This is a genomic window from Nocardia vulneris (assembly GCF_001613425.1).
Taxonomy (GTDB): Bacteria; Actinomycetota; Actinomycetes; order Mycobacteriales; family Mycobacteriaceae; genus Nocardia; species Nocardia vulneris.
Genome location: NZ_BDCI01000002.1, coordinates 55,985 through 113,655 on the forward strand (window position 1 = coordinate 55,985; position 57,671 = coordinate 113,655).

The window sequence follows — 57,671 nt, forward strand, 5'->3', positions numbered from 1 at the left end:
CGAACCCGCGCACGATTTCGCTGCCCGCCCGGGGCGCCGCGCTCGTGCCGGGCAAGCCGGGTGAAGTCCTGGTCCCCGCACCCGAGCGCATCCTGCGCGTCGACGTCACGAGCGGCGCGCTGACCGAGGTCGCGGTCGACGGCGACGCCCGCTCGGTGCAGCGTCGCGCGGACGACACGCTGATCGTCGGCACCGCCGACGGCAAGGTGCGCACGCTCTCCCCGGAGGGCAAGACCACCCGTACCGTCTCGGGACTCGCCTCGGCCGACGCGCTGGCGCTGACCGACGATCACGTCACAGTTCTGGACCGCGAGCAGACCTCGGTGACCGAGATCGAACTCGGCAAAAAGTCCCTCGGCCTGGCCCTTCGCGCCGGTGACGGGGCCACCAACATGATCTCCGATCGGTTCGGCCGGGTCCTGGTCACCGACACCGACGGGGGCGAACTGCTGGTCTTCAGCGCCGGACCTCTCGTCCTGCACCAGCGATTCCCGGTAAACTCTTCGCCTTACGCGATTGCCTACGACCAGCGGTCCGACACCGTGTGGGTGACGTGCACACAGACCAACGAAGTCGTCGGCTTCGATCTGTCGACGGGTATACCGAAAGAGGTGGGGCGGTACGCCACCGTCCGGCAGCCGAACTCGGTGACCATCGAGCAGCGCACCGGTGACATGTTCGTGGGCTCCGCGACCGGCGACGGTCTGCAGCGGATCCGCGCGGACGATCGGAAGAGAGGGCACTGATGACTCGGGCAGCGGACGAACCAGCCTCAGCACATCATTCCGGCAGGCGGACGGTGCGCCCGCGCGCCCTGCCTGCCGGGTGGGAGACCACCAGTGACGATTACGAATACGTGCCGCTGCGGCTGCCACCCGAGGTGACCCGGGTGACGGCCTCGATGCGGCTGGCCATCCAGGCCGAATTCGGGGGCTGGGAGTTGTCCCGCGTGCGGGCTTACACCGACGGCAGCCGCCGGGTGCTGCTGCGCCGCCGAAAAACCGCACTACCCCAGCCCGAACCGGGAATGTGAGCCGATGTACGCCCTGTTATTACGCCTGATGTTCCTGGTCCCGCCGGAGCGGATCCACCACCTGGTCTTCGCCACGATGCGGGTGTGCGGCCGGCTCGCGCCGACCCGCTGGCTGATGACCAAGCTCTTCGTCACCGACGATCCGATCCTGCGCAATACCGTGTTCGGCGTCGAATTCCCCGCGCCGCTGGGCTTGGCCGCCGGCTTCGACAAGAACGCCGACGGCGTCGACGCCTGGGCGCCACTGGGTTTCGGCTTCGCCGAGATCGGCACCGTCACCGCCCAGGCCCAGCCGGGTAACCCCGCGCCGCGCCTGTTCCGGCTGCCCGCCGATCGCGCCCTCATCAATCGTATGGGGTTCAACAACTTCGGTGCCGCGGCGGCCGCCGGGCAGCTGCGCGACCGGCGCGGCGGGGTGCCGATCGGCGCGAACATCGGCAAGACCAAAATCGTCGAAGCGGCCGACGCCGCAGGCGATTACGCGATCAGCGCGGCGCTGCTCGGCCCGCTCGCCGACTTCGTCGTCGTCAACGTCAGCTCCCCCAACACCCCGGGCCTGCGCGACCTGCAGGCCGTCGAATCGCTGCGCCCGCTGTTGCAGGCGGTGCTGGACAGCGTGCGGGTACCGGTGCTGGTGAAGATCGCCCCCGACCTGTCCGACGAGGACATCGACGCCGTCGCCGATCTCGCCGTCGAACTCGGCCTGGCGGGCATCGTCGCCACCAACACCACCATCCGCCGCGACGGCCTGGCCACCGCCGCCGCCGAGGTCACCGCCATGGGCGCGGGCGGCCTGTCCGGCGCGCCCGTCGCCGACCGCTCGCTCGACGTGCTGCGCCGCCTGTACCGCCGCGTCGGCGACCGCCTCGTGCTCATCTCGGTCGGCGGCATCGAAACCGCCGACCAGGCCTGGGAACGTATCCTGGCCGGCGCCACCCTGCTGCAGGGCTACACCGGCTTCATCTACGGCGGCCCGTTCTGGACCCGCAAGATCCATCGCGGTCTCGCCGAACGCCTGCGCGCCAACGGATATCGGAGCCTGGCCGACGCGGTCGGCGCCGAGCACACCGCCAACGCCTGAGCCGGTTCGCGCGACTCAGCCGAGGACGTACGGCGGTTCGACGAGGTGCCCGCGCAGCGGGTGCGACCGCGGGTTGCGTCCCGGCCGGGCGGCCGCACCCGCCCGTTCCTGATGCAGCCGCACCGCCATCCGGCGGGCCAGCAGCAACAACGCGCCGTCGCGCGGTATCCCGATCTGCTCGGCGCAGACATCGATCCGATCCTGCACCGCGCGGTCGTGCACCGCGCTCAGGTCGCTCAGCAGTTCGTCGAGTTCCATGCCGAGCTGCGCCTGCTCGGCGGTGAGCAGGCGATCGGGCAGCCAGCTCAACCGCCACCGGTCTGTGCCGTCCGCTTCGCGGTACGCCCATTCGGGGGTGATATCGCTGGTCATAGTCCAGAAGGTGATGTGCACAGTCATGACTGCCTCCGGTCCAACAAATCGAACGTGTTCACGAATGTCTGTCCCGCATCCGCCGGTGCAGCAGTTCCAGGGCCTGCCGCACGGTGATGCCGAGGACACCGGCCGAGGCCTCGGCCCGTGTCTGCGCCGGACCGTCCGACGCGAAGTCCGGGCGGCTCAGCAGCTCGCCCAATTCCATTGCGGCTCTGGCCTGCTCGTGGTTCAGCCGGTGCGGTAGCCAGCTCACGAGCCAGGCCGGTTCGGCGCGTCCGGCTACCCGTTCCGCCCATTCGCCGCAGACACTGCTCGTCATCGATCGGCTGTTCTCGAAAATCGTCACGGCGGCCTCCTCCAGGTGGGTCGTCGCACGGGCGCGTGCTGCTGCACTCGGGGTCGGTGAGCCCGGTCGGCACAGCGCGCGAACCGGTGCGGCTTCCTCGCGGAAGCGATGCGAATGCCGGTCGTGGCCGGCGTGTGCAGGGTCTGCGAGAACCGTGTCGCGCCCCCGCCTAGGCTCCGACCATGATCGGCTCGAGCTCGGTGTCGGTACCGAGGTGCCGGTGCGGCCTGCGCCGCCGGTTGTGCCGAATCAGGAGAACTGTTTTCATCTCCGGGTCCCCTCCCGAGGTGGCTGGGAGGCGATGCCTCGCCGAACCCAGTGTGGCATTTGCCGTATCGGACCGTCAATTGCCGTTGTAGGTTGGTAATTGACAGTTCGCCCGCGCGCTAAACGCCGATTTTCGGCGGACGCGGGTATACCCCTCAGCAACGACGACGAGAGAGGTCGAGCCCGCCATGGTCCCGCAGGACTCGGGAGTGGTTGCCGTGCGCAACATCCTCACGCGACTGTGCAAGCGGTCCGGACTCAGCCTGGACCGCCTGCGCACCACCGAGATAGATGTCGCGCCGCTACTGGATCTGCTCGCGGTGCGCCAGCACGCGCACCGCAACGGGATCTCCGCCGAAGAGGCGGTACTACCCGTCGTCCGCGATCTGGCCGCGCAATTGCCGCCGACGAACCGGCTCATCGCCGACGCCGAACTGGTCCTCGGCCTGCTCCGCGACGACAACGCCGCCGCCGCAGTGGATCTCGATCGGCTCTACGCCGCCGATCTCGGCGAGCGCCGGGAGTACCTGACCGAGCACTGGCGCCTGCTGCACGAAACCCTTGCCGCCGAAGACATCCCGCCGGCGCCCACCGTGCGCTCGCTGCGCGCCACCCCCGAACGCCGCGCGTTCACCGCGCTGGCGAACCTGCTCGTCAACGAATCGGTCTACGACGCCGCCTCGGCCGCGGCGCACACCACGCCGATCTTCCGCGCCCCGCCGACCACGAAAACCCCTGCCACACCGACAGTTCCAGGGGTGGTCACGGTGATCGGCGACGCCGTGATCGACCATCTGTACTTCGTCGACCACATCCCGGTGGCGGGTGCCTCGACGCAGGGCAGCAGTTTCGAGGAACATCCCGGCGGCAAGGGGCTCAGTCGCGCGGTGGCCGCCGCCCGGCTCGGCCTGCAGGTCCGGCTGATCTCCGCGGTCGGCGACGACGCCGCGGGCCGCCGCGTCCTGCAATATCTGCGCGACGAGGGCGTGGACACCGATCTGGTGAAGGTGGTGCCCGACGCACCGACGCCGGTGACCGCCGTGCTGATCACCAGCACCGGCGCCGCGGGCTTCATCGGCTGTCGCGACGATCGGATCCGGTTGAGCGCCCAGGACTTACGCAGCCCGATGATCAACGCCGCGCTCGCGTCCTCGGACGCGGTGCTGCTCACCTTCGAACAACCGAGCCCGGTGCTCGAGCGCGTGCTGTCGTTGGTGCAGCGGCTGTCTCCGCGTCCGCTGCTCGTCGTGCATCCGGCACCGTCGATCGGCGTGCCGCAGTATCTCTACCAATACCTCGGCGCCGTCGACTATCTCGCGGGCACCAGCAAGGACTTGGCCGCGATGGTGCCCGACGGCGCCGGCGCCTCCCCCGCCGCGACCGCACAGCGCCTGCGCGCGCTCGGGGTCCGCTCGGTCTGCGCGATCGAGGACTTCCACTGCACCGTCTGGTCCGACCGCGTGAGCACCCGGATTCCGCCGTTTCCCGCCGCGATGGCGGATTCACCGGGAGCTCAGGCAGCCTTCGCGGCGGCGCTGGTATACCGTCTCGTCTCGACCCGCCGACCGGCCGAGAAGAACGACTACATCTGGGCGACCGCGGCGATGGTGGCAACGCAGTCGTTCGGGGATGTCCCCGGGTCGATGCCACCGGTCAGCGATATCGACCGCATCGTCAGACTTGCTTCGGAGGAGCATTGACCACGTCGCTGTCCGGCCTTGCCGAGACCGAGCACCGGTTCACGCGCAAGGAGAGCACCCTGCCGGTCAGGGTGCTCGAACTCGACGACGCGACCGAACGAGGACATCTGCTGATCTTCGGTGAGCTCACCGACGGATGCCTGGTCCGGATCCACTCGCGCTGCCTGTACGGCGAGACCCTGCGCTCCGACGACTGCGACTGCGGTCCGGAGCTGGACGCCGCGCTCGATCTCATCCAGGCGGCCGGCTGCGGCATCCTGGTCTATCTGGAGCAGGAGGGCCGCGGGCTCGGTCTGGTCGCGAAGGCCCGCGGCTACCGGCACAGCGAGCAGCACTGCACCGACAGCTTCACCAGCTACGCACAGCTGGGCTACCCCGTCGACGCGCGCACCTTCGAGGCGACGGCCCGGGGGCTGGCCGGGCTCGGTCTGCGTTCCGTCACGCTGCTCACCAACAACCCCATCAAGATCGAGACGGTGCGCGCCGCCGGTGTGCAGGTCATCGCCGCGCCGCTGATCACGCCGGTACGCAGCGATCGAGCCCGGGCCTACCTCGAGGCCAAACGGCTGCACCGCGGGCACACCCTGCCGGTCGACCTGGCCCCGTTCCACGCGCCCGCACCCCCGCTGCCCGCCCCTCGGCTGCGCTCGCTGCTACCGAGCCGCGAGGTCGTGCTGATGGCGCCGATCGCGGTGCTGGCCGTGCTGCTCGTGTCGTTCGGTCATATCAGTGTGGCGGTGACCGCGGCGCTGCTCGGCGTGCTCCTGCTCGGCGGCTACGCGCTGCGCTCCAGCGATCTCATCGCCGAGTTGCGCACCCGGCACGATCGGCACGCCGAGACCGGCCGGCTCGAGCTGACGCCGCTGCCCGCCCCGCCGCTGCCCCTCGCCGACGATCCGGCAGGCGTGGACACCGTGATCGTCGCCCCGCAGCCGGAGTGCTGCTCATGACGCGTACCGGAGGTCGTCGTTGACCATCATCGACTCGGCACCCGCCGACACCGGACATCGGTTGCTGCGCAAGGGCCGCGACCTCCAGGTCCGGGTGCACGAACTGCCCGGTGACCGCGACGGCGGACACGTCCTGGTGTTCGGCGAGATCGCCGACGGCTGCCTGGTCCGGATCCACTCGCGCTGCCTCTACGGTGACGCATTGCGTGCCGACCACTGCCGCTGCGGTAGCGCACTCGACGACGCGATGGACCGGATCCAGGCGGCGGGCGCCGGCGTGCTGATCTATCTGGAGCAGGAGGGCCGCGGCGCCGGACTGGTCGGCAAGGCCCGCGGACTGCGGGCCCTGCAACGCCACGATATCGGCACGCCCTGCAATCCTGCCGCGGATGCCCGGTCCTATCGGCACGCGGTGGCCGCGCTGCAACGGCTGGGACTGCGGTCGGTGCGGCTGCTGACCGACAACCCCGACAAGGTCCGTGCCGTGCGCGCGGGCGGGCTCGAGGTCATCGTGCGCAGCCCCGCGGCAACCACCCGCGGCGGCCGGATCGCGGCGCTGCGCGCCCGCTGGGTGCACGTCATCCGACGATTCGAGGCACGGTAGGTCGCGCGTCCATAACTTCCCGAGTAAGCCGTACCACTACCTGCGGATCTGGCTACCATGAGTGAGCCGCGCCACTCCTGGCGCATCGACTCGTGAGAAACTGACAGTAGAGCTGCCGCATTCTGTCAGGATCGGGTCTCGAACCGCCCGCGTGCGGACGCCGTGAGGCGCGGTTCATGGCACAGCTATCGGGAACAGGGTTATGACGACTACAGACATCGGCTATTCGCACAAAACGGGCAAAACGGTCTACACCATCCCGGAAGCGTTTCAGGAGACCATGAGCGTGCGGCCCGAGCAGGTCGCGTTGCGGACCGTCGGCGGGACGCAGGAGATCACGTGGCGCGAGTACGGCCAGCGCGTGCGGACGATCGCGGCGGGCCTGGCCCGGCTCGGCGTCACCCGCGGCGACACCGTCGGCATCATGCTCACCAACCGGCCCGAGTTCAATCTGGTCGACACGGCCGCCCTGCATCTGGGCGCCACCCCGTTCTCGATCTACAACACCAGCTCACCCGAGCAGATCACCCACCTGTTCACCAACGCCGCGAACAAAGTCGTGGTGACAGAACAGGTTTTCCTCGACAAGGTGACCGCGGCCGGGGTCGAGCTCGCCCACATCATCCTGGTCGACGGACCCGCGACCGGCACGATCACCCTGGACGAGGTGGAGGCGGACCCGGCCGCCGACTTCGATTTCGAGGCCACCTGGCGGGCCGTGCAACCGGACGATCTCGCGACCCTGATCTACACCTCCGGCACCACCGGTCCGTCCAAGGGTGTCGAGGTCACCCACCGCAACGTGCTCGCCCAGGTGGTCGGGCTGGTGGCCGGACCGCTGCCGGTCGGACTCGACGATCGCGCCGTGTCCTATCTGCCCGCCGCACATGTCGCCGACCGCATCTCCGCGCACGCCATGAACCTGCTCACCGGCATCCAGCTGACCACCGTCACCGACCCGCGCGAGGTCGCCGCCGCGCTGCCCGATGCCCGCCCGACGAGCTTCTTCGGCGTGCCGAGGGTGTGGCAGAAGATCAAGGCCGGCATCGAGACCAAGCTCGCGGCCGAGACCAGCCAGGTGAAGAAGACCCTCGCGCTGTGGGCCATCGACACCGGAATCGCCGCGGCCCGAGCCGATCTCGCGGGCAAGAGCCGCGGCCCGGTGCTGGCGGTGCAGCACCGGCTGGCCGAAACGCTCGTGCTGGCGAAGCTGCGGCACGCGATGGGCCTCGACGCGCTGAACATCGCCGCCTCCGGCGCCGCCCCGATCCCGCCGGAGACCCTCGAATACTTCCTCGGCCTCGGCTTCACCGTGAGCGAGGTGTGGGGCATGTCGGAGACCACCGGCGTCGGCACCTTCACCGAACTCGACAAACCGCGACCCGGCTCGGTCGGTCGTCCGCTCGACGGCATCGAACTGCGGCTCGACACCGACGGCGAGATCCTGGTGCGCGGACCCATGGTCACCAGCGGCTACCGCAACATGCCCGAGCAGACCGCCGACACCATCGACGCGGACGGCTGGCTGCACACCGGCGACGTCGGCACCCTCGACCCCGACGGGTACGTGCGGGTCATCGATCGCAAGAAGGAACTGATCATCAACGAGGCGGGCAAGAACATCGCGCCCAGCAACGTCGAGAACGCCGTCAAGGCCGCCTCTTCGCTCGTCGGTCAGGTCGTCGCGATCGGTGACGCGCGGGCCTATATCGGCGCGTTGATCGTGCTCGACCCCGATGTGGCCGCGTTGCGCGCCAAGGATCTCGGCGCGACCGACGCCGACCTGCCGACCCTGGCGCGCCGCCAGGAGATCGTCGACGAGGTGCGCGCGGCGGTCCTGCACGGCAACGTCAAGCTCTCCCGGGTCGAGCAGATCAAACGCTTCACCGTTCTCGGCACGGTGTGGGAGCCCGGCGGCGACGAGCTGACCCCGAAGATGTCGCTCAAGCGCAACCCGATCGCGGCCAAGTACGCCGCCGAGATCGCCGCGCTCTACGCCGAGCAGCCGCCCGAGCACGTCATCTCCGTCAAGTAGAAACGCGGAAACGACTGTGGCCCTGGGGTTTCAGCCCAGGGCCACAGTTGTGCACCGGCCTACTTCTGCTCGTAGGTCGCCACGATCACCGCACGCGCGATGGCATGCGAGAACAGGTTGAAGCCGAGGTAGGCCGGGCTGGCGCTCGCGTCGATGCCCAGGCTTTCCACATCCACCGCGTGCACCGCGATGAAGTACCGGTGGTAGCCGTGCCCGGGCGGCGGCCCGGCGCCGACGAAGCCGGCGAACCCGCCGTCGTTACGCAGCGAGATCGCGCCGGTGGGCAGCGCGCCGCCCTCCTCACCGCTGCCCGCGCCGCTGGGCAGCGAGGTCGCGCTCACCGGGATGTCGGCCACCGCCCAGTGCCAGAACCCGGACGCGGTCGGCGCGTCCGGATCGAACACGGTGACCGCGAAACTCTTTGTCTCGGCGGGGAATCCGGACCAGGACAGCTGCGGCGAGATATCCTTGCCGCCCGCGCCGAACACGCCGCTGACCTGATCGTTGCCGAACGGCGCACCGTCGCTGACGTCCTCGGAGGTCAGCGTGAACGACGGCAGCTGCGGCAGCGCGTCGTAGGGGTTGTAGGAGTAATCGGGCACGTGGTGTCCTTTCGTCGATCGTCAGCTGTTCAGGAGGAAATGCTCCAGCACACGGGTGCCGAATTCGAGCGCTTGCACCGGAACCCGCTCGTCCACACCGTGGAACAGCGCGGTGAAGTCGAGTTCCGGCGGCAGCTGCAACGGCGCGAACCCGAAGCAACGAATACCCAAGCGGGCGAAGGCCTTCGCGTCGGTGCCGCCGGAGAGCATGTAGGGCACGGTACGGCCCTGCGGATCGTGCGCGAGGATCGCGTCGTTCATCGCGTCCACCAGGTGGCCGTCGAAAGTCGTTTCGTACGAGTCGAGTTTGGTGATCCACTCCCGCTCGACGTCCGGGCCGATCAGCTCGTCGACCTCGCGCTCGAACGCCGCCTGCCGTCCCGGCACCACCCGGCAGTCGACCACGGCCTCGGCGGTCTGCGGGATGACATTGGCCTTGTACCCGGCTTGCAGCATGGTCGGATTCGCCGTATCCCGCAGTGTCGCACCGATGATCCGCGAGATGGTGCCCAGCTTGGCCAGCTGACCTTCGATATCGGGACTGTCCGGGTCGAAGTCGAGCCCGGTCTCCTCGGCGACGGCGGCCAGGAACTCCGCCACCGAATCCGACATCACCAGGGGGAAGGTGTGTTTGCCGAGCCGGGCCACCGCGTCGGCGAGGATGGTCACCGCGTTGTCGTCGTGCAGGAACGAGCCGTGGCCCGCACGGGCCTTGGCGCGCAACCGCATCCAGCCCAGACCCTTCTCGGCGGTCTCCACCAGATACAGCCTGCGCTCGGTGCCGTCCGGACGCGGCACGGTCAGCGAGAACCCGCCGACCTCACCGACCGCCTCGGTGACCCCTTCGAACAGGTCCGGCCGATTGTCCACCAGCCATTGCGATCCCCATTTGCCGCCGTTCTCCTCGTCGGCGAGGAAGGCGAAGACGATATCGCGCGGCGGCACCGTGCCCTCGATCTTGAACTGGCGCGCGATGGCCAGCATCATGCCGACCATGTCCTTCATGTCGATGGCGCCGCGGCCCCACACGTAGCCGTCGCGCACCGCACCCGAGAACGGGTGCACGCTCCAGTCCGCGGCCTGCGCAGGCACCACGTCCAGATGCCCGTGCATCATCAGCGCGCCCCGGCTCGGGTCGGCGCCGGCCAGCCGCGCGAAGACGTTCCCGCGGCCGGGCGCGCCGGACTCCACGTACTCGGTCGTATACCCCGCCTCGTGCAGTTGCGCGGCCACCCATTCGGCGCACTCGCGCTCGCCCTTGGTGGTGGCCAGCTCGCCGGTGTTGGAGGTGTCGAACCGGATCAGCGCGCTGACCAGGTCCACCACCTCGTCTACCGCACGAGAGCCGCTGTTGGGAACCGATCCTTCGACAGATGTGGACACGTACCCTTTCCTACCACCTGCCCGTCCCGGCACCGTCGGCGTCCCTGCGCCCGCGTCCTCCGGCGCCACCGGACGGCACAGCGTACGGTGCCGATCCCGGTGCCCGCGGGGGTCCGCATCACGCTGATCGCAATCGGCGCACGGTGGCCTCGCGCATCCGGTCCAGCATCTCGGTCAGCACCGAGGGGTACGTCGCGAAATTCAGACGTGCGAAACCCGTTCCGCCGGGGCCGAAATCGGGGCCGGACAGCAGCATGACCCGGGCCTGATCGAGGAAGAACGCGGCCGGGTCCTGGTCGAGTTCCAGTGCGCGACAGTCGATCCAGGCCAGATAGCCGGCCCGGGGCGGACGAAAACGCAGCTGCGGGGGTAGCGCGGCGGCGACCAGGTCGCGGTTGGCGGTCAAGACCGTGCGGGTACGCGCCAGCCACTCCTCGCCCTGCTGCCAGGCCGCCTGGGTCGCCAGCACGCTCGGCGCGCTGACCTGGCCGTACAGCTTGGGCGGTTGCGCGGCCAACGCCTCGCGCACGCGGCGATCGCCGACGTGCGCGACACAGCAGCGCAATCCGGCCAGGTTGAACGCCTTGCTCGCCGAGTTCAGGGTGACTGTGCGAGCGGCGATTTCGGGTCCGAGCGAGCCGATCGGCAGATGCCGGTGCGGGTCGTGGGTGAGTTCGGCATGGATCTCGTCGGCGATCACCACCAGATCGTGGCGACCGGCGATCTCCGCGATCGCGGTCAGTTCGGCCCGGTCGAAGACGTGACCCGTCGGATTGTTCGGGTTCACCATGATCAGGGCGCGGCAACCGGATTCGCGGATATCCGCGGCCATCCGCTCGGCGTCGAAACCCCACCCGTCGGCCGTTTCGATCATCGGGATCGGTACCAGCCGCCGGCCCATGACGCGCAGTGTCTCCAGGAACGGCGGATAGGTCGGCGTGTGCACCGCCACCGCGTCACCCGGGCGGGTCGTGAGCTGCAGCACGATCTGCACCACCTGGATCAGCTCGGTGAACACGTGCACCTGCGCCGGATCGATCGCGAAATCGTAGCGGTCCCGCATGCGGGCGGCGAAGGCGTGCGGCAGCGGATTCAGTTCAGGGTGTTCATCCCAGGCCGGATAGCCGAGATCGCCCGCGGCGGCCCGCTGCAGCGCCTCGCGCACCGCATCGGGCACCGGGAAATCCATATCCGCGATCCAGCCCGGCAGCACCTCGCCCCCGACCCGTGCCCACTTCACACCGGCACGTCGCCGCAGGTCACCGATATCGACAAGCTCCATGTCGAGAACCCTAGAAGTAATGGCACGGGACGCGATTGACAATTTTCGCGGCCCGGCGCAAATTTCTTGCGTGACGGTTCTACCCCTGGACGACATCGACCACCAGCTGCTCGACCTGGTGCAGGCCGACGCCACCCGCTCCCTGCACGAACTCGGCGAGCGGGTTGCCTTGTCCCCCAGCGCCGTTCAGCGCAGGCTCGGCAGGCTCCGGGCCGGCGGGGTGATCACCGCGCAGGTCGCCGTGGTCGATCCGAAAGCGGTCGGCATGACACTCACCGCCGTGGTGCTCGTCGAACTGACCGAGGACGACGCCGGACAGTACGCCGCGTTCTGTGCCCGCATGCTCGCCGAACCCGCTGTGCAGCAGTGCTATTCGGTGGTCGGGCAGTGGGATTACGTGGTGGTCATGGTCACCGCGGATCTGGCCGAATACCGCAGGATCTCCAACGAACTGTTCGTCGGCGACAAATCGGTCCAGCGCTACGAGACCCTGCCCACCTATGAGCGCGTGAAAGCGCAACTGGCCGTGCCATTGTCGGCATCGACGAGTACGGAGATCAAACCGTAACCGACTTCACAGGATCAGCACGGAAAACGTTAGCTCCGTTCACGGCCTGAGGTGGTCAACTGGAAGGGTGCCGATCGGCACGAGCAGGTCTGCACGAGGAGGTCCGGCCCATGTGCTCGGCACCTGTCAGCGATGACACCGATCCCGAGGAGGTCCGCCTCACGGGCGCCACCTGGGAATCCGTGAGCAGGCGCGGCGCGCGCTCGCTCAACGCCGACGCGGCCGCCACCCACACCGACCCTCGCACCGGCCGCACCGCGTTCGTCGTGGCCGACGGGATCGGCAACCATCTGCTCGCGGTCCGTGCCGCGCGCATGGTCGCCGTCGTCGCCGCCCGGGTCGCCACCGCCGACGGCGCCCGCGCGGGAATTCTTGCCGCGCAAGCGGAATTGCTCCGCGAGTTCCCGCAGTCCGAGGCGGACAGCGTGCTCGTCGTCGCGGTAGTGCCCGCCGGGGACGGTCCCGCCGATATCGCCTGGGTCGGCGACTGCCGGGCCTACCGCTGGAACGGCCGGGTGCTGCATCAGATCACCGTCGACCACACCGTCGCCGAATTCTGGCGGATCCGCGGTCAGCAACCGCCACCGCGCCTGAATCACCTGGTGACCACCTCCGCCCGCACCGTCCGTCCCGCCGATATCGGCCGAGCCGGCACCGGTGCCAGCAGTGGGCGGCTACTGCTCAGCACCGACGGCGTGCACAAACGGCTCGATATCGCCACCATCAAGGCCGTCCTCGCGCACTCCGCCTCCGCCACCCTCGCCGCCGACACCCTGGTCCAGTCCGCACTGCACGCGGGCGGCACCGACAACACCACCGCGCTCGTCGCCGACCGCGGGCCCCGCTGAACCCCGGTGCGATGTGGACCCCCACGAGAATGGCGATGGCCCCCGAACAAGGATCTGTTCGGGGGCCTCGGTAGCGAGGCTACACCGGACGGCGGGGTCTCGGGGGCGGTTTCTTGCTTACTTTTTGGCCACAGAAGACGGCCCGCTGGTCCGCGCCGATACTTCCTCCCACAGGGGACCGAACACCAGCCACAGGCCGACGATCGCCCAGGCGCGACCGATCCACCACCAGAGTGCGTCGGCCTGATCGCCGCGCGCGATGGTGAGGATGATCAGCCCCAGCGTCAGCGAGGCGATCGCGGCCGCCAGCACCACCCGATTCCATTCCCGCCACAGTGCCGCGGCCTTCTCCGGTGAACCCTTCGCCGGTTTCACCGGGGCCGGGCCGCCCGCGAAGCGGTGCGCGAACCGGACATCGGCCCAGCGCACGATGGTCGGGCCGAACGCGACGCTCACGCCCAGGTAGAGCGCGGCGATGCCGTGGATCGTCCCGGGCTTCGCACCCTGATGCAGGTCGATGGCCGCCGCCACGATCAGCGCGACGTCGAGCAGCGGAATCCCCCACAGCAGCGCCGCACCCAACCCCCGCAACCGCAGCAGATACCGGGCCACCAGCCCCGCGGCCAGCAGCACCCACAGCCCGACCTCCGACACCACGATCATCGTCGCGACCGGGTTGTCGCGAACAAGATCAAACATTTCCGTCTCCCGCCGATTCGTCGAACAGAACGAGCAGGTAAGCGCCCCTTTTCCCGACGCCGACCCGCCCTGCCTGATCAACGTAGGTCGCGCTCCGGCGTCGACGCGTCCTCCGATGGAACGACCTGCCTGCCGACATCCGGAGGACCCTGCGGGGTGATCGCTGCCGCACGAGACCGATCCCGTCGAAGCCGAGCAGTGGTATCACCGAGCAGTGGTATCGCCGACCCGCCGTCGAAGGCGACGCCGACTCCCGACCGAACTCTCCTGACCCTCGGGCTGGGCAGCACCGGCACCTGGGAACGGGAGCGCCACAATTGAATTCGCAGCGACGTCGGCCCGCCTGGCGTTGTCGGGCATTTCAGAGCTGTTTGACGATGTTCCCGTTCTCGTCGAGCACCGCGATCGAAGGGGTGCCGTCGGCGGCGACGTGCAACAGAATTCGCGGACGCCCCTGCGCGTCGTGCAGCGTGAGCCCGGCCCCTTCCTCGGTGTCCGCGAAAAGCTTTACTCCGACCGGATGTTCGGCTTCCTCGATCGGCTTCTGCGGATCACCCATCCGATTCAGCGAGAACGAAGCTCGCCCCCGGTCACCCTCGGTCCGGGTCTGCAGATGGATGGCGTCACCGTTGGGATAGTCCAGCGCGATCAAGGTGCCCCCACTGTGCGCGACGATGCCGCCTTTCTCGTCACCGTTCTCGTCGTTGAAGACCAGATACGACCCTTCGTCGGGACCGCCCCGCCCGCTCGCCGGGTACGTTCTGCCGCCCATGACGACCGGCGCTTTGCTCGTGTCGAACCGGAAACGCTGCTGACCGCGCCGGTCCACGATCGTGAACGGACCTTCCGTCGAATCCTCCTTCGAATCAACGATTTTCGTAGCACCGACACCGATACCTATCCCGGTCACCGCGGCCGCGGCTCCGGCGATGAGTGCTCGCCGATTCGATGCCCCACCGTTCATATCGTCAACTCCCACGCCGAGATCATATTGGGTCACTGCCGATTCCGTCGCCGGTTCGGACCCCCGCCCGGCCCGCCAGGAAATCGCGACAGAAACGGGTGTCGGTCGCCGCCAACGGATTCCGGCGAATCGGGCGTTTAACGAATCGAAAAGAGAACGTTTCCCAGGGATCAGTTCGTTAAACCTCGGGGTAATTCTGTTCACAAAGCCGCACTGTTGATTTGCGCGTCGCCGACGAACACTATCAACTGGAAGGATGCCGACCGAGAATTCGACGATGAGCAGGCGCCGGCCGTTTCTGCCGCGGCTGCGCCGCCGCAATCTCGACGGCTACGAAATGGTTGTTTCCGCGCCGGAAAGGCCGACACAGGACGAAAGGCACATTGCGGACCGCAATGTCGTGGTCGTCGCATTGTTCGCCGCACTGGGCGGCATGCTCTACGGCTACGACACCGGCATCATCTCCGGGGCGCTGCCCAAGATGTCCGCCGAATGGGGTATCGACCACACCCGGCAGGAGATCGTGACCGCCGCGATCCTGGCCGGCGCGGTGATCGGCGCTCTGATCGGCGGATCGCTGTCGAAGACGCTGGGCCGGCGCAAGGTCATCTTCCTCATCGCCTGCGTCTTCGCTGTCGGGGTCATCGCGTGTTCGCTCGCGGTGGACGAGTGGATGATGACCGCCGCCCGGCTGTTCCTCGGCCTCGCGGTGGGCGGCTGTTCGCAGATCGTCCCGACCTACATCGCCGAGTTGGCACCGCCGCACCGCCGCGGCGCCATGGTGACCTTCTTCAACATCGCGATCGGCGTCGGAATCTTCTTGGCGAACCTGGTCAGCCTGCTCGCGGCCGCGGGCGACACCGCCGAACCCACCGGCGATTGGCGCTGGATGATCGGCATCGCGGTGATCCCCGCCCTGGTGCTCGCCGCGGCGATGCTGCGACTGCCGGAGACCCCGCGCTGGCTGATCGAGAACGGGACGATCGGCAAAGCCCGCGTCGTGCTGCGCTGGCTGCGGCCCAATCGGTCCGCCGCGGTCGACGAGACCTTGCAGATCTGGGCGATCTCCCAGCAGGAGCAGCGGGAAGCGCGAGGCGGCTGGTCCAATTTGTCCCAGCGCTGGGTGCGGCCCGCACTCGTCGCGGGCCTCGGCATCGCCGCCTTCACCCAGCTGTCCGGGCTGGAGATGATGATCTACTACTCGCACACCATCCTCGGCAGCGCCGCGGGTTTCGGCACCGGGATGGTGGTGTGGTCCGGTTTGGGCATCGCGACCGTCTATCTGATCTTCACCGCCGTCGGCGAACGGCTTGTCGATGTGGTGGGCCGCCGCCGGCTGATGCTCACGCTGATCCCCGGCTCAACCGTGTTCCTGCTCTGCTTCGGGCTGATGTTCGTCCTCACCGACCACCCGAACCGCTATCTCACGGTCGGGTTGATGCTCGCCTACATGGCGTGCAACGCCGCCGGGCTGCAGGCGGTCGGCTGGCTGCTCGGCTCCGAGCTCTACCCGCTCAGCATCCGCGATCGCGCGACCAGCCTGCACGCCGTGGCGCTCTGGGGTTCGAACCTGGTGCTCACGCTCACCGCGCTGAGCACCATCGACACCCTCGGCCTCGGCCCCGCGTTCGTCATGTACGCCGGATTCAACCTGCTCTCACTGGTTTTCGTGTTCTTCTTCGTCCCGGAAACGAAGGGACATTCGCTCGAGGACATCGAACAGTCCTTGCGCGAAGGAACTTTCATGCCATTGCGCGGCAACATCGGCAGCCGAGTCCAGGTCCCCGGCAACGGCCCACTGCCCGTCACCCAATCCCCCTGACCCCGAAGCACTTTCACCGCCCCGGCGGCTCCCCTTCGTCGCGGGCCGAGCCGGGCGGTTCACCCTCATCCCGGACCGTGTCGGGCGGCTCACCCTCATCCCGCACCGAACCCGGGGGCTCGCCTTCATCGCGAGCCGAACCCGGCGGCTCCCCTTCGTCCCGGACCGTTCCAGGCGCACCGCCCGCGTCCTGGACCTGCCGAGGCCGAACACCCTCGTCGCGGGCCGTGTCAGGTGGGCTGCCCGCAGCCCGGACCGTGTCGGGCGGCTCACCCTCATCCCGCACCGAACCCGGCGGGTCGCCCTCGTCGCGGAACGGTCCAGGCGGGTCGCCCTCGTCGCGCACCGTCCCAAGCGGCGCACCGTCGGCGCGGACCGTGTCAGCCAGCTGACGCTCGTCGCGCACAAGTTCGAGCGGGTCGCCCTCGTCGCGAGCAGATCCAGGCGGGTCGCCCTCGTTGCGGGCTGGTCCAGGCGGGTCGCCCTCGTTGCGGACCGAGCCAGGCGCGTCAGCCTCGTTGCGGAGCCAGCCGAGCGCGTCACCCTCGTTGCGGAGCCAGCCGAGCGCGTCACCCTCGTTGCGGAGCCAGCCGAGCGCGTCACCCTCGTTGCGGAGCCAGCCGAGCGCGTCACCCTCGTTGCGGAGCCAGCCGAGCGCGTCACCCTCGTTGCGGAGCCAGCCGAGCGCGTCACCCTCGTTGCGGAGCCAGCCGAGCGCGTCACCCTCGTTGCGGAGCGTGCCGGGCGGGTCGCCCTCGTTGCGCCGCGTGCCGTGTGGATCACCTTCTGCGCGAGCGGGTTTCGTGTGTGAGGACGGCAGGATCACGGGGCTGATGCCGGATCGGAGTCCGGGGGCGTGTTCGATCTGTGTGTGGACGGCGGGTGGCGGCGGGGGCATATCCATGAGCGGCATCGGGTCACTGTCGCCGAGACCTGTGCGGAGGTCGAGGGCTCGGTTTGCTCAGTGAACCGTTCGACGGCTCAGGGCCGGGCCTGGCCGGGGTCGGGGGCCGGTTTGGTGTGTTCGGTCCACGCCTGCCCGTCCCACCAGTACAGCAGGCGACCACCTGACGGCGGGTGGTACCAGCCCGGCGGCACATTCCACACCGGGGCGGGCGATGTCTGCTCAGCGGTGTGCTGGTCCCCGGCGATGCGCGCACAGAAGATGAAGAACGCGGCGGTGACGACGAGCGCGAGCGCGCCGGCGATCAACCCTTGCACCAGCAGCAGGAGTGCGACGACACCGCAGATCCCGGCAAGCACCTGCAAAAGGACGCGCCCGTCGGTGAGACGAGGTGAGGACCCACCCGCGAGTGCGGCACGAGGCGACGTATTCCGGGCACGGATGCGCCGCGCCCCGACCACTTTGGTGTCCGAGATCCCCGTTCCAGGTATTCGTACCGTTCGGGTCACCCGTCCGTCGGCGCGTTTGGTCACCCGTAACGGTCCCCCACCCGCGCTGTACCCGAACCCGGTCTTCGACACGGTCACCCGCATCGGACCATATTTTCTGTGTACCCGGACCACGCACTGCTCCTTCGAGCATCCAACTCGACCAGCCTGCGAACGACTCCGATGGTACTGCGCCACCCCCCGCCCGATCGAGGAGTTCGCCGGCCCGGTTCCCGCCCCGCGCCATAGGCTCGCGCGTCCGATCGGCCACGACCGCCACCCGGGCACCGCCCGGCCGACAACGAGCCCTTTCCGGGCCCGCCACGGCCTTGACCCGAACCGAAAAGCGCGAGCAGGCGAGGTCGCCGCCGGTGCCGAATCCCGCGCCCACCGCGACGACGAGCCCTTTCCGGACCTGGCGCGGCCTTGACCCGAAAGCGCAAGCAGGTGAACTCGCCGCCGGTGCCGAATCCCGCGCCCACGGCAGCGAAGCCCATCCCATCGGCGACGAGCCGCAGCCCGATGGCGAAACCCCGCGCCCACCGCGACGACGCCACCCGCCGCGGCAACGACAAGCCACTGACCGTACCGATCCCGCGCCCGCAGCGGCGAAAACCTCCTGCGACGACCCGCTGCCCGTGCCGAACCTCCTCGCGCGGAGGCAGGGACGCGCAACGCGGCGGCGGTGCCGACGGAATCGAGCGGCCGCCTGCTACCTGCGTGCGCGGCGGCGGAAGCGGAAGGAGCGGGTGCCGGTGCCGACGCCCGCCAGGTGCAGGGCGATCAAGAGGAAGCCGAGGGTCACCAGGGTGCCCGCGGTGATCGTGTCGCCGAGGGTGGCATCGGTCAGGTCGAGCAGCAGCGCGAGTCCGAACGCGACTGCGGCGGCTATGGCCATCATGGTGAACCTCCTTGTGCTGCCCCGGAAGTACCCAGCGGCGCGCGGCGCAACCACACCGTTTTCGGTCAGCCACCGTTCATGCGTCCGGCCAGGTTGCGAATCGTCCGCTCGGTGAACACATCCCGGAGTTCTACGGTGACACCGATCTGTTCGGCGATCCGCCCGGCCAGGCGTACCACGAGCAGCGAATGCCCGCCGAGTTCGAAGAACGAGTCGTCGATCCCGACCTGTGCCACGCCGAGCACCTCGGCGAACACCGCGCACAGCTGTTCCTCCAGTGGACTGCGCGGCGCGTGGTACCGCTCGTTGGTGAACACGGGCTCCGGCAAGGCTTTTCGATCCACCTTGCCGGTGGGGCCGACAGGCAACGCGTCGAGTACCACGAACGCCGCGGGCACCATGTACTCCGGCAACCGGCCCGAGACGAACTCGCGCACCGCCGACTCCACCACTCCCGCAAGCGGATCGGCGGGCACCAGATACCCGACGAGCTGCCTCCCCGCGTGGCCTTCGCGCGCGACGACCACGGCGCGCGCCACCGACGGGTGATCGGACAACGCCGTCTCGACCTCGCCGGGCTCGATCCGGAACCCGCGAATCTTCACCTGGTCGTCGGCCCGCCCGGCGAGCAGCAGCTGCCCGTCGTGGTCCCGGCGCGCCAGATCGCCGGTCCGATACAGCCGTCCACCGGGTCGAACCGCATACGGATCGGCCACGAACCGTCCGGCGGTCAGTCCGGCGCGCCGCAGGTACCCGCGCGCCAATCCGGCTCCGGCAACATACAATTCGCCCACCACGCCGGGCGGCACCACTTGCATCGCGTGGTCCAGTACATACACTCTCGTGTTGTCCACCGGTCCGCCGATCGGCACCGCGACCGTGTCGCGCGGCGCCCCGGCCACCGCCCAGGTACTGTCCGCGCTGGTTTCGGTCGACCCGTAGAAGTTCAGCAGCACGCTGGCCGGCAACAGCGCGCCGAACGAGTCCGCGACCGACACCGGCAACGGTTCGCCACTGCTGACCCACACCGCGCAGCCCGCACCACGGTGCACCCGTGGGTCGGACAGCATGGCCGCGAGCAAGCTGGGCACCACCACGATTCGGCGCACCGCGTAGCGTTCGATCAGCGTGAGCAACGCGTCCACATCGCGCATCTGGTCGGCGTCGGCGACCACCACGGTGCCGCCGTAACTCAGCGGCCCCAAGATCTCGGCCAGCGAATCACCGAAACTCAACGCGGTTTTCGCGCACACGACCTCGCCTGCCCGCCACGGCAGCACCTTCTGATACCAGGTCAATCGGTTCACCAGACCGCCGTGCGTACCGAGCACGCCCTTCGGCGCGCCGGTCGAGCCCGACGTATAGATGACATAGGCCGCGTTGTCCGGCGCGAGGAACGGCCGGCGGGCCGGGCCCGCGCGATGTTGCTGTGCCGCGGCCATCGACGCGCCGTCCAACCGCAGCACGGGCCGCGCGTCCGTCGTCATGTACCGCAGCCGTGCTGCCGGATAGTCCTGGTCCAGTGGCAGATACGCGGCACCGGCCTGCAGGACACCGAGCATGGCGACGACGCTGTCGGCCGAGCGCGGCAAGCTCACCGCCACCACGTCTTCGGTGCGCACGCCCTGTGCGATCAGCCAATTCGCCACTCGTTCGGCGCGAGCGTCCAGCTGGGCGTAGGTGAGCACGGTCGGGCCGCAGATCACCGCGGGCCGCGCCGGCGTCGCGACGACCTGCCGGGCGATCAAGTCCGGGACCGTCGCCGTGGGCAGCGCCGCCGCGGTGTCGTTCCACGTCGCCAGCAGGTTCTGTCGTTCCTCCGGCAGCACGATATCCAGTGCCGCGACCGGGGCTGCCGGTTCGGCGACCACGGTTTCGAGCAGCTGTACGAAACGGCGCGCGAGCGCCACGACGGTGGGGCGATCGAACAGATCGGTCGCGTACTCGACGCTGCCGAGGTAACCCGCCGACGACTCTTCCAGGGCGAAGAACAAGTCCAGTTTGGCGGTGCCGGTGTGCACCGGCACCGCGGTGACCTCCAGCCCGGGCAGGTCGAATTCGTGCGCCGTATTGTTCTGCAACGCGAACATCACCTGGCACAGCGGAGCAAACGCCGTCGACCGCACCGGATTCAGCAGTTCGATCAGTCGCTCGAACGGCAGATCCTGATTCGCGTAGGCCCCCAATGCCTTTGCGCGTACTTGGTCGAGCACCGCCGAGAACGCGGCGTTCCCGGATACCGCGACCCGCAGCACCCAGGTGTTGACGAACAGCCCCACCAGCTCCGCGGTCGCCGCATCGGTGCGGCCGGCGATCGGCGTCCCGATCGGAATATCGGCTCCCGCACCGAGTTTGTGCAGCAGGACCGCGAACACCGCCTGCAACACCATCGATGCGGTCGCGCCGCGCTCGCGCCCGGCCTGTTCCACCGCGGCACGCAGCCGCGGCCCCACCGTGAATTCGACGATATCGCCGCGTGCGCTCGCGATCTTCGGGCGCGGCCGATCCCAGGGCAGCAGCAACTGTGCGGGCAGCTCGGCTAGTTCCCGGCGCCAGTACGCGAACTGTTGCGCCGCCGGGCTTTTCGGGTCATCCGGATCGCCGAGCAGGTCCCGCTGCCAGATCGCGTAGTCGGTGTATCGGACCGGCGGATCCGGCCGATCCGGTTCCCGGCCCGCGCGGCAGGCCGAGTACGACTCGGACAGATCGCGCGCCAGCACCGGCAGCGATCCGCCGTCGCAGGCGATGTGGTGTAGCACCAGCAGCAGCACATGCTCGTCGGCCGCACAGCGGAACAAGCTCGCCCGCACCGGAATATCTCGCGTCAGATCGAACTCGTACCGCCCAACGGCGTCGAGCGCGCCACGCACGTCCGCGACGTCGACCACGGGGACGTCGACCACCGTCGCCGCCCGCACCCGCTGCACCGGCACGCCCGCGACCTCGGTGTACACGGTGCGCAGACTCTCGTGCCGACGCACCAGACCGGTCACCGCCGACCGCAGTGCGGCGAGATCGACCGGCCCGGTCAGCCGGACCGCCAGCGGAATGTTGTACGTCGCGGACGCCCCTTCCAGCCGGGCGAGAAACCACAGTCGTTGCTGCGCAAAGGACAACGGCACCGACGTCGGACGAGCCCGCCGCACCAATGCCGGACGCACCGGCATGTTCTCGTCCAGCCGGGTCGCCAGCAGCGCCGGGGTCGGCGCCTCGAACACCGTCAGGATCGGCACTTCGATGCCGGAGACCAGCCTGATCCGGCCGACCAATCCGGTGACGGCCAGCGAATGCCCGCCGAGCTCGAAGAAGTCGTCGTCCGCGCCGACCCGTGCCGCACCGAGCACCTCGGCGAACAACCCGGCGAGCATCCGCTCCCGCGACGTCACCGGCGCGCGATAGGCAACCCGTTGTCGCGCAAGCGTCTTCGGTTCGGCAGCGCTCGGCGCGCCACTGCCGACGGTCAGCGCTGGATCGACCACCACCCTCGCCAGCAAACGCACGAACGCCACGCCGAAGCCCTCGACGGTGTCCCGGTCGAACAGGTCGGTGGCGTATTCCACGCTGCCGCTGTACCCGCCGGACACCGCTTCCTCGAGCACGAAGAGCAGGTCGAATCTCGCCGTTCCGGTATGGACCGCGAGCGGTTCGGCCGCGACACCGGGTAGGTCGAATTCGGGAACCGCAGTGTTCTGCACGGCGAACATCACCTGGCACAGCGGATGGAACGCCGTCGACCGCACCGGATTCAACAGTTCGACCAGCCGCTCGAACGGCAGGTCCTGATTGGCGTAGGCGCCTAATGCTTTGGCGCGTACCTGGTCGAGCACCTCGTCGAACCGCGTTTGCGCGCCGATGCGCACCCGCAGGACCCAGGTGTTCACGAACAACCCCACCAGTTCGCTCAACGCGTCGTCGGTGCGACCCGCGATCGGGCTGCCGATCGCGATATCCGATCCGGCGCCGCACTGCTGCAACAACACCGCGAAAACCGACTGCAACAGCATCGAGGCGGTCGCGCCCCGGCTGCGCGCCGAATCCTCGACTGCCGCCCGCATTCCGGCGTCGATCACGAACTCCACGACCGCACCGCGCATGCTCATCGTCGCCGGGCGTGGCCGGTCGGTCGGCAGCGACACCAAGTGCGGCAGTCCCGCGAGTTCGGCCCGCCAGTATTCGAACTGCCGCGAGAGCAGGCTCGCGGGATCGTCGATGTCCCCCAGCAGGTCTCGCTGCCACGCCGCGTAGTCGGTGTACCGCACCGGCAACTCCGCCGGCTCCGGCGTTCGCCCGGCGCACCTGGCCGCGTACGCCGCCGACAGGTCGCGTGCCAGCGGTCCCAGCGACCCGCCGTCCGCCGCGCAGTGATGCACCACCAGCAGGAACACCAGCTCGTCGGCCACGCACTGGAACACGGTGGCCCGCAACGGAATCTCGGTGGCGAGATCGAAAGGCCGCCGGGCCGCGTCGCACATCGCCTCGGGCAGTTCCGCCGCGGTCAGTGCACGCACCTCGAACGGCACCGTGAGCCGCTGCGGATCACGCACGACTTGTACGGGCGCACCGTCGATCTCGGGAAACACCGTCCGCAGGCTCTCGTGTCTGCGCACGACGTCGCCGACCGCGCCCGCGAGCGCGCCGAGATCGACCGGTCCGGTCAGCCGCACCGCCACCGGAATGTGGTACGTCGCCGACGGTCCCCGCAGCCGGTCCAGAAACCACATCCGCTGCTGCGCGGACGACAGCGCACTCCGCTCCGTACGGTCGCGTCTGGTCAGCGGCGGGCGCGGCGGCAGGCTCGGGTCTAGGCGCGTCGCGAGCAAGGCGGGGGTCGGCGCCTCGAACACCGTCAGGACCGGCACCTCGACTCCGAGCACGACGCGGATGCGGTTGACCAGGCGCGTGGTCGCCAGCGAGTGTCCGCCCCGGTCGAAGAAATCGTCGTCGGCGCCGACCTGCTCGACGCCGAGGATTTCGGCGAACAGCTCGGTGAGCACCAACTCCGGCAATGATTCCGGCGCCCGGTACGTCGAGCGCGCCCGGAACTCCGGCGCGGGTAGCGCTCGGGTGTCCAGCTTGCCGTTGGCGGTCAACGGCAGTTCGTCGAGCACCACCAGCGCCGCGGGCACCAGGTTCGGCGGCAGGACACCGACGAGGTGAGCACGCACGGCCTCCGGGTCGAGGACACCACCGGCTGCCGCGACCAGGTAGGCGACGAGCTGAGTGCCGAGGCGCTCGTCGGTGTGCGCGACCACGACGGCTTGCGCGACCGGCGCCAGGGTCGTCAGCACCGCCGCGATCTCCCCGGGTTCGACTCGGACGCCACGGAGCTTCACCTGGAAGTCCGTGCGCCCCAGGTACTCCAGTTCGTGGCGGGCGGTCCGCCTGCCGCGGTCACCGGTGCGATACATCCGCGCGCCCGGGACGAACGGATCGGCCACGAACCGCTCTGCGGTCAGGTCCGCCCGCCCTACGTACCCGTGCGCCAGCTGGGCACCCGCCACATACAGCTCACCGGCTACCCCGTCCGGGACCAGTCCCAGCCCGCTGTCCAGCACGTAGATCCGGGTGTTGTGCACGGGCGCGCCGATCGGCACCGAGGCCGTGTCCGCCGCGCTCACCTCGTGGAAGGTGACGTCCACGGCCGCCTCGGTCGGTCCGTACAGATTGTGCAACCGCGCGCCGGTCAGTGCGCGCAGGCGCTGCGCCGTCGCGGCAGGCAACGCCTCGCCGGACGCGAAAACCTGCCGCAGGCTGTGGCATTCGGCAGCTTTCGGCTCCGCGACGAACACCGCGAGCAGCGCGGGCACGAAATGCACGGTGCTGATCTGCTGTTCGGTGATGATCCGCGCCAGGTAGGCCGGATCCCGATGCCCGTGCGGTTCGGCGACCACCAGCCGGGCACCGATCTGCAAGGGCCAGAACAGCTCCCACACCGATACGTCGAACGTCGCGGGGGTCTTCTGCAACACCGCGTCGTCCGCGCGCAGGCCGTACTCCGCCTGCATCCAGACCAGCCGGTTGACGATCGCCACGTGCGGCACCGCAACGCCTTTGGGCGCGCCGGTCGAACCGGACGTGAACAGGACATACGCGATCGCCTCGGCGCGCGGCCTGGCGTCCGGCAGGGGCGCGGCGTCGAACTCGGAGAGGTCGAGCCGATCGACCCGTACCTGCCGTACTCGCCGGGTCACCAGGTCGGTACCCGCGGTGAGCAGCAGCGCCGGCTCCGCCGCCGCCAACATCTGGTCGACGCGTCCCAGCGGGTGGTCGGGGTCGACCGGCAGATACCCGCCGCCCGCCGCCAGCACCGCGTATATCGAGATCACGAGATCGTCGCAGCGCCGCATACCGATCGCCACCAACGCACCCGGCCGCACGCCTACCGACCCCAGGTAGCGGGCCAGCCGGTGTACCCGTGCCGCGAACTCGCGGTAGGTCAGCGTCGTTCCCTCGTAGGTCAGCGCCGGCGCGCACGGCGTCCGCCGCACCTGCGCCTCGAACATCGAGACCAGCGTTGCCGTCCGGTCGAGGGCCCGGACGGCGCCACGGCAGGATTCGAGCAGCTGAGCGCGCTCGGCGGGCTCGAGTAGGTCGATGTCGCCGACCGTGGCCGAGGGCGTCCGCACGACCAGCGCGAGTATCCGCACGAATCGCGCGGCGAGGCGTTCGACGGTCTCCCGGTCGAAGAGGTCGGTCGCGTATTCGACGCTGCCCGCGTAACCCCCGCCTGGCACCTCCGTCAGCGCGAAGAACAGATCGAACCGCGATGTCCCCGTGCCGGTCGGCACGGGTTCGACTTGCACTCCCGGAAAAGCGAATTCGTGGAACATGTTGTTCTGCAACGCGAACATCACCTGGAACAGCGGGTGCACCGCCGTCGAACGCGCCGGGTTCAGTTGTGCCGTCAGATGTTCGAACGGCAGGTCCTGGTTCGCGTAGGCGTGCAACGCCTTGCTCCGGACCTGGGCGAGCACGTCCGCGAACGTCGACCGGTGGGTGACCGCGACGCGCAACACCCACGTGTTCACGAAGAAGCCCACCAGCTCGGCCGCCGCGTCGTCGGTCCGGCCCGCGATCGGGCTGCCGATCGCGAGATCGGCACCCGCGCCGAGCTTGTGCAGCACCACGGCGAACACCGATTTCAGGACCATCGACGCGGTCGCCGTCCGGTCGAGCGCCAGACTTTCCACCGCCGAACGCATGTCGGGCCCGATCGCGAAGGCGACCGTATCGCCGCGGTGACTCGCGACCTTCGGCCGGGGCCGGTCGAGCGGTAGCGTCGACTGCTCCGGCAGGCCCGCCAATTCCGCTCGCCAATACTCGAGCTGAACCGCCGCGACACTCACCGGGTCCGCGGGATCGCCGAGAATTTCCCGCTGCCACAGCGTGTAGTCGGCGTACTGCACCGTGTGCCGGGCCGGTTCCGGAGGCCGGCCGGCGCGCCGAGCCGCGTACGCCAGCGACAGATCGCGCGCCAGCACCGGCAGCGAACCGCCGTCGCAGGCACTGTGATGCAGCACCAGGACCAGCACATGCTCGTCGGCGGCGACCCGAAACAGTCTGGCCCGCAGCGGTATATCCGCCGAAAGATCGAACCGGTGCCGGGCTTCGTCCCGCACCGCCGCCGCGACGTCGGCGACCTCGGTCACCGGCACCTCGACCGTGGCGCTCGCGCAGATTCGCTGTACCGCCTCGCCCGCCACCTCGGCGAGCACGGTGCGCAGACTCTCGTGCCTGCGCACCACGTCCCCGACCGCCGCGCCCAGCGCGGACACGTCCAGCGGCCCGGTCAATCGCACCGCCGATGCCACGTTGTACGTGGCCGAAGGCCCGTGCAGCCGATGCAGGAACCACAACCGCTGCTGGGCGAAGGAAGCCGGAATCCGTGCGGGCCGCGCGCGGGCGACCAGCGCCGGTCGGGCGGCGGCACCGTGGTCGAGGCGGGCCGCCAGCAAGGCCGGGGTCGGCGCGTCGAACACCGTCAGGATCGGCACTTCGACGCCCAGGACCGCCCTGATGCGACCGACGAGCCGCGTCGCCGAGAGCGAATGCCCGCCCAGCGCGAAGAAATCGTCGTCGGCGCCGACCGCACCGACCGCCAAGGTCTCGGCGAACAGCTCCGCCACCGCACGCTCGCGCGCGGACGCGGGTGCCCGATAACGGTTGTGCGCGAAGACCTCCGGTACCGGCAGCGCGCTCCGGTCCACCTTGCCGTGCACGGTCAGCGGGAACTCGTCGAGCACCACGACCGTCGGCATCATGGCGTCCGGCAACAACTCTCGCAGGTGCGCGCGCAGATCCGCGACCACCGATGCGGTGTGCGGATTGTTCGCGTAGTGGGCCGGGGCTTGCGGCGGACCGTCGGGCAGGTACACATCGGTGAGCGGGCAGTCGGGCGCTTCCACGAGAAATATCGCGTCCATATGGCCTTTCCGGGCCGACCACGTCACCGCGGCGGTCCGGCCGTTCGCCGCGGCGAGCAGGTGCAGATCCTCGGGCAGCAGCCCCTCGCGGGAGGATCGCGGCGCGCCGACCGCCTGCGCTGTCGCGTCGAGATCGCGGTGCACGCCCGCGTGCGGGATCTCGGTGACCCGCAATGTCGCGGTGTGCACGTCGCGCAAGGCAGCACACAGTGCATCGCGACCGGTGAACGGCCGTTGCGGCCCGGTCGCCAGAGACCTTGCGTCCGTGGGGTGTTTACGCAAGACGACGTCGTACCGGTAGGACGTCAGCTCGTTGCTCGACGCTCCTCGCCGCAATGCGATGTCGACCGCGCCGATCTCGTCCGTCTCACGAGCCAGTGCCGTGAAATAGTCGGGGGCCAGCAACAGTTCCGGTTCGGCGCGCAGCGCCGCATCGACCCGGGTACGCAGCACGGCCGCATCGGCCATACCGTGCCGCGCGAGTTGCACCGCCGCGGTGTGTGTTTCGTGTAAGGCCAGGTTGCGGATGTCGCCGAGAAACAGCGCACCGCCCGGCCGGAGCACGCGCAGTGCCGAATCCAGCACGCGTCGCAGGTAACGCTCGCTCGGGAAGTACTGCACAACGGAGTTCAGGATGATCGTGTCGAACCACTCGCTCGGCAGTCCGGCGAGATCGTGCGCCGCCCGCCGCTCCAGCACTACCCGTCCGGCCCAGTCGGCGTCGAGCCGCCCCGCCAGGTTCCGGATCGCCGTCGCGGACACGTCGGTGGCGCGGTACTCCACGCACTGCGCGGCAAGTTCGGACAGCAGCAGACCGGTGCCGACGCCGAGTTCGAGCACCCGGCTCGGCCGCAGCGTGCGGATCCGGGCGACGGTCGCGTCCCGCCACTGCCGCATCTGCTCGACCGGAATCGGTGCGCCCGTATAACTGTCGTGCCAGCCCGCGAAGTCGGCGCCGAACTCGGCCGTGGCGCCGTCGGCATAGACCTCGTCGTAGAGCCGATGCCAGTGCTCGATCCGCGCACCCTCGTCGCCGGTATCCGACACCGCACGGGCGGCGTCGACTGTGACGTACCCGAACAATCGGGCCGCACCCGCCGCCGTGCGCACGGCGACCACCGCCCGCGTCACGACCGGGTGCGCGGCGAGCGCCACCTCGATTTCCCCGGGCTCGATCCGCACCCCGTGCACCTTGACCTGAAAGTCGGTACGCCCCAGATACTCCAGATCGCCCTCGGCATTCCAGCGCACCCGGTCCCCGGTGCGGTACATCCGCTGCCCGGCCGCGAACGGGTCGGCCACGAACCGATCCGCCGTCGCGCCGACGCGTCCGAGGTAGCCGCGCGCCAACTGCACCCCCGCCAGGTACAGTTCCCCGACCGCCCCGGCCGAGACGGGTGCCAAACGCGTGTCCAGCACGTACACCCGGGTATTGGGCACGGGACGTCCGATCGGGACCGATTCGGTATCGGTACCGCGCACCTCGTGCCGCGTGACGTCGATGGCCGCCTCCGTCGGCCCGTACAGGTTGTGCAGCCGTGCACCGGTGACCGCGACCGCCGCCTGCGCCAGTGGGCCGGGCAAGGCCTCGCCGGAGGCGAAAATCGCACGCAACCCGTGACATTCGGCCGCACCGGGTGCGGTGCGGAACAACTCCAGCAGGGATGGCACGAAATGCACGACCGTCACCGCTTCGCGCGCGATCAGTGCGGTCAGATAGCCCGGGTCGCGGTGCCCACCCGGCGCCGCGAGCACCAATCGCGCGCCGGCCTGCAACGGCCACAACAGTTCCCACATCGCCACGTCGAACGAAACGGGCGTTTTGTGCAGTACCGCGTCCCGGTCGTCCAATCCGTACTCCGCCTGCATCCAGGCCAGCCGGTTCACCAGCGCCGCATGCGATACCGCCACCCCTTTCGGCTGACCGGTCGAGCCGGACGTGAACATCACGTAGGCCACATTCGCGCAACGCAATACGCCCAACCGTTCCGCGTCGGTGATCGGCTCCGGCGAAAAGCCGGACACATCAATACGATCCATCGGGATCGCACCGGGCCCGACACCGAATCCCGCATCCGTGAGCGTCACTATCCGCGCTACCCGGGCCGTGTCCAGGACGAAACGATTACGCGCGACGGGATGCTCCGGGTCGACGGGCACACATCCGCCGCCGGCGAGTTGGATCGCGTACACGGCGACGACGAGTTCGACCGAGCGCGGAATCGCGATACCCACCAGCGAATCCGGACCGATGCCTTGCGCGATCAAATACCGGGCCCAGCGCCGCGCCAGTCCCGCGAACTCACCGTAGGTCAGTGATATTCCGTCGAATGTCACCGCGACGGTGTCGGCCCGGCGCGCCACTTGCTCCTCGAACGACGACAACCAGGTCGCCGCGTGCACGACGACGACCGGTCCGGCGGGATCCACCATGCCGATTCCCTTCCTCCGCTGCCCGCCCCGAGCATCAACGCAGGCCGAGACGCACGATCGAGCCAGCTATCATTCACTCCCATGGCAGTTGGTGGATGAAAGCCCCGATTTCCTTGCCTCATCGCGCAACACGAACGCGGTTTCCCCGGCACCCCGCTCAGCACGCTGACCGGTCGGCTACCACTGCCCGCCACCACGGTCAAGCGTTCGCACCCGATTAGCCCCGGCTTCAACCATCGCCTGTCAGCAGATCGACGACAGACCATGCGTATCACCGATGGTCAGTGAAAACACCGACGAGGACAGCGATTCGGACCCGATTCGCCGGAGAGTTGTCACGCTTCAAACAGCCACCGAATGTGACAACGGTCACAACACGGCAAGCAAACAACGTCCCGCCAGTGAGCTGCACAGCGCAACCGACGAGTTAAATTGCGGCAACTGAAACTTGTTTGCACCACTTCGGGCACATTGATACGATAATTTCATTCGCAAAAGGATTATAGCTTGGATGCGGACGCTTGATTTCGTCGACGCTATGACCTGTCGATGAAGTAGCTTCATCAATAACGTCAGCGAGCCCGGCGGAAATCAGTGGCAGTTCGCCGGAAGGATCGCAGTGCCGAGGCTTACCCAGGAAGACATCAGGCGCACGTTCGACGAAGGCCTCCCGCGCCACGAGCACACCGGCTCCGTCATCATCGTCGGCGCCGGTTTGTCCGGCCTTGCCGCAGCGAATGAATTGGTGCGCAACGGAACTCACGTCACCGTGCTCGAGGCGAGCGATCGGCCCGGCGGGCGCACCCGCACCCTGCGCGATCCCTTCGACGACGGTTTGCGCACCGAAGCGGGCGCGATGACGGTGACCGAGCACTGCCATTACACCATGCACTATCTGCGGGCACTGGGCCTGAAAACGGAGCCGAGTGATCTCGTCGACACCGATTTCAGTTATTACCGCCATGGCACCAGAATACGCCCCGACAATCTGGACGACCACGCCGAAGTATTGGGCCTGCATCCGCACGAAAGAAATCGAACGGTCGCCGATCTGATCGCCGAATATGTCACGAAACCCAATGCGGACATCTGCCCCGAGATAGCGGAACTCGGCTGGACGCCGGCCCCGCAACTACAAGAACTCGACCGCATTTCCGTGCGGCGGGTACTCGAGGATCGCGGGGCGTCGGCCGCCGCCATCGATCTGATGGAACCGATGTTTCTGGAAATGCGCGGCGGCGAACTGGAATCCGCCTCGGCCATGGCATGGGCCCGCTATGAATCCGGTCCCCGCTCGTTCACCACCGCGGACGCCCGCTGGTACAAGGTCGCGGGCGGCACCGACCGGCTCGCACACGCTCTCGCCGATCGGATCAAAGATCGCATCCACTACCGCAAACCGGTCGTCCGGATCAGCCAGACCGACCACGAGGCACAGGTGAGCTTCGTCGATCACAACCGGCTGCAGACGCTCTGCGCCGACCGGGTGATCGTTACTGTTCCCTTCACCAGCCTGCGCCGGATCAATCTATCTATGGCGCGACTCTCCGCGGCGAAACATTCGGCCATGCGCCGGCTGCGCTACTCGTCGGTGCTGCGCATCTTCTTGCAGATGCGCGCCCAATTCTGGCCGGAGAAACGGCTGATGCTGTCCACGGACACCCCGCTCGGCACCGTGCGCGACGGCACACCCGGACTACCGGGCCCGCGCAAGATCCTCGAATGCTGGCTCACCGGCTGGCCCGCGCAGGCCGCGGCGAACATGAGCGCGGGCGAGCGGGTGAATTTCGCGCTGCACGAACTGGAGTCGATCCTGCCGGGGGCGCGGGACCACTTCGAACTGGGCACCTCCGTGGCCTGGGACAACGAGCCCTATATCGGGGGCGCCTATGTACTGCCCGAACTGGCACACGGCGAGCTGATGGCACACATACGGACACCGGAAGGACGAATACATTTCGCAGGCGAGCACACGGCATTCGAACCCAACGGCGGCTCGATGAACTACGCGCTGGAGTCGTCCATCCGAGTTCTGCTCGAACTCACGTCTTTCACTTGATGGCAACACCTGGAAGGAGTAGCGCGTTGCTTCATCCGCGCTTGTTGATCGTGTCGGATTGCGCGGGGGTCGACGACACCGTCAAAGACCTCGAACGGCACGGGTTCGTGCCCGAGCCGATCTCGACCGGAGCCGCCACGCTCGCCACCTACGCCGATTTCGATGTGGTGCTCATCGATCTCGACTTCACCGATTTCGACGGACTCACGCTGTGCCGGGAGATCCGTGCCGCCAGCGATATTCCGATCATCGCCTTCGCCTCCTCGCTCGACGAACTCGATCACGTCCTCGCCCTCGAAGCCGGGTGCGACGACTGCATCGTAAAGCCCTACCACAGCCGCGAACTCATGGCGCGGCTGCGCGGTCTGCTCCGCCGGGTCCACATGATGTCGCAGCCCGCACTGATCGTCGGCCAGCTGGAGATCGACTCGGCCCTGCGGGAGGTCCGCATCGACAATCGGCTCATCGAGCTGACCCGCAAGGAATTCGAACTGCTCCGCCTGCTCGCCACCGAACCGCAGAAGGTCTTCGCCAGAGCCGAACTGCTGCAACGGGTCTGGGGATACGACGAGGTGGACGCCGAGGTGACCTCGCTGGCCAGCCGCACCATCGACACCCACTTGAGCAGCATCCGTAAGAAACTCGGCTCCGCGGACTGGATCGTCACGGTGCACGGCATCGGCTTCCGATTCAACGACGAAGCGACCCGCGGCAGGCCCGCACCGGCCGTCGAGGCGGCCAATGCGGGCGGCACCGCGGGCTGACGCGCGCGGGCCGGCTCAGCCGGTACGCCGCTCGTGCGCACCGAACGTGCCGCGGACCGAGCCGAGGAATTCGGCGATGATCGCGTCCTGCTCGGTGCGCGGATCACGGCCGTCGCACAGCGCGTCCAGTACCTCGCTCGCTTCTCGGTGCGCGCGTTGCGCCGCGTCGTAGGGCATGTGCGTGAACGCCACCAACTGATACAGCGGAGTGAACAGGTCGGGGCGCAGTTCGTGGAGCCGTCGTTCCAATGCGCGCCGTGCCAGGAACGCCGGGTTGTTCACGTGGTCGGACAACTCTTCGAGGTTCCGCAGCGAGAGTTCCGCGAGCGCATGGCCCGCCTTCACCCGTACGTCGCTGTATTCGTCGGCGACCACCTCGGCGACGGTCGCCAGGGTGCCGCCCTCATAGCGGACGGCCGCCTGGAACTTCTCCACCAGGTTCGCCAGCGTGGCCGCGTCCTCGAAGCTGCAGTTGATGCCCTGCCCGAAGAACGGGACCACGGCGTGCGCGGCATCGCCGACCAGCACCGTGCGGCGGTGGTGATAGGGCGCGCAGCTGATGATCCGGAGCCGGCCCGGGCTGCGGCTCGCCAGCTCCGAACCCACCTCGGCCATCCGGCCGAACACGTCCGGGAACTGCGTCGCGCAGTAGTCGCTGATCGCAGCGGCCGAGGACAGCTCCGAAAAGTGCCTGCGCCCTTCGCTTTCGGTCATCGGCTTGAACAGGCTGGTGGTGCAGGTCTGGTCGCGGTTGGGCTGGGCCTGCAGGAAGTGGTCGCCGCGCGGCCACAGGTGCATGCCCGTGGGATCGGCGTCGCCGTAGTCCATGGTGATCTCGGCGTAGCCGTGCGCGATGGTATCGCCGGTCACCCACATCTCCGCGGGATGCGCCGCGACGATCGCCTCGCGCACCGCGCTGTGCGCACCGTCGCAGCCCACCAGCAGATCGCCCTCGACCCACGCCGCACTGCCGTCCCGGTCGCGCAGCAGTGCCGCGGCCCGGCCGGTGTCCACCCCGACGCACTCCAGGCCGTAGTGGATCCGCGCGCCTGCCCGCAGCGCCTGGTCGCGTAGCAGATCCTGCAACACCCCGCGTGGAATGGACAACAGGTGATGGTTGTAGAGCGTCCCGTACGGCTGAGTGGAGATCGCGCCGTCGCGATGATGGATGATCCGCTTGGCCAGCACCGTGCCCTGCAGGTAGAGCCGGCGTTTGACCGGGCGCGGCAGGCAGTCGAGCCCGCGCGAGGTGAGCGTCAGATTGAACGAGTGCCCCGACCCGGTGCCCGTGGACTCGGTGCCCCGCTCGAAAACGTCCACCTGCAAGCCTTGTCGGCGCAGCAGGGTGGCCAGCGCGCACCCGACCGGGCCCGCGCCGATGATCACCACCGAGCGCATTTCCAGTTCAGTCATTGTGGTCTCCTCCCGTATCCGGCCCGTCGGGCGGCGCCACGGCCCCGACCGCGCGGAAGTACTCGAACATCCGATGGATCCAGCCGGTATCCGCCTGCGGATACGGGCAACCGACGTCGGCCAGTGCGCGCCTGGACTTTTCGTTGTCGAAGGTGTGCGTGCCGAGCCGCATCACGCCCTCGCGCATGAGCGGCACCAGCGGGCCCAGGCCCTGCCGTTGGTCGTCGCTGTCGCCCACCTCGTGTTCCAGCGCGCCCATCCACTCGGCGCCGCTGGTCGGCGCTATCGAATACCCTTCCGCGCGCACGGTTTCCAGGATGGTCGGCCAGTCCAGCCCGTCGGGGTGGTACAGATGCCAGGTCTCGTTGTCCGGCTTGCCCTCCGACAGTTGGATGATCGCGCGCGCCACATAGTCCACCGGCAACAGGTCCACCGCGGGGGCGTCGACGATATCGTCCGGGTAGCGGCCGAGTAGCGCGAATCCCTTCATCTGCAACCAGAAGAAGTCGTCGTGCCGGCACGCACCGGTCCGGCGGTGCCCGGCGATGCGGCCGACCCGGTGCACGGTGACCGGCAGTCCGGCCGCGCGCGCCCGCAGCGCCAATTGCTCACCGACCCACTTGCTCTGGGAGTACCCGATGCCCAGCGAGGCCGGGTCGCCCGGCACCGTTTCCTCGCCGATCAGGCCGGTGCCGGAATCGGGCGGGAACACACCCATCGTCGAGATCAGGCGCAGCGGCGTGGCATTGACCGCGCAGAAGTCCAGCAGGTGGCGCAGTCCGTCCACGTTCGTGCGCTTGACCGTGTGGTACGGCACGACGAAATTGATATGCGCCGCCGCGTGATAGACCTGCGCGATATCGCGCGCCTGCCATTCGTAGCCGCTGCCCAGGCCGAACCGCGGCTGGTCGAGATCGCCGAGGCAGAGGTCGACCTCGTCGAGCCCGGACGGATCGAGCGCGAATTTCCGGAAGGCGCGCCGCAGCCGTTCCCGCCCCTCCTCGACGCTGTCCGCGCGGACCAGGCACCGCACGTGGTGCCCGGTGCGCTGCAACTCGTCCAGCAGATGACTGCCGAGGAATCCGGTTGCGCCGGTGAGGAATACCGTGCCATCGACCGGTTCCTGCCGGGTACCGATCACGAAGTCGCGCAGTTCGGCTTCCGCGCGCAGATCCGGGCCGGCCGCCGCCGTGCGGTCGGCGAGGATGTGCGCCATCCCGCGCGGTGTCGGCGTGCTCAGCAGCGCCGCGAGCCCGACGTCGGTGTCGAAGCGCCGCTTGACCATTCGATGCAGGCGCGCGGCGAGCAACGAATGACCGCCGAGCACGAAGAAGTCGGCGTCCGGGTGCGCGGGCCGCTCGCCGAGCACCTCGGTCCACAGCTCCGCGAGCACCTGTTCGGTACCGGTCCACTCGGCCCCGGCCGATCCGGACCCTGCCGAGTGCGGCCCGTTCGCATCGACAGGACCGCGCTCGTCGGAACCGCACAGCGCCGTCAGTGCACGCCGGTCGGTCTTGCCGTTCGCCGTCACCGGCATCGCGTCGACCCTGGTGAGCCGACGCGGAATCATGTAGTCGGGCAGCACCGTCGCGACCCGCGCACGCCAGTCCAGCGGTGGCTCCGTAGCGCTCTGCACGAACGCGTGCAGCGTGCGGTCGCCACCTGCGGGCACGACCAGGACCGCGGCCGCATCCACCGCCAACTCGCGTTCCAGGGCGGCCTCGATCTCGCCCGGTTCGACGCGATACCCGCGAATCTTGACCTGGTCGTCCTTGCGGCCGCGGTAGTGCAACTGCCCGTCCGGGGCCAGCATCACCACGTCGCCGGTGCGATACATCAGCTGCCCGGCGACGAACGGGTCCGGCACCATGGCCGCGCGCGTCTTCTCCGGCAGACCGAGGTAACCGGGCGAAACCACCGGTCCCGCCACGCACAGTTCGCCCTCGACGCCGAACGGGACCCGCTGTGCCGTGCCGGTCGTGCCGGACTCGTCGAGCACGTAGGCGTCGACGCCCGCGACCACCCGGCCGATCGACGGGATGGTAGGCCAGGCGCCGGGATCGGCGGGTAATGCGTCCCAGCTGCACAGGTGCGCCTCGGACGGGCCGTACGCGTTGATCAGCCGGGCCGCGGGGTGCCGCCGGAACATCGCCCGCACGTCCTCGGTCACCACCAGCCGTTCCCCGGTCACATACACCTCGCGCAGCTCCGGCAACGACACCGTCGCGGACCGCAGCACTGCGGCCAGCTCACGCAGCGACACGTACGGCAGGTACACCCGCTCGATCCGTTCCCGCGCCAGCAGCACGGCCAGCGCCTCGAAGTCGGTGCGCGCCGCCGCCGGCGGAACGACCAGAGTGCCACCCGCGCACAAGGTGCCGAACACCTCGAGGGCGAACACGTCGAAGGCAGGCGGCATGTACTGCAATGTGCGCAGCGCGCGGCCGGACGAGCGGAGCGCTTGGTTGTGCACCAGGTTGGCCAGCGTGATCTCCGGCAAGGGCACGCCTTTGGGGCGGCCGGTGGAACCGGAGGTGTACACGAGGTAGGCCGTGTCCTGCGGCGTCTTGCGCGGCTCGTCGAATGTCGCTGCGGCGCCGTCGATATCGGCGTAGTCGAGCACCTCGACGCCGGCCGGGAGTTCGAACTCCGCAGCGCCCGCGTCGCCGGACCGCAACAGAATCGTTGCGCCGCAGTCGCGCAGGGCGAAGCTCAGCCGCTCCCCTGGCTGGTCCGGATCGAGCGTCACGTAGCTGCCGCCCGCGCGCAGAATGCCGATGATCGCGGCCACCAGGTCCGGCCCCGGACGCAGCAGCACCGCCACCGGCTGCCCGTCGCGAATTCCCCTGGCGACCAGCGACTCCGCGACTGCCTCTGCGCGCCTGGTCAATTCGGCGTACGAGATCTCCGTACCGTCCGCACGCACCGCCGGATCCGCCGCCGCGGCAGCCGCACTCGCCGCGAAGAGATCCGCGGTCAGCTCGGTGCCGAGGTCGGGCGCAGCGCCGCGGCGGGCGCACAGTTCGGTGATCGCCTGCTCTTCGTCCGCACCGATCCAGCGCAACGCCGCCACCGCGGTATCCGGGTCGGCCAGCACGCTGTCCACCAGCGTCGCGACTCGCTGCGCCAGGTACTCGGTGAACTGCCCACCCGCCGGTGCGGCGGTGCGGTGCTCCACGACCACGGTGAAACGGTCCGCTAGTTCGTCCACCAGCATCGCCATGTCGTACTTGGCCCCGCCCGGCGCGTGTTCCCAGGTCTGCACGCCCCAGGTGGGCAGATCCAAGCGACGCGCGGCCGCGGGCATCACCGTGATCATCGCGTTGAACAGGTCGTCGGCACCGTCCTGGTGGCCCGCGCGCACCTCGCCGAGCACCGTCGCCAACGGCGTGTGCCGATGCCGAAGCGCCTCCAGCACTTCCTTTTTCACGGCTGCGAGCACGGCACGGGCGGTATCGGCACGGTCCAGCCGGTGCCGGAGCACCACGGTGTTTGTCAGATGCCCGAGCACCTCCGCGTCACCGGCGCCGCGCACCGAGACCGGGAGACCCAGGAGCAGATCGTCGCGCCCGGTCTGCCGATGCAGCAGCACGAAGCACAGGGCGATGAAGAACATGCTGGTGGTGATGCCCTCGGCGGCACAGAACGCACGCACCCGCCCGGATACGTCGTCGTCCAGGATCAACTGCCGCGTCACCTGCCGAGCCTCGCCCACGCCCGGTAGCCCCAGCTGCGGTGCCGCGGGCGCATTCGCCAGCTTCGCCTGCCAATGCCGCAGCGCCGCTGCGTCGGCGCACAGATCGGACCAGCCCGCGTAGGACTCGATCGACTGCCGTCGTTCCCGCCGCGACGGTTCCCGACCCTGCGTCAGCGCGGTATAGGTGGCTTCCAACTGGCTGAGGTACGGCTTCCAGGACAGCCCGTCGAACACGGTGTGGTGGATGTTGAACACCAGCACACTGCGACCTTCGGCGCGCCGGCGCAGGTGCCGTACCCGCGCGAGCGGACCGTCGCGCAGATCGAATTCGGTTGCGGCTACCTGGGCCACCTGGTCGGCCACCCATTCCTCGGGGTCGCCGCCCGGGAAGTCCAGGACGTCGACCGCCGGGGCCAGCTCGCCGTGCACCACCTGCCGCAGATCGCCGTCGTCGGCCATCTCGAAGGTCGTGCGCAGGGCGGTGTGGTCCCGATGGACCACACCGAGCGCCCGCACGAGCACCCCGTGCGCCAGCCGCAGCGGCACCCGCAGCACCAGTGGCTGGCTGTAGGCCGTGGGATCGGCGCCGTAGACGCTGGCGAACCACATCCCGGGCTGGGCCGGCGAGGCGGGCAATCGCCGCGCCGCGACCGTCGTGAACTCATTGCAAGCCGTCATGTCAGCCTCGCGCTCGCTTGGTGCGAATCAGGTCGGCGATGCCGCGCACGGTGCCGGCGCCGACCATCTCGTCGGGCGCCAACGCGACGCCCAGCACGTCCTCGAGCCGTGCCCCGAGGTCGATCAATTGCAGTGACGTGACACCACTCTGGAGCAGGCCCGCGTCCAGCTCGAGTGCCGCCGTTTTCGTGATATCGGCCAATGCCGAGCGCACCACCGCGGCGATCCGATCCGGGGGTTCGCCCGGCGCGGGCACGCCGGTCTCGGCCTCGTCGGTGCCGTCCGCCGTCTGCTCTGCGAGCAGCGACGACAAGCGCTGGCGGTCGATCTTTCCGTTCGTGTTGCGCGGAAATGCCGCCAACGTCAGCACTGTCGACGGCACCATGTAGTCGGGCAGCCGCTCGCGCAAGTGGGCGGTGAGCTCGAGCTCGGACAGTTCGGCGTCGAGCGCGGGCACGCACCACAGGGCGAGTTGCCCGGCCGCGCCACCGCTCGGCACCGCCTGTGCCACCGCCTGCTGCACGCCGGGAAACTCCTCGGCGGTGAGTTCGACATGGCGCGGTTCCACCCGGAACCCCCGCACCTTCACCATCTGGTCGGTGCGACCGGCGAGCACGATCTCGCCGCGCTCGGTCAGCTTGGCCAGATCGCCGGTGCGCAACAGCCGAATACCGTCGTGCCGGACGAACTTTCGCGCCGTGAGGTCGGGGTCGCCGAGATACCCCGACGCGACGCCGTCGCCCGCGATGCACAGCTCGCCGATCGTCCCGGGCGGGCATTCGTTCAGGGCCTCGTCCCGCACCGTCAGCTCGACCGTGGGCATGGGTCGGCCGACCGGGATCTGCGCCGCGGCCAGATCCGCGGGCGTGATCTTGTGCACCGCGGTCAGCGCCGAATTCTCGGTGCACCCGAAGGCATTGAGCACCTCGCCGCCCACGACGGCCAGGGCGCGCTCGACGTGCGACGCGGCCGGGAAGTCACCGCTGACGATCACCGTCCGCACCCCGGCCAGGCTCTGCGGATGGTGCTCCACGAGCAGGTTGAACAAGCCGACGGACAGGTTGAGCACCGTGATGCGTTCGCGCGCTATGAGTTCGGCCAGCTCGCCGAGCGGCGGCATCTCCTGCGGCGCGACGCTGAGCCTGCCGCCGCGCAGCAGACACGTCCAGATATCGGTGGTCGACGCCGCGAACGCGGGCTGTGCGAGTTGCAGGAACCGATCCTGCGGACCCGGCGTGAACCCGGTGAGATGCCGGGCGACCCTGGCGATGCCCCGATGCGCGATCACCACGCCCTTGGGCGCGCCGGTCGAGCCCGACGTGAACAAGACGAAAGCCGGTGCCGCCGGATCGATCTCGAGCCCGAGCGGGGTACCGGGCTGCGCCGACGCCGCGGCCAGCAGCTCGTCCACCGGCACGCATTCGGCTTCGGGGAGGCCGTCGACCGATCCGTCGACCACGGTGAGCGCCGGTGTGGCGACTGCACACATCCGGTCCTTGTGCGCCGCGGGGTGGGCCGGATTGAACGGGACCACCACCAGCCCGGCCTTCAGGATCCCGAGAAATATTTGATACGTGGCCAACCCACGGTCGAGATGGACGCCGACCCGCGCCCCGGGGGCGAGCCCGCGCGCACGCAGCGCCCGCGCGAGCCGATCGGCCCGCGCGTCCAGCTCGGCGTAGGTCAGGGTGGTCGTGCCGTCCGAGATCGCCTCGCGCGCGGCGTGTTCCCGTGCCGCCCGCTCGAACGCGTCGACGATGGTGTCGGTGGTTGCCGCCCCGGTCCGGTCCGTGTCGGCGGACTCGACCGGTGTTGCGGTTGGCGAGTGAGTCATCGGGCTGATGTCACCGTCCCTTCCGGTGTGGTTGCGCCTCGACAGCCTGCGCCGAGGCCGAAGTGCCGCAGGCTGATCCGGCCGAACGGGGTCGACGGATCCGCCAGATCCAGCGGCAGGTCGAAGTGATCGCGGTCCGGCACGATCTGCGCCCGCACCGGGATCGACTGTGCGGCAAGGTAAGCCGCGTACATCTCGTGCTGACGCAGGTAGGTCCGCGTCTCGTGCCGCCCGACCGCGAGCAGGATCGAGTCGCAGCGCGGTGCCGGCATGTGCAGCGGACTGCACTCGTGCGCCAGTTCCGGTGTCAGCCGCACGGCGTCGTTGACGTAGGTGCGCGGGATCTCGGTCAGGTCGTAGAGTCCGCTCAACAGGCACGCGCTGCGCACCCGCGGCGCGTCGGCGCCGGCCAGCGCCGCGGCGAGCAGATGCGCGCCCGCGCTGCTCCCCGCGACGTGCACGCGCGCCGGGTCGATCCCGAACAGCGAGCCGGAACCGTCCAGCCAGGCCAGTGCCCGGGCCACCGAGGCGATCATGCCCGGCAGCGTCCGATCGGGCGCGAGCCCGTAACCGACTGCCACGAAGGCACATCCGTGGGCCCGCGCCTGCCTGGCCGCGAAACACGCGTCGTCGATGCCGGACTCCTGCCAGTGACCGCCGTGCACGAAGACGAGGGCGGGCGTTTCGGGCCCGCGCGTACCGTGCGGCACGGCCGGGAACACGTGGCAGCGTTCGCCCCGGCCGCCGCCGTACGGCACGGCCATGTGCGCGTCCAGCCGGGACCTGGCAAGGTCGCTGCGCATCCGGTAGCGGCGCAGTGTGCCCGCCGGGTCGCGGGCGGCGCTGCTCGGGGAATACTCGCGGTCGAGCGTGCTGCGCTCACTCATCGGACTTGCGCCCCTCGATCACTCCGTGCGGTGTCCACCCGGCGCTGCGAATGCGGGTGAGTTCGGCGAATCCCGCTGTGCGCAGCCACTCTTCGTGTTCGCGCCAGGGGTAGATCGTCGATTCCTCGGACGGCAGCGTGGCGAAATACACGTTGTCCAGCGCGGTGTAGAGCGGTCCGCGCCCGTCGTCGTCGGCGAACGCGTTGAACACCAGCACCCGTCCGCCGGGCGGCAGCGCCGCGTACGCCCGCCGCAGCAGCGTCCGGTTCTGCTCCGGCGACCAGATCACGAACTGGTGCGCGAAGAGCACGGCGTCGTAGCCGCCGGGCAGCGGTTCGCCGAACATATCGCCCGCGATCACGTCGATGCGGTCGCCGAGGTCCGCGGCCGCGATGTTGTCCCGGGCCACCTCGACCGCGCCTTCGAGGTCGAACACCGTGATCTTCACCTCCGGCTGTGCCCGGGCGATCGCGATCGCGTTGACCGCGTCGCCGCCACCGACGTCGAGGATTCTGGTCACGCCGGTGTAGTCCACCTGGTGCAGCAGCACCGGATTCGACAGCTCCGACCAGGAGTGCATGCCGCGGAAGAACAGATTCTCCAGCTCCGGGGTCTGCTCCAGCCGCGAGTACAGATCGCCGCCGGTGCCGGGCAGGTGTTTGAGGCCCAGATTCTTCCCGGTGCGCAACGATTCCGCGTACTCCTGCGCGGGCAGGTACGACAGCCGCTGCTGGAAGTCGATGATGTTGCGCAGCAGCGGCCAGGTGCCGTCCGCCATCGCCGCGGCCGGCGTCGCGCCGAGCCGGTAGTGGTCGCCGTCGCGTTCGGTCAGGCCGAGTGAGGTGGTGCCGAGCAGCAGCATGCGCGCCGATTTGCGCGGGATGCCCAGGCCCGCCGCGGCATCCTCGCTCGTGGCGGGACCGTTCAGGTCGAGATATTCGAACAGTTGCAGTTCCGAGGCCGCCCGCAGTTGCTGGAAGGCGGCGAAGCCGAACAGCACCGGGATCAGCGAGGTGAGATCGACCGGCTTGCTGAGCTCGGTCTGCGTTTCCGTCATCGTGATCGTGTTCCTTACCGTCGTTGTCGTGGATTACCGCTAGAGCCGGGTGCGAAAGGTCCACAGCTCCGGGAAGAAGCGGTGTTCGTTGATGGCCCGCAGCCACGGCGCGCCATCGGTGCCCGCGGTCCCGCTCTTGCCGCCGAGCATCCGTTCGACCACCAGCAGGTGCGTGGAGCGCCAGTGCGAGAACTGGTAGGCCACCTCCAGCAGCGCCTCGGCGAGCCGGTGCGCGTCGCGATGCCGGACCGGGTCCCGGTAGATCTCCAGCCAGACGTCCTCCACCTCGGTGAGCGGCTCGTGCTGTGCGGCAGCAGGTTTCGACAGGCACGCGGCAGGGATCGCAAAGCCTCGGCGCGCAAGGTGCTGCAGTGCCGCGTCGTAGAGCGAGGGCTGTGCCAGCTCCGTGCGCAGCACCGGATGCCCGTCCCGGTGTGCCGCCTCGACCTGCCGGGCCGGCCGGTTGCCCATCACGAATTCCAAAGCGCGGTAAGCGAAGGACTGTGTGCCGGATGCGTCGTTGAGCACCTCGCGGAAGGCCACGTACTCGTCGACGGACATGCCGTTCAACGACTCCCAGCAGGCCACGAGCACCCGCTGCGTACGGGTCGCCCGGGACAGGGCCAGGCAGGCGTCGGCGACGTCGTCGCGCTCGAGCGCGGCACGGGCAGTGCTCAGATCGTCGATCACCGCGCGGAACAGCAGCTCCTTGACGTGGCTGAGCAGAATGAAATTCAGCTCGCCACGCGCGTCACTGCGCGGCCGCTGCAGCGCGTGCAGTTCGTCCATGTGCGCGTAGGTGACGTACTCCGGGACGAGGTATTCCGGGGCGCTGGTCATAGCACTCCTTCCGTGGCGTGGCACAGCACTTCGGCCGCGCGTGACACCTGCTCGTGCGTCACGTAGAGCGGCGCGAAGGCGAACCGGATCAGGTCGGGCGGCCGGGCGTCGACGAGCACGCGGTGCTCGGCCAATGCGCGTTCCACTTTGTCCGCCTCGGGAATTCGCAACGCGAGATGCCCGCCGCGCCGCGCCGGATCCCGGGGCGAGGCCAGCCGATCCAGCAGTGGCGGACGGCGCTGCGCGAGGCATTCCAGAAAGAACTCACCGAGCGCCACGCTGCGCCGGTGCAGTGCGTCGATACCCACGTCGAGCAGCGGCGCGAGCGCGTGGTGCAATCCGACGAGGCTGAGCAGCGGCGGTGTACCGGTGCGGGCGCATTCGATCCCGGCGGCCGGCTCGAACACCGGCGACATGTCGAACGGCCGCACGTGGCCGTGCCACCCGGTCAGCGGAAAGTCCACCGTCGCTTGCAGTCTGGTCGGCAGGTAGAGGAACGCCGGTGCGCCGGGACCACCACCGAGGTACTTGTATCCGCACCCCACGGCCAGATCGACCGCGTTGGCATCCAGATCCACCGGCAGCACACCGGCGGCGTGGCTGAGGTCCCACACCGACAGCGCCCCCGCGTCGTGACACAGCGTGGTGATCGGCCGGATCGCGCGACGCGCCCCGGTCCGGAAGTCCACCGGCGCGGTCACCGCCGCGGCCACCTGTCCCCCGTGCTCGCACAGGTACGAATCGAACTCCCCGTGCGACACGACGACGAGTTGCCGATCGAGCAGCCGGACCACCGAGTCGGCGATATACAGGTCGGTGGGGAACGATTCCGCCTCGATCAGCAGCACCGGCCGATCCCCGCGCAGCCGGCAGGCCGCCACCAGCGCGTTGAACAGCGTCGTGGAGGTCGTCTCCCCCGCCACCATGACCTGCCCGGGCCCGGCGCCGAGTAGCGGGGCGAGCCGGTCCCCGATCGCGCGCGGCAGGTCCAGCCACCCGTCCTGGAACCAGCCCTGCACCTGCCTGCCCGCCCACTGGCCGGACACGACACGGTCCAGCTCGCCCACGAGACTGTGCCGGGGCGGTCCGAGCGAATTGCCGTTGAGGTGGATGGCGCCGTCGGTGGCGAACTCGTCCGCGTACGCGGCGAGCGGATCGGTATCGTCGCGAATTGTCATGCTTCCCAAGCTTTCTGATCGTCGCCCTGGGGCACCCAGACCCGACCTGTGATGCGCACGCGGGCAGCGCCGTCCCGCAGCGAACCGACGCAGCCGAAGACCGACTCGGTGCCGTGCCGGGTCACCTGACGGATGGTCAGCGGCGCCGAATCGGGCGCACCGAGTTGCAGCGCGGCCACCCCGAGCGCGGCGGCGGCCGGGAGGCAGCCGGCGTCTTCGGGTATGCCGAAACCGGGGGCGAACACACAGGCCAGCACCTCCCGGCGCGCCGGATCCCAGCGAAACGCGGTCAGGTCGGTGACCTCGAGCTCGCGCATGCGATCGAGGTCGGGCACCGGCATATCCCGTGGATCCGCCGCAACCCGGACAAAGTTGAACGCCCGGCCGACCCCGCCCGCATGCGATTCACCGGTGGCCCAACCGAACTCGGCGGCCTCGTGGGCCAACTCCTGCCGCACGGCGGGTCCGTCGAACGGCACCCGAACCTCGCTGCCGTCGGTCCACACCCACTGGGTGCCCGCAGCAGCAGCTCGGCCGACCTCGCCGGGGGCGAGCCGGCCGGTGCCGACCAGACAGGCGGCGACGCCCGCCAGCGAGTGCGTCGCGAACGGCGTCTCACCCTCGGCATTGAAGATCCGCGAGGCGAAAGTCTTTCGCGTCCGGGAGCACTCGTCGACCAAGACGGTCTCACAGGAATCGCTGCCGCGCGCGAATTCCGCGGCGGTCTGCGCCGCGTCCTGGGCGCTCGCCTCCGTGCGAACGAGCACATCCAGCGCGCTGCCCCGCCCGGGCGCGGCCCCGAACATATCCACTGTCGTCACCCGCATCATGCGGCCCGCACATGCTTTTCGGCGAATTCGAGCACGACCTGTTCGTCGCCCTGATACGGCTGCTCCGGGCGCGGCCAGTGCACCACCAGGTCGGTGATGCCGAGTTCCTCGAGTTCGCCCGCGGCGTCCTCGTAGGCCGCGAGCGAGGCGGTGATCCCCGCCACCGCGGCATCGCCGACGAACACCCGGCCCAGGGTTGCCGGATCCCGGCCCAGCCGCTCGCACGCGGCGTCGATGCCGTGCATCTGCCGGCGCAGCACCGGCACCACCTCGCGCAGCCGCCGCCCGCGAAAGTCGTTGGGCGGCCCGGACGTAACCCAGTACTGCGCGAACCCCGCGGCCAGCGCCATACCCCGCGGGCCGGTCGCGGCCACGGCGAACGGCATCCGCCCGGCGGCGCCGGCGCGCGGATGGAAGTCCACCCCCGCGGCCGTGTACCAGCGCGACACCCTGTTCACCCGTCCGTCGGCCAGCACGGTGTCCAGCAGTTCGACGAACGTCTCGAAACGCTCGGCCCGCTCGCGCGCGCCCAGGTCGGGGCCGCCGAGCACGCTCGCGTCGAAACCCGGTGCGCCCGAACCCAGCCCGCAGATCAGCCGGCCGCCTGCGACATCGTCCACGGTGACGAGTTCCTTGGCGAGCGCGACCGGGTGCCGGAAGTTCGGGGTCGCCACGAGCAGCCCGAGACCGATGGTCTCGGTGACCGTCGCCGCGGCGGTGAGCGTCGGGATCGCGCCGTACCACGGGCGGTCGGCGAGCCAGCGCCACATCAGATGGTCGTAGGTCCAGGCGTGCCGGAAGCCGAGTTGCTCTGCGGCGCGCCAGCGTTCGGCGGCGACCTTCCATTCGTGCTCGGGCAGTAGGACGACTCCGTGCTTCATCGGCGCACCCCCTCGAGGCGCATCTCCGATACCAGCCGGGCCGCGCGGTCCACGATCTGGACGGCGTAGGTGATCAACGGCTGCAGCACCGCCTCGGACCGGTCGCCGACCACCGGGTGGTGCCGGCCCGCGACCATCGGATACATCCCGTGGTGCGACAGGTCCACGGTGAGCTCGGTGATCCGCGCGTCGAGCTGGGCGACGAATTCGGCATGGCTGACCGGACGCCGCACGGTGAGGAAGAAATTGTCGTACAGGTCTTCCTTCTCCCGGGACACGCTGACGCCCGGAGCGCCTACGGACTGCTGCAGCAGCGAACGCCCGTCCGGGACCAGATGATCGGCAATATGACTGTGCGTCAACTCGTTTCGGTCCACCGCGGCGTCGAGTGCCCGGCACGACGGATCGTCCTGCCAGGGCAGCCTGCCGTGGAACAGCCGGCGCACCGGCCGGTAGTCCGGCGCCCAGGTGCCGCTGAACGCGGGATGCTGCAACGCCATCCGCGGCCGGATGTCGGCGTGGTAATGGTCGCGCGGGACCGTGGACGAATACAGCAGCATCGCGCTGTAGCCGTCGATGCAGGCGGACAGCACGTCCAGCTCCCGTTCGCCCGGCACCGTGTCGGGGTACTGGCACACCACATCGCACATCGCCCGCCAGAGCAGGAAAGAGATCTGGTGGCCCGCGATCCAGCGGTACCAGAACAACCGCTCGGCCTCGACCGGTTCGGTGCCGAACAAGGGGTACTCCAGCGCATCTCGGGCCGTGAGCACGGCGTCCTGCGCGGGCCCGGACTCGTCGAACGGCTCGCCGAGCGACGGCATGAACAGCAGCCGCGGATGCAATGCGGGCGGGCGCTGCCGGCCCGCCGGCCTATATCGGCCATTCCCGCTCACGATGCCGCCTCGGGAAAGTAGAGGAACTCGAGCTCGAGACCGTTCGGGTCCAGCACGTACAGGCTCTGCATGCCGTCCGCGTCGGTCACGATGTCCGACGGCGGATCGTCTCTGGCCCAAGCGATATCGGCCTGCTCCCGCACCTGTAGCCACCGCGCGCGCAGCCGCGCCAGATCCTGCGCGCGCCGCACCGTGATGCCGACGTGCTGATACTGGTAGCCGAGCGGGTCGGGGCCGTCCTTGCTGTGCCCGGCCCGGTCGAAGACGTGGAATCGCAGGTCGCCCTGCTTCAGTTCGACCAATTTCTCGATTCCGGGTAGCCGGTCGTGGGTCAGTGGCGAGAAGCTGTCGAGTGACCATTCGACCGTTGCCCCGAGGAATTCCCGATACCACTCGATCGTGGCGTCCACGTCATCGGTCTGGATGGCGAGGTGGTGGAATCTCGGCGCGATGTCAAGCCCGTGCATCGGATGCCCTTCCGTCGCGAATACGCTTGCGGTATTCCCCTCATCGCAGCTGTGGGAGGGGATCGTCCCAGCGCTTCCATCGTCGGTCGGCCGCGCGGGCCGGGGCAATCAAAAGATGCTCGAGAAACTCTAAAGTCGGTGTCAGGGAAGGTTTGTCGGCAGTTGTCGAAATCCTGTGCCCACCAGTGGTTTAACGATCGCCCGCCGGGATACTCCCGCGCTCTTCGGGCACGGACGCCGGGCGGTCGTCCAGCGCGCCCCGGCGCAGATTTGGCGCTGCGCCCCGGCGCATATCCCGACCTGCGCCCCGGCGCAGATCCGGCAGCAACGTGAACAACCCCAGCAGCGCCATGCCCGCGCCGATCCACAGCGGCGCCACCAGGCCGAGCCCGGCGCTGATCCCGAGGCCGCCCAGCCATGGGCCGAGCACGACCCCGATATTGATGGCCGAGCCGTTGACCGTATTGACCAGCGCTCCTTCGTTGGACACCGACATCACCCTGGCCGCCATGGCCGGGTTGAGCGGCAGCCCGATCAGCCCGAGCAGCACGGTCGTCGCGATGGTCGGCACCTTGTACGAGACGCAGAGCGCGAACGCGACCAGCACGAGGGTCAGCGCGATCAGCCCGCCGACCAGGATGCGACGGGTGTAGCGGTCGGCGAACCGTCCGACCACCGCATTGCCCAGCACCGTGGCGATCCCGTACACCGCGAACAACACCGGCACCGTCGCGGGCGCGAAATGTGTGGCGTCGGTGAAAATCGGTGACAGGTAGGTGAATCCGGCCACCACCGCCCCGATGACCAGTGCGTTGGTGGCGTACGCACCCCACAGGCGCAGATTGCGGAAAGCCTCGATCTCGGTGCGGAAATCCAAGGTCTGGGCGCCGCCGCCACCGGGCACCAGCAGCACCACCGCCGCGATGCACCCGACGGCGAGCAGGTCGACGATCCAGAAACTCGCCCGCCAGCCGAAATGCTGTTCGATGAACGTCGCCGTCGGCAGGCCGACCACCTGGGCCACCATCATGCCGCCGTACAGCACCGACATCGCGCGACCGCGGCGTTCGGCGCCGACGAGCCGCACGCATACGGCGGCGGCCGCGCCGAAGAACGCCGAGGCGGCCAGCGCGGTCACGATGCGCGCGATGACCAGCACCCAGTAGTCGGCCGCCAGGGCGGCCAGGGTCTGTCCCGCGACGAACACCGCGAGCAACAGGACCAGCGACTTCTTCTGCGCCACCCGGGACAAGCCGACGATCAACACGGGCCCGCCGACGACCATGCCGACGGCGAACAGCGACACCAAATAGCCGATGGCGGCGATCGAGACGCCCAAGTCGCTCGACATGCCGGGAATCAGTCCGGCAACCATGATCTCGGTGGTGTTGAGGCAGAAAACGCCTAGCCCCAACACGTATACGGCGAAAGGCATGACTCCCCTTCCGGGGCAGGTGATCAGCGCGCGGCAGGTTGCGCGAAGGAGGTCCACCGGTTGCCGAATGGGTCGGTGAACTGCGCGATGACCAGGCCGTGCGCATCGGCGAAGGGATCCGTCACGCGGTGTCCGCCCGCTCGCTCGACCCGGTCGAGCAACGCGGCGACGTCGGTGACGAGCAGGCCCGGGATCGCGTACTCGGCGGCGTCCGGCAGGGCCGAGAGGTCCATCGTGCCGCCGATCGGTTCCGCGGCACCCGGTGCCGAAATGCTGTAGTAGACCGCCCCTTCGGCGGCTTCGTCGCGCTCGTGGGTCCAGCCGAAGGCCTGCTCGTAGAACTGCCGGGTGACGGCGAAATCCAGGGTGCCGATCTCGAACCACGCGGTGGCGTTCGGCACCGCGGCCGCGGGCGTCGTGTCGGCTTCGCCGGTGCTCGCCGGTTCGTACAGTCCGAGCCGGTTGCCTCGGGTGTCGGCGACGACCGCGGCCCGCGCACCCGCCGGGGTTTCCGCGGCTGGCTCGATCACCTTGGCGCCCAACGATTCCAGTTGCGGGATCGTGGTCGCGAGGTCTGTGCAGACGACATCGATCCACAGCGCGTCGCGGTCGCCGCGGCGAAGCGCGCCCATGGCCGCGGCCGCGCCGGGCGCGGTGATCGTGTAGTAATCGTTGCCGATCGGGGTGAATTCCCAGGAGAACACTTCCTGGTAGAACTGTTTGGTGTGCGCCGGATCGCTGGCGGTGATATCGAACCACCCCACAGTCGCCGGCCGCGGGCTGAAGCCGCCCATGACCACTCCTCCTGTGTGACAGGGTTGTGAGTTGGTGTAGCGATTCCTACCGTAAACTAGTTTCCAACCGGAAATCAAGTTCCCGAACGGCGAGGAGAGACCCGTGCCCGTTGACCCAGTGCCCGCCGCCGCGGACAGCCACAGCCAGGTCCTCGACTGGCAGGACGGCGTCGAGAACGCCCTCGCCCACCTCACCTGCGTGCTCGTCGCGCGCCGCACCCGGACCACTCCGGAGCGGGTCACCTGGCAGCAGTACGACGTGCTCGAAATGCTGCGCCTACGTGGCCCGATGACGCCTTCCGCGCTGAGCGAATCGCTCAGCGTCTCCCGTCCCACGATGTCGAAAGCCCTGCGCGTGCTGAAGGATCAGCATCTGGTGAGCCAGGCGGCGCTCGGGACCGACCGGCGCGAACAGACCACCTCGCTCACCGCGGACGGCCGCGAATTCCTCGACCGCGCCGCCGAATGCCGGCGAGAGAACGCCAAAATAGCCGAGTCCGTGCTGGATCCGGCCGAGCAGGCCGTTTTCGCGCAGCTGTGCGGTCGCGTCGCCGAGGCCATCCACTCCTCGTTGCAGACGGCCGAATGACGCCCGGCTTCACAAGGTTTTGAAGGTAATTTGAAACTCCTCTGAATGTGCCGGGCGGGTCGTCCCGGATATGTTCGACGTATTGGTGACAGCCCGCAGCCATTTCGCTGATGCAGGCCGAAACCAGTACGCCGAAAGGAGTTTTCGTGCCCGGAATCTTTGCCGACGCACCCGCGGTGGACGGCGAGCTGCTGCTCGACGAGTCCGCGCGCCGGGCGGTCGCCACCGACCTCGGCAACATCACCCGCCACACCCCGGCGGCGGTGCTGCGGCCCCGCTCGGCGCAGGACATCGCCGCGCTGGTCGGCTTCTGCCACACCCACGGCATCAGCGTCTCGACCCGGGGGCAGGCGCACACCACGCTCGGGCAGGGCCTGTCCGACGGCTTGGTCATCGAGAACCGCTACCTGAACCGCATCCATTCGATCGACGGCGACGTGGCCGAGGTCGACGCCGGCGTCCTGTGGAAGGACCTGGTCACCACCGCCTTCGAGCAGTCACCGCGGCGCACGCCGCCCGCCGTCACCGGCTACACCTCGCTGACCGTCGGCGGCACGCTCTCGGTCGGCGGACTCGGCGGACTCGTCGGCGCGTTGCGCACCGGGCTCCAGGTCGACCACGTACGCGAACTCGAGGTGGTCACCGGGACCGGCGAACTCGTGCGTTGCTCGCCGGCGCAGCGCCGCGATCTGTTCGAGGCCGTGCTCGGCGGACTCGGCCAGTGCGGGGTGATCACCAAGGCGGTGATCGAGCTGGAGCCCGCGCGTGAACGCGCGCGCAGCTACGTGCTGGACTACACCGGCAACGCCGACTTCTTCCGCGACCTGCGCACCCTCATCGAGCGACCCGGCATCGATCACGTGTACGCCGAGCTGTATTCGCCGCAGTCCGAGCCGACACACCGGCTTTACGCGACGGTCATGTACGACCCGGCGAACCCACCCGACGATGAAGTGGGTGTCCGTGGGTTGACCACCGATCCCGTCATCGAGGACACCCCCTACCTCGACTACGTGTTCAAGATCGACACGCTGGTCGACGGCATGCGCGAGACGGTGCACTGGGACGAGCTCGTCAAGCCGTGGTACGACGTGTGGCTCGGCGGCGCGGTCGTGGAGGACTATGTCGACGAGGTCCAATCCTCGCTCACCGCACGCGATATCGGTCCGTTCGGGATCAGCCTGCTGTACCCACAGCGCCGCACGACCCTGACCAGGCCCTACCCGCCAGTGCCCGAACCCGACGGTTCCGATTGGGTTTTCGTGCTCGATATCAACACGGTCGCCGAAACTCCGGGTGCGCACTCGGAATTCGTCGAGGAGATGCTCGACCGCAACGACCGCCTGCTGACCGAGGCGCGCAAACAGTACGGCGCGGTGCTCTATCCCATCGGCTCGCTGCGCCGCACGGCCCAGGATTGGCGTGATCATTACGGCGACCGATGGCCCGCGTTCAGCGCGGCGAAAAAGCGTTACGACCCCCGCGGAATTCTCGCACCGGGCCTAGGCATTCGCACCGACGATTAGTTCGCATTCCGCAGCTTCGCGCTCGCACCACGATTTCTAGGGAGTAGCCGCATGCCTCCAGCCAAGCCCGAACTCATCGGCACCACCGGTGCCGTGGCCAGCACGCACTGGCTCGCCTCCGCCGCGGGGATGCGGATGCTGGCCGACGGCGGCAACGCCTTCGACGCCGCCGCCGCGGCCGGATTCGTGCTCCAGGTCGTCGAACCGCATTTCAACGGCCTCGGCGGCGATCTGTCCCTGGTCGCGCATCAGGCCGGACGTGACGACGTCCAGGCGCTCTGCGCCCAGGGCCCGATGCCCCGCGCGATCAGCCTCGGCACCTTCGCCGACCTCGGACTGCGCAGCATCCCCGGCTCGGGACTGCTGCCCGCCTGCGTACCAGGCGCGTTCGGCGGCTGGATGCGGTTGCTCGCCGAGTTCGGCACCAAGCGTCTCGCCGAGGTGCTCGAACCCGCGATCGGCTACGCCGACAAGGGTTTTCCCCTGCTGCCGGAGACGGCGCGGGCCATCGACACGCTGGCACCGCTGTTCCGCGCGGAATGGCACGGCTCCGAACAGGTCTACTTGAAGGGCGGCGACGCCCCCGCCGCGGGCAGCCGCTTCCGGAATCCCGCGCTGGCCAACACCTATCAGCGTCTCATCAAGGCCGCCGAGTCTGCGTCCGGTGCGCGCGAGGCCCAGTTCCGGGCCGCGCACGACGCCTTCTACAAAGGCTTTGTCGCGGCGGAGATCTCGGAGTTCCTCGAGTCCGGCCCGATGCTCGACGCCACCGGCCGCCGGCACCGCGGCCTGCTCACCGCCGACGATCTCGCCGACTGGACACCGTCGGTCGAGACCGCGCCGAGCCACAGCTACGGTCCCTACCAGGTCTTCAAACCGGGACCGTGGTCACAGGGTCCGGTCTTCCTGCAGCAGCTCGCGCTGCTCGACGGCTTCGATCTCGCCCGAATGGGCCAGGGCAGTGCCGAATACGTGCACACCGTGATCGAGTGCACCAAGCTCGCGATGGCCGATCGCGAAGCCTGGTACGGCGACCCGGATTTCAGCGAGGTGCCCCTGGCAGGTCTGCTCGACGCGGAGTACAACCGGCAACGCCGCGCCCTCGTCGGCGCGCAGGCCGACAACACGCTGCGCCCCGGCACGCCCGGCGGACGCACCTCGTTCCTCCCCGACCTGCCGGTGCCCGACGATCCGGACGCCGACTCCGAGTGGATGTCCCAGTTGCAGAACGGATTACCGACGATCCTGCAGGCGACGAAGGCGAAGACCGACACGGTCACCGTCACCGCGGTCGACCGGCACGGCAATATGGTCGCCGCGACCCCGAGCGGCGGGTGGCTGAAGAGTTCACCGGCCATCGGCGGCCTCGGTTTCCCGCTCGGCACCCGGGGACAGTGCATGTTCCTCACCGAAGGTCACCCGAATTCGCTCGGGCCGGGCAAACGACCCCGGACCACGCTCAGCCCCTCGGTGGTACTGCGGGACGGGCGTCCGTTCGTCGCCTTCGGCACCCCGGGCGGCGACCGCCAGGATCAGTGGACGATGCAGTTCTTCCTCAACGTGGCCGATTTCGGGCTCGACTTCCAGAGCGCGACCGAGACCACGGCCTTCCACACCGATCAGGTGCCCGCCTCGTTCACCCCGCACGCGCACCGGCCCGGTGTGCTGGTGGCGGAACAAACCTGCCCGCCCGAGGTCGTCGCCGAGTTGCGCGCCCGCGGCCACGAGGTGGACCTCGTCCCCGCGTACTCGCTCGGCCGGGTCTGCGCGTCCGGGTTCACCGACGACCACGAGTTCGTCCGCGCGGCGGCCAGCCCCCGCGGCAGGCATGCCTACGCGGTGGCCGAATAGCGCTGGGCGACACCGATTCAGAAAGAGATGACAGTCATGACGAGCACGCAATACCGGCCGGAGATCGTCGAACTCGACGACGCACCGCAGCGCCGGGAATGGCAGGCGTTCACCCTGTCGGACCTGCCCGAGATGATCAGCTCGATGCACGTGTGCCACGCGGTGCGCGCCCTCGCCGACACCCCCTTGCTGGCGCGGCTGCGCACCGGACCCCAGCGGACCCCGCAGGTGCTGCTCGCCGGCATCGATCCGGAGATCGGGCCCGGCTTCCTGCGCTACCTGGTGCAGCGCGGCATCCTCGAAACCCGCGGCGCGGAATACTTTTTCACCCGCCTCGGCGAATTCCTCACCACCGACGTCTCCCTCGCCCGCCTCGGCGTCTACGTGGACGCGTACGGCGCGGTCACCAGCCGGATCGGCGATCTGCTCACCGGCACCGCGGTGTACGGCAAGGACGTGGTGCGCGACGGCGGCAAGCTGGGCGCGCATTGCGACACGCTGTTCTCCGCCTTCCACACCCCGACCCTGCTGCACGCCATGCGCGGGCGCGCGGTGACCCGCATCCTCGACATCGGTTGCGGCGGCGGCCAGTTGCTGGTGGACGCCTGCCTGCGCGACCCCACGCTCAGCGGTATCGGCCTCGATATCGATGCCGACGCTGTCGAGGTGGCCAACGAGCACGCCCGCCGCAGCGGCGTCGCCGATCGCGTGCGGTTCGTCGTCGGGGACGCGTTCGCCCCCGGCACCTGGCCGCAGGAGTGCTTCACCGCCGACGGGCTCTGCATGATGAGCGCGCTGCACGAGCACTTCCGCAACGGTGAACAAGCCGTCGTCGATCTACTCGACGACATCTCGGCCAAGTTCCCGCAGTTGAAGATTCTGCTCGTCGGCGAACCCGAGATCCGCTACGACGGGCGCGAGAACGACGACGACTTCTTCCTGATCCACGTGCTGACCGGACAGGGACTGCCGCGCGACCGCTCGGCCTGGTTCGACGTGTTCGAGCAGTCCACCCTGACCTGCCGCCGGATGTACACGCGTCCGAGCGCCGGGCCGCGAATGTGCTTCTACGACTTGGTCGCCGGAGCGGAGCAGCCGTGACCGAGACCACGAGCCGCGCCGCCGCCACCGACCTCGATCCGTTCTCGACCGAAGCCCTGCTCGACCCCTACCCGCAGTTCCGTGCGTTGCGCGAGCTGGGGCCGGTCGTCTACCTGCGCGAGCACGATCTCTACGGGCTGTTCCGCTACGACCAGGTGCGTGCGGCACTCGTCGATTGGGAAGGTTTCAGTTCCGCCCAGGGCATCGCGATGAATCCCACCGCCAACGAGCTTTCCGACGGCTCCCTGCTCTCGATGGACCCGCCGCGGCACCGGGCGGTACGCAAGGTCCTCGATGATGCGTTGCGCCCCAAATACGTGCGCAAGGTCGCCGGTGACATCGAGCAACTCGCCGACGATCTGGTAGACGACCTGATGCGCCGCGACGAGTTCGACGGCGTCACCGATTTCGCGGCGAAGCTGCCGGTGGACATCGTCATGGACCTCATCGGTTTCCCGCGCGACGAATATCGCGACAAGATCCTGATCTGGGCGCTCGGCGCGTTCAACTACTTCGGGCCGCCCGGTGCACGGCAGTCCTCGACCTTCCCCGACGTGCAGGCGCTGATGCAGTACCTCGTCACCGACGCCACGCCCGACAAACTGCTGCCGGACAGCTTCGGTCAAATCGTCTGGGCGGCAGCAGCACACGGCGAGATCACCGAGAACGAGGCGCTGATGACGATGAGTGCCTACGCCTGCGCCGGATTGGACACCACCATCGCCGGCGTGGCGAGCACGCTCTGGCTGCTGGCCCGGAACCCGGATCAGTGGGCGGCCGTCCGGCAGGATCCGACACTGATTCCCGGCGCGTTCCTGGAAGGCGTCCGGCTGGAGACCCCGATCCAGTCCTTCTCCCGGGTCACCACCGGTGACACCGATGTCGACGGCGTGACCATCCCCGCGGGCGCCCGCGTCGTGGTCTCCTTCGCCGCCGCGAACCGCGACGAACGGCACTATCCCGAGCCGGACCGCTTCGACGCGCGCCGAAACCCCGCCGACACCGTCGGATTCGGCTTCGGGGTGCACAACTGCCCCGGCCGCACGCTCGCCTCGATGGAGGCGCACGCGCTGTTCGGCGCGCTGGCCAAGCGGGCGGGCACGCTCGAGCTGACCGGCGAGCCGACCCGCACACCGAACAACATCACCCGCGGACTGGACCGGCTGCCCATCCGCATCTCCGGCAAGGCGACAGCGTGAGGGCGGCGCAACTGGTCGAGTACGGCGCCCCGCTCGTCGTGCGCGAGCTGCCCGATCCCGCCCCCGAACCGGACGGCGTGGTGCTCGCGGTCCGCGCCACCGGCGTCTGCCGCAGCGATTGGCATGCGTGGCAGGGCGATTGGGGCTGGATGGGCGGACAGGTGGCGCTACCGCGCACGCTCGGGCACGAACTGGTCGGCGAGGTCGTGGCAGTCGGTGCCGACGTGCGCACGGTGCGCCTCGGCGACCGCGTCACGGTGCCGTTCCATCTGGCCTGCGGCACCTGCGCGCAGTGCCGGTCCGGGCAGGCCAATATCTGCGACGCCATGCAGGTGCTCGGCTTCTGGTGCGACGGTGGCTATGCCGAGTTCGTCCCGATCCCCGATGCGGATTTCAACTGTGTGCGCGTACCCGAAACGCTGACCCCGGTGGCGGCAAGTGCGATCGGCTGCCGGTTCATGACGGCGTTCCACGCGGTCACCGGACAGGGACAGGTACGCCCCGGCGAATGGGTCGCGGTACACGGCGTCGGCGGTGTCGGACTGGCCGCCGTGCAGATCGCCACCGCCGCAGGCGCTTGCGTCGTGGCCGTGGACATCGATGCCGCCAAACTCGCGCTGGCCGAGGAGCAGGGCGCGCTCGCCACCGTCGACGCGGGCGCCGAGGCGGACGTGCCCGCGGCGGTCCAGGCCGCCACCGACGGCGGCGCGCACGTCTCGATCGACGCGCTCGGCACCCGCGCCACGGTCGTCAATTCCCTTCGCTCGCTGCGCAAACGCGGCAGGCACGTGCAGGTCGGGCTGACCAGCGCCGACGACGCCGGGCAGATCGCCATCCCGGTGGACGCGGTCACCCTCGGCGAGCTGACCCTCGTCGGCTCGCACGGCAACCCGCACACCAGCTACCCGCGGCTGCTCGCCCTGGTCGAGTCCGGCCGTCTCACACCGCAATCCCTGGTCCAGCGCACCGTCGCGCTCGAGCAGGCCGGGGATGTCCTTGCCGCGATGAGCGATTTCAGCACCAGCGGCATCACCGTCATCGACCGCTTCTGACGCGGACCGGGAGGACACCGTGGAAACCTCTTCCAGCACACCGGGTCCGGCGGCACAGCACTTCCTGTCCGGGCCGCACCTGCTCTATCTGGGCGGCGAGTTCGTCGCCGCCGCGGACGGCCGGACCTTCGGCACCGTCGACCCGTCCACCGGCGCGGCGATCACGCAGGTCGCGCACGCGGGCCCGGCCGATGTGTCCGCGGCGGTCGCGGCGGCTCGCGCCGCGCTCGAAGGGTCTTGGGGCGCATTGTCGGCCGCGGATCGCGGCACCCTCCTCACTCGCCTGGCCGACCTCATCGAGGGCAACGCCGACCAGCTCGCCGAGCTCGAGGCCCTGGACGGCGGCAAACCGATCAGCGTGACCCGTGCGCTCGATATCCCCGCCGCCGCAGCGCAATTCCGCTACTTCGCCGGGTGGCCGACCAAGCTCGAGGGCGAGACGATCCCGGTCGCGGTGCCGAACACGCTGTGCTACACCCGCAAAGAGCCGGTCGGCGTGTGCGCGCAGATCATCCCGTGGAACTTCTCGCTGCTGATGGCGGCCTGGAAGATCGGCGCGGCCCTGGCGGCAGGCTGCACCGTGGTGGTGAAACCGGCCGAACAGACACCGCTGACCGTGCTCCGCCTCGCCGAACTCGTTGCGGAGGCCGGGTTTCCGCCCGGCACGGTCAATGTGCTCACCGGCGACGGCACGACCGGCGCGGCGCTGGTCGAACATCCCGGCGTCGACAAGATCGTATTCACCGGCTCCACCGCGGTGGGACGCGAGATCGGCGCGAAGGCCGGCGCGCAGCTCAAACCGGTCACGCTCGAACTGGGCGGGAAGAGCCCGAACATCATCCTGCCGGACGCCGACCTCGAAGCGGCGATCGCCGGCGCCTTCGACGGGATCTATTTCAATACCGGCCAGGCATGCAATGCCGCGTCCCGGCTCT

The 57,671-nt window shown here is 69.1% G+C and carries 43 protein-coding genes (2 of these 43 running past the window's edge); 19 read left to right on the forward strand and 24 right to left on the reverse strand.

Annotated elements, in window-relative coordinates; genetic code table 11:
• The 3 genes in view from NVU01S_RS02315 to NVU01S_RS02325 are tightly spaced (at most 4 nt apart) and all read left to right on the forward strand, a layout consistent with a single transcriptional unit that may run on beyond the window.
• Positions 1-746, forward strand: the 3' portion of a protein-coding gene (locus tag NVU01S_RS02315; protein ID WP_052281222.1) for an NHL repeat-containing protein. Its footprint begins 274 nt before the window's first position; only the last 746 of its 1,020 coding nucleotides appear in the window; its start codon lies beyond the left edge, outside the window; the stop codon is at positions 744-746.
• Positions 746-1,033, forward strand: a complete 288-nt coding sequence (locus NVU01S_RS02320; RefSeq protein WP_226887334.1) for a DUF5703 family protein — start codon at positions 746-748, stop codon at positions 1,031-1,033. The genes NVU01S_RS02315 and NVU01S_RS02320 overlap by 1 nt, the downstream gene beginning before the upstream one ends.
• A gap of 4 nt (positions 1,034-1,037) precedes the next feature.
• Positions 1,038-2,114, forward strand: coding sequence for a quinone-dependent dihydroorotate dehydrogenase (locus tag NVU01S_RS02325; protein WP_043679277.1), 1,077 nt, complete (start codon positions 1,038-1,040; stop codon positions 2,112-2,114).
• Positions 2,115-2,129: 15 nt separating this feature from the next.
• Here the strand turns inward: NVU01S_RS02325 and NVU01S_RS02330 are convergent, their stop codons facing one another.
• Both NVU01S_RS02330 and NVU01S_RS02335 read right to left on the reverse strand, forming a co-directional pair.
• On the reverse strand, positions 2,130-2,513 hold the full coding sequence (locus NVU01S_RS02330) for a hypothetical protein (RefSeq protein ID WP_043679273.1): 384 nt from the start codon (positions 2,511-2,513) through the stop codon (positions 2,130-2,132).
• A gap of 31 nt (positions 2,514-2,544) precedes the next feature.
• Positions 2,545-2,835: a hypothetical protein gene (locus NVU01S_RS02335; RefSeq protein ID WP_043679270.1), complete on the reverse strand. Its 291-nt coding sequence runs from the start codon at positions 2,833-2,835 to the stop codon at positions 2,545-2,547.
• Positions 2,836-3,311: 476 nt separating this feature from the next.
• Here NVU01S_RS02335 and NVU01S_RS02340 point away from each other — a divergent pair, with 476 nt between their 5' ends.
• The 4 genes from NVU01S_RS02340 to NVU01S_RS02355 all read left to right on the forward strand — a co-directional run bounded on the left by NVU01S_RS02340 (position 3,312) and on the right by NVU01S_RS02355 (position 8,391).
• A complete protein-coding gene (locus NVU01S_RS02340; RefSeq protein ID WP_244467481.1) occupies positions 3,312-4,802 on the forward strand; it encodes a carbohydrate kinase family protein in 1,491 nt (496 codons plus the stop codon).
• Positions 4,799-5,752, forward strand: coding sequence for a GTP cyclohydrolase II (locus tag NVU01S_RS02345; RefSeq protein ID WP_063776052.1), 954 nt, complete (start codon positions 4,799-4,801; stop codon positions 5,750-5,752). The genes NVU01S_RS02340 and NVU01S_RS02345 overlap by 4 nt, the downstream gene beginning before the upstream one ends.
• Before the next feature lie 19 nt (positions 5,753-5,771).
• Entirely contained in the window at positions 5,772-6,356 is a 585-nt protein-coding gene (locus NVU01S_RS02350) for a GTP cyclohydrolase II (RefSeq protein WP_052281220.1), read from the forward strand.
• Positions 6,357-6,558: 202 nt separating this feature from the next.
• Positions 6,559-8,391 (forward strand): AMP-dependent synthetase/ligase, encoded by a 1,833-nt coding sequence (locus tag NVU01S_RS02355; RefSeq protein WP_043679263.1) that lies wholly within the window; start codon positions 6,559-6,561, stop codon positions 8,389-8,391.
• Positions 8,392-8,450: 59 nt separating this feature from the next.
• On the opposite strand, the gene NVU01S_RS02360 is transcribed toward NVU01S_RS02355, so the two are convergent.
• From NVU01S_RS02360 to NVU01S_RS02370, 3 genes are all read right to left on the reverse strand, one after another.
• Complete coding sequence (locus NVU01S_RS02360) at positions 8,451-8,993, reverse strand: YbhB/YbcL family Raf kinase inhibitor-like protein (RefSeq protein ID WP_043679259.1); 543 nt, start codon at positions 8,991-8,993, stop codon at positions 8,451-8,453.
• A 21-nt stretch (positions 8,994-9,014) separates the two neighbouring features.
• Positions 9,015-10,376, reverse strand: a complete 1,362-nt coding sequence (locus tag NVU01S_RS02365; protein WP_052281219.1) for a M20/M25/M40 family metallo-hydrolase — start codon at positions 10,374-10,376, stop codon at positions 9,015-9,017.
• 118 nt (positions 10,377-10,494) lie between these two features.
• Positions 10,495-11,658, reverse strand: a complete 1,164-nt coding sequence (locus NVU01S_RS02370) for a MalY/PatB family protein (RefSeq protein ID WP_043679256.1) — start codon at positions 11,656-11,658, stop codon at positions 10,495-10,497.
• Positions 11,659-11,728: 70 nt separating this feature from the next.
• On the opposite strand from NVU01S_RS02370, the gene NVU01S_RS02375 reads away from it, so the two are divergent.
• Both NVU01S_RS02375 and NVU01S_RS02380 read left to right on the forward strand, forming a co-directional pair.
• The gene (locus NVU01S_RS02375) at positions 11,729-12,226 is read left to right on the forward strand and encodes an Lrp/AsnC family transcriptional regulator (protein WP_043679252.1); all 498 of its coding nucleotides are present in this window, start codon (positions 11,729-11,731) and stop codon (positions 12,224-12,226) included.
• 110 nt (positions 12,227-12,336) lie between these two features.
• Complete coding sequence (locus NVU01S_RS02380; protein ID WP_052281217.1) at positions 12,337-13,074, forward strand: PP2C family protein-serine/threonine phosphatase; 738 nt, start codon at positions 12,337-12,339, stop codon at positions 13,072-13,074.
• Between the two features lie 117 nt (positions 13,075-13,191).
• On the opposite strand, the gene NVU01S_RS02385 is transcribed toward NVU01S_RS02380, so the two are convergent.
• Positions 13,192-13,773, reverse strand: a complete 582-nt coding sequence (locus NVU01S_RS02385; protein ID WP_043679249.1) for a hypothetical protein — start codon at positions 13,771-13,773, stop codon at positions 13,192-13,194.
• Between the two features lie 361 nt (positions 13,774-14,134).
• Positions 14,135-14,752, reverse strand: coding sequence for a hypothetical protein (locus tag NVU01S_RS02390; protein ID WP_156161894.1), 618 nt, complete (start codon positions 14,750-14,752; stop codon positions 14,135-14,137).
• A gap of 262 nt (positions 14,753-15,014) precedes the next feature.
• Here NVU01S_RS02390 and NVU01S_RS02395 point away from each other — a divergent pair, with 262 nt between their 5' ends.
• Positions 15,015-16,559 (forward strand): sugar porter family MFS transporter, encoded by a 1,545-nt coding sequence (locus NVU01S_RS02395; RefSeq protein WP_244467480.1) that lies wholly within the window; start codon positions 15,015-15,017, stop codon positions 16,557-16,559.
• Positions 16,560-16,572: 13 nt separating this feature from the next.
• Here the strand turns inward: NVU01S_RS02395 and NVU01S_RS02400 are convergent, their stop codons facing one another.
• The 4 genes from NVU01S_RS02400 to NVU01S_RS02415 form a co-directional block, all read right to left on the reverse strand.
• Positions 16,573-17,472 (reverse strand): hypothetical protein, encoded by a 900-nt coding sequence (locus NVU01S_RS02400; RefSeq protein ID WP_063048042.1) that lies wholly within the window; start codon positions 17,470-17,472, stop codon positions 16,573-16,575.
• A gap of 68 nt (positions 17,473-17,540) precedes the next feature.
• Positions 17,541-18,056, reverse strand: coding sequence for a DUF4236 domain-containing protein (locus tag NVU01S_RS44515; protein ID WP_218023623.1), 516 nt, complete (start codon positions 18,054-18,056; stop codon positions 17,541-17,543).
• Positions 18,057-18,663: 607 nt separating this feature from the next.
• Positions 18,664-18,852 carry a hypothetical protein gene (locus tag NVU01S_RS02410; RefSeq protein ID WP_014985041.1) on the reverse strand — a complete coding sequence of 63 codons (189 nt, stop codon included), beginning with the start codon at positions 18,850-18,852 and terminating at the stop codon, positions 18,664-18,666.
• A gap of 65 nt (positions 18,853-18,917) precedes the next feature.
• Complete coding sequence (locus NVU01S_RS02415; RefSeq protein WP_425287701.1) at positions 18,918-29,705, reverse strand: non-ribosomal peptide synthetase; 10,788 nt, start codon at positions 29,703-29,705, stop codon at positions 18,918-18,920.
• 622 nt (positions 29,706-30,327) lie between these two features.
• Here NVU01S_RS02415 and NVU01S_RS02420 point away from each other — a divergent pair.
• Together NVU01S_RS02420 and NVU01S_RS02425 are read left to right on the forward strand one after the other, a co-directional pair.
• The gene (locus NVU01S_RS02420) at positions 30,328-31,767 is read left to right on the forward strand and encodes a flavin monoamine oxidase family protein (RefSeq protein WP_043667427.1); all 1,440 of its coding nucleotides are present in this window, start codon (positions 30,328-30,330) and stop codon (positions 31,765-31,767) included.
• 26 nt (positions 31,768-31,793) lie between these two features.
• Positions 31,794-32,531 carry a response regulator transcription factor gene (locus NVU01S_RS02425; protein ID WP_244467174.1) on the forward strand — a complete coding sequence of 246 codons (738 nt, stop codon included), beginning with the start codon at positions 31,794-31,796 and terminating at the stop codon, positions 32,529-32,531.
• 15 nt (positions 32,532-32,546) lie between these two features.
• Here the strand turns inward: NVU01S_RS02425 and NVU01S_RS02430 are convergent, their stop codons facing one another.
• The 13 genes from NVU01S_RS02430 to NVU01S_RS02490 form a co-directional block, all read right to left on the reverse strand.
• Positions 32,547-33,944 (reverse strand): FAD-dependent oxidoreductase, encoded by a 1,398-nt coding sequence (locus NVU01S_RS02430; RefSeq protein WP_043667430.1) that lies wholly within the window; start codon positions 33,942-33,944, stop codon positions 32,547-32,549.
• A complete protein-coding gene (locus NVU01S_RS02435) occupies positions 33,937-38,319 on the reverse strand; it encodes a non-ribosomal peptide synthetase family protein (RefSeq protein ID WP_082031943.1) in 4,383 nt (1,460 codons plus the stop codon). The genes NVU01S_RS02430 and NVU01S_RS02435 overlap by 8 nt, the downstream gene beginning before the upstream one ends.
• 1 nt (position 38,320) lies before the next feature.
• The gene (locus tag NVU01S_RS02440; protein ID WP_043667432.1) at positions 38,321-40,153 is read right to left on the reverse strand and encodes a non-ribosomal peptide synthetase; all 1,833 of its coding nucleotides are present in this window, start codon (positions 40,151-40,153) and stop codon (positions 38,321-38,323) included.
• A complete protein-coding gene (locus NVU01S_RS02445; protein ID WP_043667435.1) occupies positions 40,150-41,040 on the reverse strand; it encodes an alpha/beta hydrolase in 891 nt (296 codons plus the stop codon). Before NVU01S_RS02445 ends, NVU01S_RS02440 begins: the two co-directional genes overlap by 4 nt.
• Positions 41,033-42,097 carry a methyltransferase gene (locus NVU01S_RS02450; RefSeq protein ID WP_043667437.1) on the reverse strand — a complete coding sequence of 355 codons (1,065 nt, stop codon included), beginning with the start codon at positions 42,095-42,097 and terminating at the stop codon, positions 41,033-41,035. The genes NVU01S_RS02445 and NVU01S_RS02450 overlap by 8 nt, the downstream gene beginning before the upstream one ends.
• A 39-nt stretch (positions 42,098-42,136) precedes the next feature.
• Positions 42,137-42,937: a tryptophan 2,3-dioxygenase gene (locus tag NVU01S_RS02455; RefSeq protein WP_043667440.1), complete on the reverse strand. Its 801-nt coding sequence runs from the start codon at positions 42,935-42,937 to the stop codon at positions 42,137-42,139.
• A complete protein-coding gene (locus tag NVU01S_RS02460) occupies positions 42,934-44,115 on the reverse strand; it encodes an aminotransferase class V-fold PLP-dependent enzyme (protein ID WP_043667442.1) in 1,182 nt (393 codons plus the stop codon). The genes NVU01S_RS02455 and NVU01S_RS02460 overlap by 4 nt, the downstream gene beginning before the upstream one ends.
• Positions 44,112-44,942 carry a PhzF family phenazine biosynthesis protein gene (locus NVU01S_RS02465; RefSeq protein ID WP_244467183.1) on the reverse strand — a complete coding sequence of 277 codons (831 nt, stop codon included), beginning with the start codon at positions 44,940-44,942 and terminating at the stop codon, positions 44,112-44,114. Before NVU01S_RS02465 ends, NVU01S_RS02460 begins: the two co-directional genes overlap by 4 nt.
• On the reverse strand, positions 44,942-45,826 hold the full coding sequence (locus NVU01S_RS02470; RefSeq protein ID WP_043667448.1) for an LLM class flavin-dependent oxidoreductase: 885 nt from the start codon (positions 45,824-45,826) through the stop codon (positions 44,942-44,944). The genes NVU01S_RS02465 and NVU01S_RS02470 overlap by 1 nt, the downstream gene beginning before the upstream one ends.
• On the reverse strand, positions 45,823-46,722 hold the full coding sequence (locus tag NVU01S_RS02475; protein ID WP_244467175.1) for a 3-methyl-L-tyrosine peroxygenase-related protein: 900 nt from the start codon (positions 46,720-46,722) through the stop codon (positions 45,823-45,825). Before NVU01S_RS02475 ends, NVU01S_RS02470 begins: the two co-directional genes overlap by 4 nt.
• The gene (locus tag NVU01S_RS02480) at positions 46,719-47,189 is read right to left on the reverse strand and encodes a VOC family protein (RefSeq protein ID WP_043667453.1); all 471 of its coding nucleotides are present in this window, start codon (positions 47,187-47,189) and stop codon (positions 46,719-46,721) included. The genes NVU01S_RS02475 and NVU01S_RS02480 overlap by 4 nt, the downstream gene beginning before the upstream one ends.
• A 190-nt stretch (positions 47,190-47,379) precedes the next feature.
• Entirely contained in the window at positions 47,380-48,624 is a 1,245-nt protein-coding gene (locus tag NVU01S_RS02485; protein WP_043667455.1) for an MFS transporter, read from the reverse strand.
• Positions 48,625-48,647: 23 nt separating this feature from the next.
• Entirely contained in the window at positions 48,648-49,418 is a 771-nt protein-coding gene (locus NVU01S_RS02490) for a VOC family protein (protein ID WP_043667674.1), read from the reverse strand.
• A gap of 103 nt (positions 49,419-49,521) precedes the next feature.
• Here NVU01S_RS02490 and NVU01S_RS02495 point away from each other — a divergent pair, with 103 nt between their 5' ends.
• From NVU01S_RS02495 to NVU01S_RS02525, 7 genes are all read left to right on the forward strand, one after another.
• Positions 49,522-50,007, forward strand: coding sequence for a MarR family winged helix-turn-helix transcriptional regulator (locus NVU01S_RS02495; RefSeq protein ID WP_244467176.1), 486 nt, complete (start codon positions 49,522-49,524; stop codon positions 50,005-50,007).
• 146 nt (positions 50,008-50,153) lie between these two features.
• A complete protein-coding gene (locus tag NVU01S_RS02500; protein WP_043667676.1) occupies positions 50,154-51,533 on the forward strand; it encodes an FAD-binding protein in 1,380 nt (459 codons plus the stop codon).
• Positions 51,534-51,584: 51 nt separating this feature from the next.
• Positions 51,585-53,384: a gamma-glutamyltransferase family protein gene (locus NVU01S_RS02505; RefSeq protein WP_043667460.1), complete on the forward strand. Its 1,800-nt coding sequence runs from the start codon at positions 51,585-51,587 to the stop codon at positions 53,382-53,384.
• A gap of 36 nt (positions 53,385-53,420) precedes the next feature.
• A complete protein-coding gene (locus NVU01S_RS02510; protein WP_043667463.1) occupies positions 53,421-54,485 on the forward strand; it encodes a methyltransferase domain-containing protein in 1,065 nt (354 codons plus the stop codon).
• Positions 54,482-55,684, forward strand: coding sequence for a cytochrome P450 (locus NVU01S_RS02515; RefSeq protein WP_043667466.1), 1,203 nt, complete (start codon positions 54,482-54,484; stop codon positions 55,682-55,684). The genes NVU01S_RS02510 and NVU01S_RS02515 overlap by 4 nt, the downstream gene beginning before the upstream one ends.
• Complete coding sequence (locus NVU01S_RS02520) at positions 55,681-56,736, forward strand: zinc-dependent alcohol dehydrogenase family protein (RefSeq protein ID WP_043667468.1); 1,056 nt, start codon at positions 55,681-55,683, stop codon at positions 56,734-56,736. Before NVU01S_RS02515 ends, NVU01S_RS02520 begins: the two co-directional genes overlap by 4 nt.
• 19 nt (positions 56,737-56,755) lie before the next feature.
• Positions 56,756-57,671 carry the 5' portion of an aldehyde dehydrogenase family protein gene (locus NVU01S_RS02525; protein WP_043667470.1) on the forward strand. The gene runs 572 nt beyond the window's last position, so 916 of the gene's 1,488 nt are visible here — the first part of the coding sequence; its start codon is at positions 56,756-56,758; its stop codon lies beyond the right edge, outside the window.

Coding starts and splice junctions, on each gene's coding strand:
- NVU01S_RS02370 (WP_043679256.1), bottom strand. CDS start 11,658: ATGGAGCTTGTCGATATCGGTGACCTGCGGCGACGTGCCGGTGTGAAG.
- NVU01S_RS02320 (WP_226887334.1), top strand. CDS start 746: ATGACTCGGGCAGCGGACGAACCAGCCTCAGCACATCATTCCGGCAGG.
- NVU01S_RS02400 (WP_063048042.1), bottom strand. CDS start 17,472: ATGCCGCTCATGGATATGCCCCCGCCGCCACCCGCCGTCCACACACAG.
- NVU01S_RS02435 (WP_082031943.1), bottom strand. CDS start 38,319: ATGACGGCTTGCAATGAGTTCACGACGGTCGCGGCGCGGCGATTGCCC.
- NVU01S_RS02470 (WP_043667448.1), bottom strand. CDS start 45,826: ATGAAGCACGGAGTCGTCCTACTGCCCGAGCACGAATGGAAGGTCGCC.
- NVU01S_RS02460 (WP_043667442.1), bottom strand. CDS start 44,115: ATGACAATTCGCGACGATACCGATCCGCTCGCCGCGTACGCGGACGAG.
- NVU01S_RS02330 (WP_043679273.1), bottom strand. CDS start 2,513: ATGACTGTGCACATCACCTTCTGGACTATGACCAGCGATATCACCCCC.
- NVU01S_RS02380 (WP_052281217.1), top strand. CDS start 12,337: ATGTGCTCGGCACCTGTCAGCGATGACACCGATCCCGAGGAGGTCCGC.
- NVU01S_RS02440 (WP_043667432.1), bottom strand. CDS start 40,153: ATGACTCACTCGCCAACCGCAACACCGGTCGAGTCCGCCGACACGGAC.
- NVU01S_RS02450 (WP_043667437.1), bottom strand. CDS start 42,097: ATGACGGAAACGCAGACCGAGCTCAGCAAGCCGGTCGATCTCACCTCG.
- NVU01S_RS02395 (WP_244467480.1), top strand. CDS start 15,015: ATGAGCAGGCGCCGGCCGTTTCTGCCGCGGCTGCGCCGCCGCAATCTC.
- NVU01S_RS02465 (WP_244467183.1), bottom strand. CDS start 44,942: ATGCGGGTGACGACAGTGGATATGTTCGGGGCCGCGCCCGGGCGGGGC.
- NVU01S_RS02485 (WP_043667455.1), bottom strand. CDS start 48,624: ATGCCTTTCGCCGTATACGTGTTGGGGCTAGGCGTTTTCTGCCTCAAC.
- NVU01S_RS02410 (WP_014985041.1), bottom strand. CDS start 18,852: ATGATGGCCATAGCCGCCGCAGTCGCGTTCGGACTCGCGCTGCTGCTC.
- NVU01S_RS02355 (WP_043679263.1), top strand. CDS start 6,559: ATGACGACTACAGACATCGGCTATTCGCACAAAACGGGCAAAACGGTC.
- NVU01S_RS44515 (WP_218023623.1), bottom strand. CDS start 18,056: ATGCGGGTGACCGTGTCGAAGACCGGGTTCGGGTACAGCGCGGGTGGG.
- NVU01S_RS02505 (WP_043667460.1), top strand. CDS start 51,585: ATGCCTCCAGCCAAGCCCGAACTCATCGGCACCACCGGTGCCGTGGCC.
- NVU01S_RS02445 (WP_043667435.1), bottom strand. CDS start 41,040: ATGAGTGAGCGCAGCACGCTCGACCGCGAGTATTCCCCGAGCAGCGCC.
- NVU01S_RS02430 (WP_043667430.1), bottom strand. CDS start 33,944: ATGACTGAACTGGAAATGCGCTCGGTGGTGATCATCGGCGCGGGCCCG.
- NVU01S_RS02325 (WP_043679277.1), top strand. CDS start 1,038: ATGTACGCCCTGTTATTACGCCTGATGTTCCTGGTCCCGCCGGAGCGG.
- NVU01S_RS02490 (WP_043667674.1), bottom strand. CDS start 49,418: ATGGGCGGCTTCAGCCCGCGGCCGGCGACTGTGGGGTGGTTCGATATC.
- NVU01S_RS02510 (WP_043667463.1), top strand. CDS start 53,421: ATGACGAGCACGCAATACCGGCCGGAGATCGTCGAACTCGACGACGCA.
- NVU01S_RS02455 (WP_043667440.1), bottom strand. CDS start 42,937: ATGACCAGCGCCCCGGAATACCTCGTCCCGGAGTACGTCACCTACGCG.
- NVU01S_RS02480 (WP_043667453.1), bottom strand. CDS start 47,189: ATGCACGGGCTTGACATCGCGCCGAGATTCCACCACCTCGCCATCCAG.
- NVU01S_RS02385 (WP_043679249.1), bottom strand. CDS start 13,773: ATGTTTGATCTTGTTCGCGACAACCCGGTCGCGACGATGATCGTGGTG.